We start from the raw sequence: 57671 nt of genomic DNA, 5'->3' as shown, positions 1-57671 counted from the left end.
CTTTCCACGAATCCGGAGAGCCACTTTCTCAAGTTCCCCGACCGTCCCCGCGACCGCATCATCGCGCTGCCTGCGCGTGATCATGGCGACGAGGTCGACCGGGCCGGCATCAAGTGGATCTCCAGTTTTCCCGGGAACCTCGCCCAGGGGTTGCCCCGCGCTTCCGCCGTGATCATCCTCAATGACATGGCCACGGGATTTCCGGTGGCCTGCCTGGAGGCGTCGGCCATTTCCGCAGGGCGGACAGCCGCCTCGGCGGCGCTGGCGGCCCGGGAGCTGCATCGGAAGACCGAAGGTCAGGTTCTTGGCGTCATTGGCTGCGGCCCGATCGCGCGGGCGGTGCTGGGGCAGTTGGAGGCGGACGGCTGGTCCTTCCGGCGCACCGTCGTGCACGACCTCGACGCTGCGCGGGCGGACGCCTTCCGGCGCGGCTTCGCGGGTGAGACGGCTGCGGTGTCGAGCGCGGCCGCAGTCGTGGAAGAGTCCGATCTGGTGCTTTTCGCCACGACCGCAAGCGAGCCGTACTTTCTCGATGCGGCCCTTGTCAAGCCGCGGCACACTATTCTTCACATCTCGCTGCGGGACCTGGGCGCGGAAGTTCTCCGCCATGCCCAGAATATCGTCGACGATCCCGTCCACGCGCTGCGCGAGAAGACGTCCATGGGGCTTTCCGTGGAGCTCCACGGAGATTCGCTGATCTCCGGTACCCTGGCGCAGCTGATGGCCGGGGAAATGGAGCCGGATGCTGCCAGGCCGCGAATATTCTCTCCTTTCGGGCTTGGCGTCCTCGATATCGCCGTCGCTGATTTTGTCTACGGCGTGGCGGTCTCCACGGGTCGAGCCCAAAATATTCTTGACTTCTATTAAGCAAATGGAAAGGAGTGGAAAGTGGCACGCGGAAAGCCCGATGAATCCATCGGAATAGGCGAGATCTATTGCCTGCTGCCCGATTCCACCCTGGCGATCGGCGAGATCGAACCGGAAGCCGACGCAGACTTCATCGCGGCATCCGGAGCGCGGCAGGTGGGAATATTCCCGGGCCTGTCGCAGAGCGATCTGGCGGCCGAGGCCTGCCGGAGGCTCCTCGGGGCCGGCGACCGGTCCGCGGACGTGCTGCTGCACTGTGCGGGTCGAGCCCCGGACACACTGCTCGGCAGTGACGCCACCAAGGTGCAGTACGCCGCCGAGTTGTCGGCGGGCATGGCTTTCACCGTCGACGGGCTCGGCTGTGTCGGCTCCAGCGCGGCCTGGGGTATTGGCCGGGACCTGTTGCGCGCCGACCCCGCCCGCAGCCGGATCGTCATCACGCACGGAAGCAAGCCGACCGGACGGCTGCGAGTGCGGCCGCCGGTGACCGTGGTCGGTGACGGGGCCTTTGCCATGACCTTGGTCCGCGGCGGCCGCCCGGTGCTGGAGGCGCACGCGCTGGAGACCGAGGGGAGCTATCACGACCTGTTCAAGGTCGACTACAAGCGCACACCCTGGCACAGCTGGGCCGAAGAGTGCTCCGACCCCGCGCGGTACACCTTCGAGCTCGCCCTCGAGAGCCGGAACCGGCTCGCGGCGTTGACTGACCGGGTACTCGACACCGCCGGTGTGACTCTGGCGGAGGTCGGCGCGGTACTCATGCAGAACGTCTCGGCGCGGGCCTTCGACTTCTACGGTGACCTGCTGGGTACACCGATCCACCCGGTCTGCCGTGACGTCTTCGAGCGATACGGCCACCTGGGGGCGATGGACGTCGTCGCCAATCTCGATGCCCTGCTCAGGACCGGCGACGTCGGTCCTGGGGATCGGGTGCTGATCCTGAACAACAGTGCCGTGGCGGCGTGGTCGGCCAGCCTCTGGCGCGTCTGAGATCTCGGCCGCGGCCGAGTTGAGAGGTTGCCTTGGATTTCGCTGCTACCACAGAACAACGACGGATGATCGTCGGGGCTCGGACATTCGCGTCCGGCCTGGACCGGCTCGGCGAGGGCCTCGACGAATCCGACTTCAACAAGGCCGGCTGGGAGGCCTGCGCGCAGTACGGCGTGCTGGGCTGGCTGACTCCCCAGGAATACGGCGGGGCCGGGCTCGACCCACTGTCGGCCGCGCTGGCCCTGGAGGCCCTCGGGGCCGGCTGCGCGGACAACGGCCTGTTGTTCGCGGTCAACAACCACCTGTTCGCCTGCACCACCTACCTGCTCGATCACGGCACACCGGAACAACGCTCCGAGTGGCTGCCCGCTCTGGCCTCCGGATCCGTGATCGGTGCCCACGCGCTCACCGAGGTGACGGCGGGGTCCGACGTACTGTCGATGCGCACGGTGGCGCGCCGTGTCGGCGACCGGTTCGTCATCGACGGCCGGAAGACCTACATCAGCAACGGGCCTGTCGCAGGCCTGTTCGTGGTCTTCGCCCGCACCGACGAGGGCGCCCCCGGCCAGGCGTCCATCAGCGCCTTCCTGGTGCCCAGCACCCAACCGGGGTTGACGGTACGTCCGTTGACCAAGATGGGACTCGGCGGAACGCCGATGGGAGAGGTCACCTTCGAGGACTGTGCGGTGCCGACGACCTCGCTGCTGGGCGAACCGGGCGGGGCCTACCAGATGTTCCAGACCGGATTGGTCTGGGAGCGCGGATTCATGTTCGCCACGCAGGTCGGCGCCCTCGGACGACTCCTCGACGAGATGGTGGCGCACTGCAACGAGCGCCGCCAGTTCGGCCGCACCATCGGGTCGAACCAGTCCGTCGCGCACCGGATCGCCGACCACAAGGTGCGCGTGGAGACCTCGAAGCTGCTCCTGCACAAGCTCGCCTGGAAGGTCAAGGCCGGCCAATTGGCCATCGAGGAGGCATGCATGCTGAAGCTGTGGGTCAGTGAGGCCCTCAAGAGCATCTCGCTCGACCTGCTGCAACTGCGGGGCGCGGCGGGGTTCCTGGCAGGGGCTCCGGCCGAGCGGCAGGTGCGTGACAGCCTGGCGGCGACGATCTACGGAGGCACCTCCGAGATCCAGCGTTCCGCGATCGCCGCGATGTCCGGCCTGGTCGTGAGCGGGGCTGCCTCATGATCACTCGTCAACTGCCACTCCGCGTCCCGCTGACGGACCAGTCCCAGATCCACGAGCTCGGACGTCAGGTGTTCTTCCTCTCGGAGCGGATCCACGACTTCACACTGCACCGGAACGCGGACGGGTCCGTCACGGAGATCTCCCTGGAGATCGACGGCGATCCGGGGACGGCCGACCTGGAGAAGACCTTCAACGACTTCGTCGACCGGGAGATCCGCAACCGCTGGGGGCTGCCAGGCATCGAGTTCTGGAAGTCCTCCCGGGATCCGGGCGACATCGCCCTCCACGATTTCGACGCGCTGACCTCGGCCGGGCTGTTCAAGGAGATCGCGCCGGGACAGGTGCTTCTGGCAGAGGGCGCCGTCCGCCTCTACCGGCAGCTCGACCGGGCGCTGCTGCGCCGGGTCGGCTCGAGGTTCACGGCGCAGGAACACCAGTACCCGGCCACCTTGCCACTGGCTGTCCTGCAGCGCAGCGGCTACTTCGGGTCCTTCCCGCAGCACGTGTACTTCGCCTCCCGGATCCAGGGCGAACTGCCGGTGTACGAGCACCTCGCGCGCAGCAGCGGTACTCCGGAGCTCGGCCGGCTGCTACTCGAGAACGCGGCACCGGTGGACCGGGTCCTGCCGCCGACCATGTGCTATCACACCTTCGCGCAGTTCGCCGGCTCCCAGGTTCCCGCCGGGCTCACCTGTGTGACCAGCCGAGGAGCGGCCTTCCGGCACGAATCCCGCTACCACCGCACGGCCGAGCGGCTGAGTGACTTCACCATCCGGGAGACCGTCTTCCTCGGCCCGCCGGAGCAGGTGGAGGCGGCAGTCGCGGAACTGCGCGGACAGGTGCAGGACCTCGTCGACGAACTCGGCCTGGCCGGCTGGTGCGAGCGCGCCAACGATCCCTTCTTCGCCTCCGGCGCGGATGCGGGGCGTGCGGACACGCAGCGCATGCTCGACCTGAAGCAGGAACTCCGGCTGCCGATCAGCGCCACGGAGTCCTTGGCGGTGGCCTCCTTCAACATCCACCGCACGCATTTCACCGAGAGCTTCGACATCCGTGGCGACGGCGCTGCCGACGTCCACTCGGCCTGCGTGGGTGTCGGCCTGGAACGGCTGGTCTACGCAGTGCTAACCCAATTCGGACCTGATGAAAGCCGCTGGCCCGCCCTGCTGGGAGCGGTAGAAGGAGATGCCGTATGACACGCGATTCGGAGCGACGGAAGGTCACCGTCGTGGGAGCGGGCACCATGGGCGTGGGGGCTGCCCATGCGTTCGCGGTGGCGGGGGAGGACGTGCTGCTGCTGGACAAGGACCAGCAGGCGCTGGACCGCGCGCTCGAGCAGATCGAGGCCAATGTCCGCATGTACGGCATGCTCCAGCCCGAACTGGCTGTCGACGACCCGCGCCGGGTGCTCGACCGGATCACGGTGGGGACTGACCTGGGGGCAGCCGCCGGCAGCGACTGGCTGATAGAGAACGTGACGGAGAACCATGCCGTCAAGAAGGAGGTCCTCTCCTACCTCGACCAGGTGTGCGCGCCCGGGGTTCCGTTCGGCGTCAACACCTCGGCCATCCCCATCGGCGTCCTCGGGTCGTACACCAGCCGCCCGGAGCGGGTCGTCGGGGTGCACCTGATGAACCCGGTGCCGTTGAAGCGCCTGGTCGAGGTGATCCCCGGCCCGCTCACCTCGGAGGCGACGGTGGCCGCCATGCGGGCCCGGCTGCACGGGGTCGGCAAGGACACCGTGGTGGTCAACGACTCGCCCGGGTTCGTGACCAACCGGATCGCGATGCTGATGGTGAACGAGGCCGTGCACCTGGTCGCCGAGGGGGTCAGCGATCCGGCCGGCATCGACCGGCTCATGCGCGGTTGCCTGGGACACCAGATGGGCCCGTTGGAGACCGCTGACCTGATCGGCCTCGACACCGTGCTGTTCTCGCTGGAGGTGCTGGCCACGCACCGGGACGAGGAGAAGTTCGTCCCCTCCTCCCTGCTGCGCGAGTACGTGGAGTCCGGGCGGCTTGGCCGCAAGTCCGGACATGGCTTCTATTCCTACGCTTCTTAAAGAGTTGACGATGAATCACATCCATGACGAAGTCCGGAAGTTCCTGATCGAGCGGGGGATGCCGGCGGAGTTCGCCGACGGTGACGACCTGTTCGCGGTTGGCGGGCTCAGCTCCCTGATGGCCATGCAGATCGTCACGTGGGTCGAGCGCCACTTCGACATCCCGGTCCGGGCCGACGACCTCCGCCTGACCAACTTCCGCAGTGTCGAAAGCATTTGCGCCTTCATCGAAAGCCGGACGTCCTCGCTGAGCGTGACGACCACCGGACTCCGGTAACAGCCGCCGATCCGGCATGAGTTGCGACAGGACGCACCACTTCCAGGGGTAAGCACACGATGACGAAGTTCGACCGTTTGATGCAGGCCCAGACCGTCGCGGAGACCTCCTCGTCCCGCGAGTACTTTCTGAACGACGAGCAGCTGCCGCGCGTTGTCGAGGTCGACAAGGACCTCGATCTGTCGCAGTGGCTGAAGGAGAACAAGGCCCGGCTCAGGACGGAGATCAGCCGTTACGGCGCGCTGCTGTTCCGCGGGCTGGACCGGGCCTCCTTCGAGGAGGTCTTCGCCGGGCTCGCGGACCACCCGGTGGACTACCGTGGCGGTGCGGCGATCCGCAGCCGGGTCGACTCCGGTACCTACACCGCGAGTGAGTACCCGGAGTCGCTCGACATCCGGCTGCACAGCGAGTTCTGCTACTCCAACGACTGGCCGATGCTGCTGTTCTTCTACTGCGACGTCGCTCCCAAGGACCGTGGTCAGACTCCGATCGTGGACAACCGGACCCTCATCCGCCTGATACCGGAGGACATCGTCCGGCAGTTCCGGGAGCGGGGCCTGCTGTACATGCGCGGCTACGGCTACAACCGGACCTGGCAGCGCTCCTACGAGACGGAGAGCCGAGCCGAGGTCGAGGAGCTCTGCACGCGGGAGGGCCGCAGTTGCGAGTGGCTGGAGGACGACCGGCTGCGGACCTTCGAGCGCCGGCCGGCTGTCGCGGTGCATCCGGTGACGGGTGAGGATGTGTGGTTCAACTTCGCCCACGGCTTCCACATCTCCAGGATGGACGACGACATCCGGGCGGCCCTGTCGACCTCGGCGGAGGACACGGACGACGCCCTGTGGCCGAACAACGTCTACTGGGGTGACGGGGAGGAGATCGACGGCGACGTCATCGCGCAGGTCAACGACATCGTGGACCGCGAGGCCGTGCAGTTCGACTGGGCGGAGGGAGACGTTCTGGTGGTCGACAACATGATCTGCGGTCACGGTCGTCGTCCGTACACCGGGGACCGCCGGATCCTGCTGAAGATCGCGGACTCCTACCAGGAGCGGGGGACCATCGGTGTCTGAGATCGAGGAACTGCTGCCGCTGACGCCTCCGCAGCTCTCCCTGCAGCAGTACGCCGCCCGGCCGTTCGTGTTGGAGCTGGGCACCCCGCTGTCCGTGGCCGGGTTGTCGCAGCGGGTGCGAGAGGTCCTGGACGCGACACCCGCGCTGCGGCTGGCGTTGCGCAAGGTGACCGGCGTCCGGGTGCTGCGGCAGTCGCCGGGCGCCATCCGCTCCGAAGGCGACCACGAGCGAGGCGGTGGGTTCTCCGCAGGCGCGCTCACCGTCGCGGTGACCCCCGGGCCTGACGGTTCCCGTCTTCGTCTCACCGGAGACTGGAGCCTGGTCGACCGGTCCTCGCTCCAGGGATTCCTGGGCGCCCTCGCCGGGGTGCAGGACATCGAGGCGCAGGACCGCGTGGCCACTGTGGTCAACGCATACGCGCAGATGGCGAAGGACGGCGAACTCGCGGAGGAGGACGCCTACTGGAAGGCGGTCCCCGCCCGCGCCGAACGGGACCCGTTCGAGCTCCTGGGCACGGGGGCGGAGGGGAGCGCGCAGCAGCACTCCGGCCCGGCCGTGCGCAGCGCAGCCCTCCAACTCGCCCCCGGGGCACGGGAAGCGCTGAAGGTGCTCGCCCGGGAGTGGGACACCACAGTTGATGACATCGCCTACCTCGCGCTCTCGGTCCTCGCGTCCGGGTTCGCCGAGCAGCCGCTCCTCGGGTGGGTCTGCGACGCGAGGGCGACCCTCGGGCTGGGTGACCTTCCCGGCGCCTTCAGCCAGGTCCTGCCGGACATCCCGGTGCTCGCACCGGGCACGCCCTTGGAACGGGCGGCGCAGTTGCAGGGGCAGCGGCTGGCCGAGCACCGTGCGAAGGCCGGTGGGGCCGCTCTGGGAGCCGGTTCCGCCCGGCCGACGCTCGTCTTCGCGCCGGGTACCGGATGGGATCTGCCGACCGGATGGCGGGTCGACGAGTGGTGCCTCGGGGCCTCGGAAGCGGTGACACTGCACATCCTCGAGACCGACGCCGCCACGGTGCTGCGGGCCGATGCCGTGGACGGGATCGAGGACGGGCGCCTCGAGTCCCTGCTGGACGCCTGGCGGAGCGTGCTGGAGCACGTGGTCGAGGCCCCCTCCAGCAACTGCGGACAGGCGGGACCGCTGACCCGGACCGGGCAGCTCCTCCTGGCCGACGCCCTGGCCGCACCGGTCGCGGAGCAGCCCCAGGGGCTGTGCGAGGCGGTGTACGCGCACGTTCTCGCGGCACCCGACAGTACCGCCTTCCGGGTGGGGTCGGCCGGGGTCGGCAGAGGCGAACTCGCCCGGTCGGTCGCCGGGGTGCTCCGGGAGCTCGAGGGGGTCGAACAGGGCGCCGTCGTCGGCGTGCTCGCCGAGAACGGCTTGGACCTGCTCGTCGGCTGGCTCGCGGTGCTGTGGCACGGGGCGGTGGTACTGCCGCTGTCGCCGGAGGAGCCGCGGCAGCGGATCGAGGCCGCTCTCGCCTCGACCGGCGCGGTGGCGTTGCTGCACCAGGCCGGGCTCGGGGCGCAGGCCGAAGGGCTGCACCCGCGGACGTCGGACCTGACCGTTGCCGCTGCCGCGGGCATGGCGCCCTGCGGGCCCCCGGCGGACTGCCCCGGGGAGGCTCCGGCCTACCTGGTCCGCACCTCCGGCTCCACCGGGGAGCCGAAGGTCGTCGTGGTGACGCGGGGCAACCTCGACAACTACCTGCACGGGATCTCCGTCGGGCTGGAACTGGGCGGCCACCCCATGCCGTGGGTCTCCGCGCCCATCTTCGACGCCGGGCTCAAGCAGTTCCTCGGCCCCCAGTACGTCGGTGGCACGACCGTGGCGCTCGCCTCACCGCGCGCCGATGTCGAGGGCGTCGCCCGTGAACTGGCGGAATTCGAAGTCGACTTCGAGCTCAACTGTGTTCCCGGCTACTGGTCCGCACTGCTCGACGCGTTCGCCGAAGGGAGCCGGCCACGACTGCGCCGCCTCTTCCTCGGCGGCGAGCCGGTCGCGGCGGGGCTGGTCACCCGGACTGCGTCCGCGTTTCCACACAGCGAGATATGGAACCTCTACGGGCCGACCGAGACCACCGCGACTGCCACAGCGGGCCGCCTGCTGCCCGGGGGCCGGGTGGATGTCGGACAGCCCGTCGCCGGTGCCCAGGTGCTGATCGCCGATCGCTGGGGACGACCGGTGCCCGAAGGTTTCCCGGGAGAGGTCCGGGTGGCCGGGCCGGGCGTTGCCGCAGGCTACCTGAGCGACGGGCAGGTGGTGCCGTTCGGCACGATGACGATCGATCGCCGGGAGATTCCGGTCTACCGGACCGGGGACCTCGGTTCGCTCGTCGGCGGCCGACTGCGCCTGAACGGCCGTACGGACCGTCAGGTCAAGGTCCGCGGCTGGCGGATCGACCCCCAGCAGATCGAGTCGGTGGCCGAGAGGCTCGACGGGGTCCGCGCACGGGTCGCGGTGCGCCACGGCGACGGTACGTCGCTGCACCTGTTCTACACCGGCCCGGCTGCCGAACCGGACATGACGTCGCACCTGCGCGGCGAACTGCCGGCGGCTCTGATGCCGACGGTCACCCGAGTCCCGGCCTTCCCGTTCACGCCCAGCGGCAAGATCGATGAGCGCCGGCTGCTCACCGCCATGGAGGAGACCGGCCAGTTCGACCCCGAGGCCTACACGTCGGCCGAACGCGCTGTGGCCCAGGTGTGGCGGGAGCTGTTGAGCCGGGAGGAGTGGCCCGATCCCGAGGCGGACTTCTTCGCCTCCGGCGGTCATTCGCTGGTGCTCGCCCGGATGGTGAACATCCTGCGCGGGGACGGCCATGAACGGCTCACCATCAGGGCCGCCGTGCGGCGGCCGACCGTTCGGGCGCTGGCCGATCTGCTCGACCTCCCGGCCCCGCGCTCATGACCCTGGGGCTCTTGGAGGGAAACCTCGTCGCACTACGCGGGGAGGGGACGACGGCGCTGGTGTTCGTGCATCCCGCGAGTGGCATGGCCACGGCCTTCCGGCGCCTGCTCCCCCATCTGGGGGGCGACTACCAGGTGCTCGCATTCGAGAACGCCGGTCCGGTGGGCACCGAGCTGTGCTCGGTCGGTCGCCTGTCGGCCCGGTACACCGAGGAGCTGATGTCGTACGGCATCGAGCACGTGGTGCTCGCCGGCTGGTCCTTCGGCGGGTCGGTCGCCCTCGACCTGGCCGCGCGGTTCGAAGCGGCCGGGCGGAAGGTGTCCGGGGTCGTACTGATCGACTCGGGATGTCCGACCGTCCTCGACCGTGCGGAACGCACCCTGGGGGACGAGCTCGCGGGACTGTTCGAGTTCTCGTCGACCGAGGAGCTGGAGCTGGGACCGGCGGCCTCGGAACAGGAGACCTGGGCCGCGGTCCTGCGGGTCCTGCGGGACCGGTACCGGATGCCGTCACTCACCCGGGCGGACCTGGAGCCCTTCCTGTCCGCCTTCACCTGGCACCTCGAGGCGATCCGCGCGCCTTGGACGCCGCCCCGACCGACCGTGCCGGTGTTCCAGATCCGAGCCCGGCAGGAGACCGGTTGGGGAGCAGTGCCCGCCGATCTCGGCTGGACCGCCGCCCTGGGGGTGGCGGTCCAGGTGACCGAGGCCCCCGGCAACCACTACAGCATGCTCAACACGGACCACGCGGCCGAGTTCGGAAGTGTGCTGACCACTTGTCTGGAGCGCCTGGAGTGGCCGAAATGAGAACCGAGGACTACACCGTGGAACAGGACACAGCCCCGGACCGCATCCCCGAGAACTGCGTCGCCATCGTCGGTATGGCCGTCAGGGCGCCCAAGGCACCGGATCTGGAGTCGTTCTGGGAGATCTGCGTCCGCGGTGAGGACGGGACGACCTCCTGGCCGCGCTCCGAGACCCGGCCCACCCGGGTCCCCACCGCAGGACTGCTGTCCGACGTGGGCCTCTTCGACGCCGCATCGTTCGGGCTCAGCCCCGCGGAGGCGGAGATCCTCGACCCGCAGCACCGGGTCTTCCTCGAGCTGTGCTGGGACGCGCTCGACGGTTCGGGCGTGGTGCCCGCCCCGGATCTGCTGACGGGGGTGTACGCCGCTGCGGCGCCCAGCAGCTACCTGGTGCCCCAGGGCAGCTCCGAGGCCACCAAGTACCAGGTACTGACCAGCAACGCGCCTGACTTCCTCGCCACTCGGGTCAGCTATCTGCTGAACCTGGAGGGCGAGGCGGTCAACGTCCAGACCGGCTGCTCCTCCTCCCTGGTCGCCGTCCACTTGGCGGTGGAGAGCCTGCTCTCGGGCAACATCGATGTGGCGCTCGCCGGCGGAGTGACCGTCAACCTCGGGCTGGCGGACGGCTATGTCTTCGAAGAGGGCATGATCGCCTCTCCAGACGGCGTCTGCCGGCCCTTCGACGCCGAGTCGGACGGCGCCGTGCCGGGCAACGGGGCCGGCGTGGTGGTGCTCCAGCGCCTGGAGGACGCCATCGAGCAAGGGAGGGTGGTCCATGCGGTGATCCGCAGTACCGCCGTCAACAACGACGGCTCCGAGAAGACGAGCTTCCTGGCCCCGAACCGCCGTGGTCAGACGGACGTGCTGCTCTCCGCGATCTCCCGGGCCCGGATCCCCGTCGAGAGCGTGGGATATCTGGAGACGCACGGCACCGGCACCCGGCTCGGTGACGCCATCGAACTCGCCGCCGCGCAGGACGCGTTCGGGGCGCTCAGCGGCGCGGCGGGCTTCTGCGCCGTCGGCTCGCTCAAAGCGAACTTCGGGCACCTCGACCGGGCCGCCGGAGTGGTCGGCCTGATCAAGGCCGCCCTCTGCGTGGAACGCGGGATCCGTCCGCCGCTGCGGAACCTGCGCTCGCCGCTCCCCGACTTCGTGGGCGGGGCCGTTCCGTTCACCTTCCCGACCGGCGCCGAACCGTGGGACGCCGACGTCCGGCGGGCCGGAGTCAGCTCCTTCGGCGTCGGGGGCACCAACGCACACGTGATCGTCGAGCAGCCCCGGACCGCTCGGCGCGCCCGGACCGCTCGGCGCGCCGGGACCGCTCCGGTCGAGGGTCCGCTGGCGATACCGCTCTCGGCACCGCACCAAGCCGCCCTGACGGCAATCGAGGACACCCTCCGCGGGCGGCTGGACCGGGACGGCGCCGATCTGGATCTGCTGCACACGCTGGCAGCGGGCCGACGTCGCCACCGGCGGCGCAGCGTGCTCCTGCGCACCCGTGGCGCGGGCACGACCAGCGTGACGGTTCCGGATGGCACCCGCTCGCCGGGCGAAGGTGCCGGTGCGGCCGCACTCGTGCTCGCACCTGCCCAGGCGGCACCGGCCGGGGACTTCGGCCCGCTGCTCAGCCGCTATCCGGTGGCCCGCGAGAGTTGGGAGATGGTGGCCGCCCGTGCCGAGGCGGCCGCGGACGGAGTCCGCCAGGAGCGGAGGACGGGCAAGGACGATCGCGCCGATGCCGTCCTGCGGATCGCCCAGCACCTTGCCATGGTCGAGCTCCTCGCCTCTTTCGGCGTCGAGATCGGCTCGTTCCACGGACGGGACGACGACCCGCTGCTGCACCTCCTGCAGGGCGGTTCGGATCTCGAACGCTGCCTGCAAGACCTGCAAGAGCTGCCGTACGCCCCTGGCCCGGACGCAGCGGAGCCGACCGCGCCCGTCGACGGGCCGTGCATCGACCTCGCCGAGATCACGTCGCACCCGGACGGCTGCGTGGCGGGGCTGTTCGCACAGCTGGCCGCGCTCTGGGTGGCGGGGCAGGAAGTCGACTGGGACGCGGTCAACCTCTCCGGACAGGGCTCGATCGCCGAACTGCCGGGGTACCCGTTCCAGCGCCAGTCGCACTGGGTGCACACCCCCGAGCCGGAGACCGGTACTGCGGGGCGGTACGGCCGCTGCGTGCTCGAGGAGCCGGTCTGGGTGCCCGACGCCGTTCGACGGGGCACACCGCGAGTACCGGCGGAGGTGCGCGTTGTGGGCGAGGGACGTGTCGCCGACGCCCTGCGTGAACGGCTTGCGCGCATGGGCGAGGACACCCGGGCCTCCTCCGGCAGTGCCGTGGTCGTGGTGGTCGAAGGCCAGGACGGAGAACCCGCCGGTGCCCCGGCCGATTTCGACCTGAGGCGCTGGCTGCGCGAGACCGTGCTCGGCCCCGCCGGGGCACTCGCCGAGAACACCACGGACCTCGTACTGGTCTCGCGGGGCGGCTTCGCGGTCCTCCCCGGCGAATTGCCCGATCTGCGCCTGTCCGGCCTGCTCGGGGTGCGGGCCTGTGCCCCGCACGAGATGGTCGGTCTGCGTGCCTCGGTCCTCGACCTCGAACCGTGCGAGCCGGGTGGTGTGGCGCCGGTCGTCGACGCGGAGCTGGACCAGATCCTGTGGCAGTTCGGCGACGGCAGCGAGGATCGGGCGCTGCGCGGCGACTCCGGTTACCGGCGGGTCCACCGGCCGGTCGACGGCCTGCACCCGAGCCTGCTGCGCTGGGGTGGCACCTATCTGGTCCTGGGCGGGACCGGGAACCTGGGTATGCACCTCGCCGAGACGATCTGCGAGCAGACCCGAGCCAGGGTGGTGCTGGCCGGACGCAGTGCGGCCGGGCCCCGATCGGCGGAGATCCAGGCCGCTGAGCGGCGGATCCGCGCATCCGGTTCCCGGATCGAGTGGGCCACGGTCGACTGCACCGATGCCGACGACCTGCGCCGGGTCCTCGGGGAGGTGGCCGGCGAATCCGGACGGGTGGACGGCGTCTTCCACCTGGCCGGCGACACGGATCGGGAGGCGTTCTCCGAACTGGCCGAGGTCACCGAGCAGTCGGCGTTCGACACGGTCCGCGCCAAGGTCGACGGGGCGCGGTTCCTCGCCGCGGAGTTGGAGAACGTCGAGCACGACTTCGTCGCGCTGTACTCATCCCTGTCCACCGTCATCGGGGCGCGTGCCTTCGGGCCGTACGTCAGCGCCAATGCCTTCCTCGACGCGCTGGCCCGGGTGCAGACGGCTCGTACCGGCCGACCGTGGATCTCGATCCAGTGGGACGGGTGGTCGCACGACGGCAGCAGCAGCGAACGCGGCCTCAGCAGGGAGGAGGGCGCTCTGCTGCTGCGGGCCGCACTCTGCACGCGGTCCGCTGTGGTCGCACCGGCCACCGAGCCCGTCGCCGCCCGCCTGCGAACGATCAGCCGCGATCTGCTCGCGATCGCCGGCAGCATGACCGCCGACAGTGTTCCGGTATTCGGTACCGACGCTCTGGAGGCGGTGCTGGCCGCGATCCGGGCGGTCACCGGCCACAGCGAGGTGCCTGCCGACGAGACCTTCGTCGCACTGGGGGTCGACTCGCTGCAGATGATGCGGTTCGCCGCCCGGGTACGCCCACTGCTCCGCCCGGACGCCACCGTGGCCCGACTGGTCGCCTGCCGGACGCCCCGGCAGGCCGGCGAACTGCTCACCGGCGGCACCGAGGCAGCGGCCGAGCAGCACGCCGCAACCGTGCCCGTGCACCGGGACCTGCTCTCGACCATGCAGGAACGCCTGTATTACGAGAGCCAGTTGGGCGGGGACAGCGACTCCTACAACGTGCCCTTCGGTTGGACGGTCAACCAGGAGGTCTCGGAGGCCGAACTGCTCGACGCCGTACGGGCGGTGCTGGAGGAGCACACATCCCTGCGCTCCGTCTTCGCGACGGACCGTACGGGCATCCCCCGGCGCACGGTGACCGACGCGAGCGCTGTCCCGGTGGACGTGGTCAGCGGGCTACCCGACGGGGAGCACCCCCAGCGGCTCCTGGAGGAGTTCGTCTCGCGGCCCTTCGACCTGGCTGCCAGCTCTGCCAGGGTGCTGCTGCGGCAGGGCTCGGGAAGGTGGCAGGTGATCTTCGTCTGCCACCACATCGCGGTCGACGGCTGGTCCACCGATCTGATCGGCGGTTCGCTGGTGGCTCGCCTCGCGGGGGCCGAATCCGCCCGACCGGCGGGCGACTACGCCGATTTCGTCGCCTGGGAGCAGGCTTTCCGGGCAGGCCCCGAGCACGCCGGGCAACTCGATTTCTGGCGTCGGAGCCTGGACGGCGCGGTGCCCACCGTGCCGCCGTCGGACCGCGATGCCGATGGGGACAACAGCGTGGGCACGCTCTCGCGCTCGATCGGGGCACGGACGGTGATCGACCTCCAGGAGATGCTCGCCGTCGAGGGCACGACGCTCTTCGCCGCAGCTCTGTCGGCCTTCGCCGGTTCCCTCGCCCGCTGGTGCCGGACGGACGAGGTACTGATCGCGACCAACATCTCCAAGCGTCCGCTGCCCAGCCACGAGAACATCGTCGGGCTTCTCGTGGACCCGGTCCTGCTGCGCCTCGGACAGCGGCGACCGGAACACGGACCCACCTTCGGCGAGAGCCTCGCGGATGTGCGCCGGCAACTCCTCGAAGCGATGGGCAATTCGGACATCCCCTTCCTGGACGTCCTGCCGCTGCTGCGCCGGGAACCGGGGGCCCGCTCCGGCGCCTTCGGCGTGATCGCGACGATGTTCGACTCCGAGGCTGCGGACAGCAGGGTCGAGCCGTTGGAGATCCCGCTGCCGGGGACCGCGAAGTTCCCGCTGGCCGTTGAGTTCCGTTCCACGGCCGGTGTGCTGCGGATCAGGGCGCTCTACGACCGGTCGCTGTATCGCGAAGCGACCATCGCCTCGCTGCTCGATGGCATGGTCCGCTACCTGGAGGCCCTGGCCGTACAGGGGCCCGGCGGGACACCGCCGGCCACGGAGGCACGCCCCACATCGTCCCTGCGCGAGCGGCTGGCCGCACGGCTGACCCCAGCGGCTGTGACCGGACCGTCCGGGGAAGTACTGACATGACGCCCGTCGAGCGCCCCCTGCGAGAGCAGGTGCACAACGAATCGGGTTCGAGTTCAGATGCACCGTCACCCAGGTTGCCTGAAAGGGAAGTTGTGGATCCGTTGAAAAAGGGGAACACCTGATGCACGCCGACGAGTCTCCCGTCGATCTCCGGCCCGGCCCGGCTCACCGCGACTGGGCGCGCCGGCTCGCCGCTCTGAGCAGCGGTGAGGCAGCCCGCACGGCGCAGGAAATCGAGTACACCTGTCGTGAGTTGGGTATCTGGCAGTACACGGACCTGGTTCCGGTGCAGCCCTTCGTGGTCGACGCGGCGAGCGGCCGTACCTTCGACCGGCTGAATGCGCAGCTCACACGCCTGCTGGTGGCCCACGCCGTGGACGTCGCCGCGGGGGACTTCGGACGGCTGGCCGATCACACCGGTGTTCCTCAGGACGCTCGCTGGTTTCTGCCGGCCGCCCAGCCGCTCGGCCGGGTCCTGGGTTGTTCCCGAGCGGACGTACTGGTCCAGTCGGGGCAGCCGAAGTTCCTCGAGTTCAACTTCGGGGCCTGTCTCAACGGGGCGACGCCCACCCCGGTGCTGACGGACGCCCTGTTCAAGTCCGGTCCCGGTATCGAGGCCCGCCGCGCGCACGGAATCGGCGCGCAGTCGACCTTCGCGGCTCGGCTCGCCTGGATCGTGGACCAACTGCCCGACCCCGGTGGCCGGGTGGCTCTGCTCGGATTTCCCTGGGACGGAGACGAAGGTTCGCTGCGGGCATTCGAACTGGAGGCCGCCTATCACAGCGCGCACGGTGTCCCCTGCGACTTCGTCCCGTTCGACGAGGTCGAGATAGACGCCGGTGGGCTTCACTGGCAGGGCGTCACCTACGCGGCGGCAGTGAAGTACTTCATGGCTTCCGAACGGGTGATCGGCGAGCACGCGGACCGGCTGGCAGCCCTGGAACAGAGCGGAGTGCCGCTCTTCGGCGGGCAGCTCGCGGCATTGTTCACCAGCAAGGCGCTGCTGGCCGATCTGTTCCAGCGGACCGATCTGACGGCGGAGCAGCAGCGCCTGCTCGACCACGTTCCGTGGACCGCTCGACTGCAGGAGGGCCCGGCCCGGCGGCAGGGGGCCTTGGTCGATGTGGCCGAGTGGGCGGCCTCGCACCGGGAGAACGCGGTGCTCAAGCCGTGCAACGCCTTCGGCTCGCGCGGCGTGATCCTCGGCTCCGCCACGCCGGCCGGTGACTGGGAGCAACTGCTGAAGGACGCGGTCGGGAGCAACGACTACGTGGTGCAGGAGGCCGTCGAAGCCGACCCGTGGCCGCTCGTCTACTGGGACCGTCGGCGCGAGGAACTCACCGAGGTCACCGCACCGGTGCTGCTCGGCCCGTTCCGTGTGGGCGAGCGGAACGGCGGCTGCTACACCAAGCAACCCCGCGTGAACGAGGCTGCCAGGCTGCTGCGCAGCCGTGACGGCCTGTCGTTCGGTTGTGTGGTGACTGCCGGGGAAGACACGCCGGCAGAGGGGCACGGTCGGTGACTGTTCTCGACAGAAGCACGGTTCGGCGGGGTGCGGACGCCCCGCAGACAGGGTCGGGTACCGGTCGCGGGTCGCAGCTGAACCGTCTGCTGCTCGCCTTCAGCTTCGCCAACCTCGCCGACGGTGTGAGTCTCGTGCTGTTGCCGGTGGTGACGCTCTCGCTGACCCGGTCGGCGCTCGCGCTGAGCGCGGTGGCGCTGGCCCGTACTCTGCCCTGGTCGCTGCTCTCGATGCCGATCGGGGTGCTGGCGGACCGCAAGGCGTTGCGGACGCTGCTCATCTCGGCCAACGCGACACGAGCTGTCGTGATGGCGGCCCTCGCGGTGATGCTCGTCGCCGGAGTCCTGCCGCTGTTCGCGGTCATCGCCGCCGCGGCGGCGATCGGGGTCTGCGAGGTCTGCTACGACATCGCGGCACAGACGGCACTGCCCCGACTAGTGCCGAGCGAGGCCCTGGAGAAGGCGAACTCCCGGCAGACGTTGATCGCCGAGACGCTCCACGGCATGGCCGGGCCCGCCCTGGGCGGTCTGGTCGCCGGTATCGGGCCCGGCGTGGCTCTGGCGGGCGCGGGCGGGTGCTACCTCGTCGCCGGACTGCTGGGCGTGCGGCTGCCCCGGCTGAACCCCGAAAGCGTCACCCGCGGCAGTCTGCGGACCGACCTCGTCAGTGGGATCCGTATCGTCTGGTCCGATCCACTGCTCCGGGTCTTCCTCGTCATGACGGGCTTCGGCGCCGTCTCGTTCGCCGGGTGGCAGGCCATGCTCAGCCTCTTCGCGCTGGGCACCGGGCCGGTGCACCTCAGCAGTCTCGAGTTCGGCCTGGTCTACACGATCGGTTCCCTCGGCGGGGTGCTCGCGGCCGCGGCGATGCCGTTCCTCTCCACCCGGCTGTCCAGGACGACGCTGGTGTTCGCGGCCCGTTTCCTGGCCACGGCGAGTCTGGCACTGCCGTTCTTCCTGCGCAGCTTCCTGGGCTGTGCGATCGCGGTCACGGGATACAGCATGGCTGTCATCGCCTGGAACGTGGTGACGGTGTCCCACCGGCAGCGCAGCCTGCCGCCTGCGTCGATGGGGCGCAGCAACGCCTCGTACCGGACCGTCGCATGGGGGCTGCTGCCGTTGGGGCCGGTCGTGGCCGGGCTGGTCAGCCAGGGCATGGGCCCGGCGGTGGCACTGCTGTGCATGAGCGGGATCAGCGCCCTGGCCCTCTTCCTCCTTCCCACGGTCCACCGCCGTCGAGCCCTGCTCGACGCTGAACAGCCGGAGCCGGTATGACGCCCACAGCCAGGTTCGACGCACATGTACTGGACGGTCGGGACGGCACCGCCGCAGGGCGGTGCATAGCCGAGAGCGTGGACGACGCCATGGGGATCGGCCCCTACCGGCACGCACAGGCTCCGATCCCGGTGCGCCCGCTGTATCTTCCGCAGCAAGAACTCACCGCTCTTGCCCGGATCAGCCGCCGCATGCTTCGGCTCCTGACCAGAAGCTGTCTGACCCGGGGACGCGACGTCTTCGAGCTGGAGCGGTTGCTGAACTACGAACGCCCTGCGGAGTCGCTGTTGACCGACAGCAGACGGCAGAACCGGTTCGCGCTCGACTCCGTGCGCCCGGACATCGTGCTGAGCGACCGCATCCCCAAGATCGTGGAGTTCAACATCAACTCGGCGGTCGCCGGCCCGGAACAGGTGGCGGCCTTGAACCGCCTGTTCCGCGAGCAACTGCTAGGACCCGCCTCCACCGCCGCGCTGCTTCCGCCCGCCCGGATACCCGAACCGCTCCCGCTGCGCGCGCGCACGGTGGCAGCGGCGGCCACCGCCTTCCACGGCTCGCCGGGAGCAGTTGCGGTCATGGGCTGGGACCGGAAGGGCTTCGGGTCCCAGGAGTACTTCACGGACGTCCTGGCCGAGCTGCGGAACGCGGGGCTGGACGCGCACTTCGCGCTGCCGGAAGACCTGACCTGCCGGGCGGGCCGGCTCCGGTCGCAGCGGGGATCTGTCGGCACGGTGCTGCGCATGTTCGTCACCGCCGATGCGCAGGACGCCGAGCTGGACCTGTCGCCCGTGCGGCAGGCGCTCGAGGGCGACAACACTCTCGTGCTGGCCCCGGAGGCCGGTGCACTGCTTGCCTCCAAGCTCGCCCTGGCCTGGCTCAGCGCCGATGTCGACGCCCCGTGGATGAATTCCTCGGACGCCGCCTTCGTGACCCGCCACCTGCCGTGGACCCGGCACCTGAGTGACACCCGCGTGCACTGGCAGGGCGCCGACACCGATCTCCTTGCGCTGCTCCAGCGCGAGCAGAGCCGTTTCATCCTGAAACCGCTGAACCAGTACGGCGGTGCCGGGACCGTGGTGGGCAGGGATGTGAGCCCGGCGGAGTGGGCCGGTGCGCTCGATGCCGCCGAGCAGTCCCAGCGCTACGTGGCGCAGGAGTTCTTCCGGCCGGACCCGGTCGAACTGCCGGTCCACTACCGCGGGGAGTCGGACCTGCGCCTGCTTTCCGGGACAGCGGTGTTCAGCCCGATGCTGTTCGGCTGGCGAATGGGCGGTCTGCTGGCGCGCATCGTGCCGGACCGCGATCGATCCGTGGTGAACGCCGCTACCGGCGGACTGATGAACTGCGTCTGGGCAACGAAGGAGAACTGACTGATGCTCGACACCTGGGACGAGACCGATTTTGCTCAGGCCGCAGGCTGGCTGACCGGGGACAGCGCGGCGGCAGCCGACGCGGCGGCGCTGATCAACGACAGGCTGGAGGGACTTCGATTCTCCTCCGCCGACTCCCTCACCGCCCTTCGCCCGGCCGTCCTGGAACCAGGTCTTCGGGAGGATGTCTCCGCAGCGGCCCGCCGCCTCGTGGAGGTCATCCAACGGTACTGCTGGAACCTGACCGACTACCCCCGGGAACTGGCCCGGCTCTGCGGGATGACGCCGCATCAGCAGCCCTTCCTCGGTGCCCTCGCCCCCCGGATGGAGCGGGACCTGGCGGGTTGCAATGCTCGTCCGGACGCCTTGATCCGGAACGGGGTGCCAGTCTTCATCGAGGCCAACTTCGGCGCCGCCAACAGCAGCCCCATCACCACGAACGCGCTCCTTCCGGTCTACGAGGAGCTCTACGGCGTGGTTCCCACCGTGAGTGCGATGGAGTTGCGCGAGCCCTTCGCCGCCCGCGCGGAACTCTACTCCAGGATATGCAAGGACTACGGATTCGATCGACGAATTCTGATCGTCGGTACGGTTGCGGAGCCGGAAATAAGTTCGCCCCGGTACTTCCAGTGCGAGGCGGACTACATGTCCCGCTGCGGGTTCGAAAGCGAATACGTCGAGCTGGATTTCTTCTCCTCCCCCCGGGGGCGGCAGGCTTCGAGCCGTGGTGCGGTCGCACAGAAGCACTTCCTGCCGGAGGAGTTGAAGTCGCTCGGCTTGCATGCTCCGTGGGCGGATCTCCGCCGGGCGCACGAGAACATGGCCTGGATCGTGCCGGATTCAGGACTTTCGCTGTCGAGCAAGGTCGTGTTCGCCTGGTTGAGCAAGAACAGTGCCCTGCTTGACGCGGATGACGCGGAGTTCATCGAGAAGCACATTCCGTGGACGCGCTTTCTGGACGGCGGGGAGATCGACTTCGGCGGGCGGGTCGCGGATCCGGTCGAGCTGCTCATTGATTTCCAGGAGGACATGGTCCTGAAGCCCACGACGTCCTTTGCCGGCCAGGGTGTCCTGGTAGGAGCCGCCACGCGGGCGGAGGTGTGGCGGGAAGCGGTGAGGGGTGCTGCCCGGTCCGGGACCCATATAGTGCAGGAGCTCGTTCGCCCGGACGAACTCGTCATGGATTTCTATGACGCGTCGACGAAAGGCGTTCTGCGCTCTTCCGTCTCGTACGTCCTGGGCCCCTACGTGGTCGACGGCATCAGCGCCGGCTGTTCGGTGCGACACACCGTTGCCGCAGATTCCGGGGTTGTGAACCATATACGAGGAGCCAGCATCAACATAGTTCTCTAGTGGCAAACCCCGTCCATGCTGGTCAGGCCGCATGGCAGAGGATCAGGACGACGCAGTTTGAATCGTCCGCGCCAATTCCTCCCAAGCCCTGGAGTAGGCCAGGGCGAGCTGGGTGACCGACCGTGCGCAGTGCGCGGGAACGGCCGCAGCGATCCCCTCCACCTCCTCCGGGGCAACGGAGCATGCTGCAAGCTTCCGCACCAGTGCCCGTCCCGTCTCCGACAGCCGCAGGGACGGATCTCTCGCCAGCGCCTTGAGAATCCGAGGGCCTTGGGAAGGCTCGATCGAGGCTCGCGCTGCGCTGGCGACGTTGGTGCGACCGGAAGGAAGTGGCTGGAACTCTTCAGGTGGCGTCCAGTCATGCGAGGGCGCGCCACGGTCACCGTCGTCGTCGGTGCAGCGCGTATGCGGATCGTGGGCCTGAGGCGAAGGGAGACCGGCAGAGGCGTCCACCGCCGTGCGCCCTGATGCACCGGGTGGCCGCACGGCCCGCTTCCGACCGTCGCGGCCGATCCTCGCCGTCGACTGAGGAATTTCTTCACTCGGCTTCTGGCGGACGACCGCGACGGTCTTGGGGGACAGTGCAACGATCCTCGCGACCGCCCGATCCGACCATTCAGGCCGGTCCCGGAGGATCCTCGCCGCCGCGGCCTTGCGGTCGGCGAGGGAGAGGGGCATCCCATGAGCGTTGTTGGCTTCGACTGCCCGGATGAAGCAGTTGTCCTCGGAGTCGTCCACGAAGGTCACGTCCAGTGACCGGTCGCCTCGTAGGTGAGCAGCCATCAGCCGGTGCACACCGTCGATGACGCGCATCGTCCCTCGGTGCACAAGGATCGGCGGAAGCGACTGCGTCTCCGCGAGCACTCGAACGTGCCCGTTGTCGACGCCGCGGAGCCGAGGCGAACTTCCCATCACGAGCAGCTTGATGGGAACCCGCTCAACGGGAGAAGGAGTCTCTCGTAGCGTGCCCCGGCCTGTGGCCGCAGTGACCGAATCCACTCGCCTACCTCCCTTTCGCGTGCGCTGGCACGCAGACCTGAGAACCGAAGCATGATCCATATTGCCAAAACTGTCAATCAGCTTGGCAAACTTGTTGATCAAGGTGGGCGTCACGACTACGTTTGATCACGCCAAGGCGGTCGGGGATGCTCTTCACGACTTCGCCCAGGCGCTCGTCCGAGGCCCCGGGGCAGCTGTCCGCGGCCTTCCCGTACCCGATCAAACCCAAGGAGCGCCATGAGGCTCGTGTGCCGCATCGTCGTCGCACTCACGGTCCTGACCATTGCCATTCCCGGCTTTGCAGCGATGGGCAAGGCGACCCACGTGCACGCCGGCGGGGTGCCGACCGTGACCCGGTCCGGCGAGACGGACTGGCCCTAGTCTGGCCGCCGCCCGGGGGTGCCGGCCCGTCCAGGCGCACCTGGGTGCACGGTTGGGCACCCTGGGAGGTTGCCAAGAGAGTGGCATCTACTTGACAAAACGGTCTGACGGTCGGCAGTCTCCTTTATATGGCTCGTGATTTGCACGAAATACTGGAGCAGCCGGATTTCGGGCGTCGGCTTCGGGTCCTCCGCTTGGCACGCGGCTTCTCTCAGGGGCAGTTGGCCGGCGAGGGAATGTCCACGGCGTACTTGTCCCGATTGGAATCCGGAGCGCGTCCGCCGACTGCGCGTGCGCTGGCCCACCTGTGCGAGCAACTGGGGGTTGGTCCGTCGGCGTTCCGGCGGACGGATCCGCACTCACTCGCGCAGGTGCTGGCTACGGTGGCGTCCGGCCCGGACCCCTGTAGCGCAATGGAACTGCTTTTCGAGACCTTCGAGCGCGAGCCAGGCGCGGACCCAGCTCTGCGCTGGCACGCATTGTGGTTCCTGGCCCAGCTTCAAGACGGGGCCGGGCTCACGGACAGCCGCGCCGACACGCTTCGCAGGCTCGTAGAGATCGGCGACGAGATTGCCATTCCCGAGTTGAGGACCCGCGCAAGGTATCAGTACGCCCGCTACCAGCGGTCTGTCGGCGATCTGCTTGCGGCCCACATCAATGCGGCGGCAGCTCTCGCCATCGCCGAGGGCGAAGCCGCCGGCAGCCTCGACACCGTCCGCGCGCTGCTTGTGCTCCTTTCGGTGGAAGCCGAGAGTGGACGGCTGGCAGAGGCCGATACCCGCGCTTCACGACTGGCCGATCTGCTCGACGACCTTCCGGGCACAGTCCGTGCGGAAGCGCTGTGGACCCTCGCCACCCTCCGGGTGCGCCAGGGCAGGCACGCCCTCGCAGCGGAACTGCTCGATCAGGCTATCGGCGCTGTCGCCAGCGGCAGCGATCTCCTGCTCTGGATGCGTTTGCGCCTGGCGTCTGCCTCCCTGCACCTGCAGATGAATCCGCGCGTGCCTTCGGAGGCCATGAAGCGGCTCGTCGAAGTGAGCCCGGCCGTCGAGCTCGTAGGAACAGCTGTCCACAAGCAGGAGCACCTCGCCCTGCGCGCACGAGCCGCCTATCACAACGGAGACCTCGAGGAAGCTCGCCTGTGCTGTGAGGAGATGGGCCCGGATTCCGCTCATCTCCCGTTCCGTGATCGACTCAGATATCAGGCGCTGGTGGCGCAGCTGCGTCTGCATGACGGCGATCGCACGGCCGTCGCGGATCTCGAGCGGCTCGCGCGACAGGCCGAGTCGGCCGGCAATACAGAGCTGGCGAGCGAGCTGTGGCGCCTGCTCGCAGAAGCCCTGGCTCGCTCCGAAGCCTCACGGCCCACCATCGATACGTAAGCGAACCAGTGGCGGTGCGGCAGGCCGCCGCTACTTGCTGCCGAGGTGACAACGACCAGCTGGACGCTCCGGAGGATGCCGTCGGCCTGCGGGCCACTGCTGGGTGGTGCCGGCATTGCTGTCCCACGGGTCGGCCAGGGTGCCGTTGGCGGCGCCCTGGCCGGTCCTTCGGTGTCAGGAGAGCAGGCCGTTGTAGTCCGGCAGCTTGAAGGTCTGCTCGGCGTGGCCGCCGTTGATGTCGGTCCAGTTGTTGCCGATGTTGGCGATGATCGTGTAGCCCTCGTTCTCCACCTGGGTCCGCTGCTCCGTCTTGAACTGCTGGACCGGCTCGAAGAGATCGCCGAGGTCGCGCCCGCGCAACTCGTCCACGGTGTAGCCCGCCTCGGTCAGGCTGTGGCGGGTGAGGGGGTCGATGAACTCCGGCCGGGCGCTGACGAAGATGAGTGCGACTCCGTGCGCGTGGGCGTACTGGGCCAGCCGCACGACCGGTGCGATGCCCGGCATCGTGAACGGGTGGAAGTGCGTCGCGAGCGTGGTGTTGTCGATGTCGAACACGATCGCGAGGTGCCGGTTCGTGGGCTCGGCCGTGCGCTGCTCTATGTACGCCTGGGCCGGTGCGATCGCGGTGCTCACGTCGGTCAGCCACTGCTGCTCGGTCACCGCACCGGTGCTCGCGGTGCTGACGCTCACCGGGACGGCCGCCGCCGGGTGCGCCGGGGCGGCGATCGCGGGGGCGGCGAGACCGGTGCTGATCGCGACCGTCAGGGCCGCTGTGGTGACGAACTTGGCCTTGATGCTCATGTCTGGGACTCGGCCTTTCTTCTGCTGAGGCGTCAACCGGCTCGTGGGTGCGGCACTTGGGATCGCGGTGCCGGCGAACCGGGGGGTGCGCGGCGCGCAGGGGGCCGCGTGATGGGTCGGCTTCAGGGGGTCGCGAGGGCATGCCGGATGCGGTCCACTGGGTGCCGTTAAACCTAGAGCCTGTAGTTTTAGCTCGGCATGAAGGTACACCAGCCCGTGTTCGCGGTCCGACGCCGGGGGCAAGGGGGGCGGGAGGCGACGGCGCCCCTGGGGTGCTGGTCGGCTTGAGCTGACGGTGCGTCAGTTGTGCTGCTGGGGCCGCAGGCTGTTCAGGGTCTCCTCGAAGCCACGGATCAGGATGGTGAGGCCGGTCTCGAAGGCCAGGTCGCTGACGTGCGGCGGGGCGGTGAGGATCGGGTCCAGGCCGGGTGGCAGGCCCTCCGTCGGCAGCGACGCCTCGCGCGGCAGGCCGAAGTCGAGGGCCGCGCCGGCGAGGAAGTACTCGAGGCACTGGACGATCGGTGCCATCCGGTCCTCCGGCCAGCCGGCCTCGCGCAGCACCGTGAAGGTGTTGGCGTAGCCCTGGAGTGCGGCGACGGACTGTGTCGGCCGCGCCACCAGCAGCGGGACCATGTTCGGGTGGGCGGCGAAGGTGGCGCGGTAGGCGCGGGCCCAGCTGTCGAGTGCGGCGGTCCAGGGGCGGATGGTCGGGTCGAGATCCATCTCGGCGACGATGAGTTCGCTGATCCCGTCGACGATCTCGGCGCGGCTGGAGACGTAGTTGTAGAGGGACGGGCCCTTGACGCCGAGTCGGGCGGCGAGTCGGGTGGTCGACAGGGCCTCGGCGCCCTCCTCGTCGACCAGTGCGAGAGCGGCTGCCATGATCCCGTCCCGGGTCAGCAGTGGCCGCCGTGGTCTGCCCATCTCGCCCTCCTCTCGCTGTCCGGGTTCACCCGAGTTCGCCCACCCCGGTATTGGGCCGCGAACGCGGACTAGTGTACGTTCTCGCCCAGGCAAAACTACTGGCTCTAGTTTTAGGGGGCGCCGGGTGGATGCCGCCTGGTGACACCTCGGTGCCGGCAGGCGTGACTGCGAAGGACCACTCGTCTTCGCAGCCCGGCCGACGGCGGACTTCGGCCGCCACTCGCGCGATCCCCTCGACTTGCCGGAAGCCATGGCGGAGCTGTCCGCGATGGACTTTGCCGACGTACAAGCTGGCATGCCCCTGACATTTCATCGGTATGCCAACAGTCCCCTGTCCGCCTTTCGCCGAAGGTGACCCTCCGCATGCACATGCGTACCCTCGCGCTGCCCGTGCTCGCCGCATCCGTTGTGCTCTCGCTCAGCGCCTGCGACCCGACCGCGCCAGCCGTCCAGTCCACCGACTCGTCCGTCGCAGCCGCTCCGGCCGCCCCCGCCCTGGTCGGCACGGCCACCACCGAGAACCCGACGGTGACCCTGCTGGCCCCGGCTGCTGACCGTGCGTCAGTCGCTGATCCGGCGTCAAGCGGATCGTCGGCCCGGCCGACCGCCTCCGCCGCGTCGAAGGTGGTCGTGACCGACCCGACCCCGTCCGGGGCGCCCGCCGTGGCCGCCACTCCGGACCTCAAGCTGGACTCGTACGATAAGAAGTCCGGCAAGGTCGTCCTCGCTGTCGCCACTACCGGCAAGGCAGGCGCCCCCAGCCCGGCCGCCATGGCGGCGGCCACCGCAGCCGTCCGGCCCGGTCAGCTGATCGACAGCCCGCCGTCGGCCGCCGCGCCGCAGGGTGCGCTGCTCGCGATCACCGGGGTCAAGCCGGTCGGCGGCGGGAAGGTGGCTGCCGCCACCCGCCCGGCCACCATCTCCGAACTGCTCGGCAACGCCTGGGCCGACATCAAGAACGCGCTCGACCCGCACAAGATCCAGGTCACCCCGAACGTCAAGGACCTGAAGGCCAGCTACGTCCAGAAGCCCGACGGCGCCAACGGCTCCGCCTCGGCCGCCCTGGAGCTGGACGCGAACGACAGCATCCCGCTGCCCGGCGGAGCCGCCGCCACGCTGAGCGGCTCGGTCGAGATCGACCCCAGCGTCGTCTTCTCCTACCACGGCACCACCGGCATATTCGGTGCCGACCAGGCCAAGGTCGGCTTCGACCTCGGCGCCCACGCCAACTGGCACCTCACCGCGAAGCTCTCCGGCACCACCGGCCAGGTGAAGATCCCGATCGCCACCCTCACGGCCACCCCAACGGTGATGGTCGGCCCGGTGCCCGTCGTGATCACCGTGAACGTCACCGTCTACGCCGAGGTCAGCGCCGACGGCAACGTCACCGTCGACACCACGCAGCAGATCGACGGCGACTGGTCCATCAACGCCGACTACACCAAGGCGGCCGGCTGGACCTCCTCCACCCAGCCCGTCACCACCAAGGTCTCCCCGGTCAAGGCGACGTTCACCGGCGAGGCCGAGGTACGCAGCGGCCTGGTCGCGGACGGTTCCGTCGCGCTCTACGACAGCCTGGGCGTGAAGGCGACCATCGAGCCGTACCTGCGGGCGTCCGTCAACGGTGAGATCGACATCAACGGCCTCGCCAAGCCGACCATCACCGGCACGGCCGGCCTCTACGGCGGCCTCGACGTCACCGGCGCCGTGATGGCGCGCATCGCCATCCTCGGCACCCCGCTGCTGGAGAAGGACCTGCCGTTCGCGCAGTACCACAACGAATGGCCCATCCTCACCGGCTCGGTGAGCAACACGACGCCGAACGCCAGTCCCACTCCTACCGGCTGACGATCAGTCAGGCAAGCCGTGCCCGGGCACGTCACCGTGCCCGGGCGCGGCTGCTGCAGCTGCCCGGTCAACCGGCGGCGCGCGGCAAAGGTGATCCTGACGAGTGCACCGCCGCCGGGAGCCTGCTCGATGGTGATGTGTCCGCCGTGTGCCGTCGCGATCTCCTTCGCGATCGCGAGGCCCAGGCCGCTCGATCCGCTCGCGCGTCCACGGCTCGTGTCCAGGCGGACGAACCGGGCGAAGACGCGTTCGCGCTCTTCGGCCGGAATGCCCGGCCCGTCGTCGCGGACCTCGATGCCGACCTCGCCGGGCGGCTGGTCCACCACCGTGATCAGGACTCGGTGACGGGCGAAGCGGGCCGCGTTGTCGACGAGGTTGCGTACCATCCGGCCCAGGTGCTCCCGGTCGCCGAGCACCACCGGCCGTGGAGAGCGAGGCGAGCGCGAGGAACAGGATCAGCGCGGCACTGGTGACCAGGCGCCCGGTGCGCGAGACCCCCTCGACGATCCCCTCCCGGGTGGAGCCGGTGCGCTCGTAGCCCTCGCGGACCCGGGCGAGGACGAACACCTCGTAGTCCGTCGAGACCCCGAACAGGAACCCGAAGATCAGTACCGGGGCGAGCGTGCTCACCGCGCCGGGGACGGCCGTCAGCCGGTCCGCAGCGGGTCGGTCTCAGTGTCCTGCTCCGCCGCCAGGCTCGCTGATCCCGGATCCGTGGTTCCCTCGGCACCCCAGAGCACGCCGTTCAACGCGATGAGGTAGCCGAGTTGGGCACGGCTCGAACTGCCGAGTTGTTCCGAGATCTTCCGGACGTGCTCGGCGATGCTGCGGCGGCTCAGGCCGACCCGGCGGGCGATCCACTCGTCCGTCTGGCCGGACACCAGGTGGTGGAGGATCGCCCGCTGGGTGTCCGAGATCTGCGGCGTGTGCTTGGCGCTGACGCTGCCGACGTCGATCGCGCGCTCCCAGATGTGGTCGAAGATCTTGCCGAGGTAGCGGACGATCCCGGGATGGTGGATCTGCAGGGCGCTGACCTCCCGCTCGTCGTCCACGGGGATGAAGGCGGTCTCCCGGTCGATGATGATCAACCGGTCGAAGAGCGCGCTGGTGGTTCGTACCTGGCCGCCGACGGCGGTGATCAGGTCGATGTACTCCATGGTCGGCCCGTCGAAGCGGATCTTGTGCTGATAGATCGTCCGTTGCTTGATCCCCTGTCGCAGTCGTGGGATCTCGGACTCCAGGGCCCGGGCCAGCAACTCGGCCGGCCGACTCGTTCCGGGCTGGGTGGTGAGGAGCTCGGACCGGCAGGCGGCGACCGAGGCGCTCAGGACCTCGCTGATGGTCTCGCTGCCTCTGATCAGGGAGTACCCCGCGCCATCACGCTTCGACGACTCGGCATGGACCGTTTCCAGAGCGGAGAAGGCCGCATGCGTGCTCCGGATGGCCGCCTGGTACTCGGCGACGCGCTGTTCCAACCGACTGATCGCGAATCCCGACGCGGTGCTGGGCGGCAGGGCGTAGACGAAGTCGGGCGAGTCGGGCAGCGGGGGGGTCAGGCCGAGGTGGATCAGGCACTCGGGGGTTCCGGCCCTGGGATATCGGGACTCCTTCAGAACCGCGGCATAGGCCGTCAGTGCTCGCTCGCACAGTGCCGGGCTCGGGGTATCGGAGGAATTGCCCGATTCCGGGCAGTCTGCACAGCGCTGCACAAGTGAGCGGTTCACAAATGTGAAGACTAACTGATCCGTTGCTGGTCAGGCCTGCGTGCCAGGATCAGGACATCGCCAATGGATCTTTGTCCGTTGGCCTAACGGGGAGTTTGAGGGGACGGGATCGTGCGTCAGTCGGCTAATCGCCTACTTCGCTTCGCGGCCACTGTCGGGAGCTGTGTGGCGCTCACATTTCTGGCGGTCGACGGGACGTCAGCCCAAGGCTGGTTCCAGTCGACCACTGTGGCGGGGCAGGCGGCTACCGCCCCCACCGACTCGCAATGGGGGCCCTGATCGTCTGCACCCCGGGCCACAGGGGAGCGGTAGCCCTGTGGTTGAGCTCACACAACACGTACGCTGTCCAAGGAAGGTAGTTGTCCAGCCATGACCAAGCTTGACCGCGAGTCGTTCGAGTCGCTCGCCGCGCAGTTGATGGAGAAGCAGTTCCAGCGGGTGCCGATGCTGCGTGAGCTGCACAAGGGCGAGTGGATCGACCGCGACTACTACATCCGGCACATAGCCGAGACGGTGCTGCGCATCCGTCTCAACAACGAGGTGGACGCCTACGCGCTGTACCGCGTCGGCTCGCAGGACGACGTGCTCGCCGCGAAGTTGGCGCGTTACCTCGCCGAGGAGTACGGGCACGAGCACATGTTCACCCGTGACCTGGAGCGGTTCGGTCTGACGATCGAGCAGCTGGACGCCACTCCGGTGTTCACCTCCACCGCGATGCTCATGGGGTACCTGCGGCTGGAGGCCGACCGTTCCGGTCCGGCCCCCACCACCATCTGGGACTGGTTCGTCGAGTGGTACTCGGACCGCTACAACCCGGTCATCACCGAGAAGGCCGCGGCCGAGTTCGGGGCGGAATTCGTCCACGGCACCCGGGCGCACATCGCCTTCGACGAGTCGCACGACCACGACGACCTGATGTTCCGGACGGTCTCGCGCGCCGTGGAGAAGTTCAGCACCCCCGAGCAGGCGGAGGCCTACCTGGCCACCTTCATCGACCTGATCGGTGACTACTTCACCGAGCTCTACGAGAGCACCGTGGGCGCCCGCGAGGCGCAGCCGGTCGGGGTCTGAGGTGAGCGCCCGTCGCGAATCCCCGGTCGGGCCCGGCCGAGTTCTCATCATCGAACCGGCGTCGTCGGGTACCGCGTTGGTGGGGGCGGCCAGGGGTCTCGGATTCGAGACCGTGGTGGCCTCGTTCGACGCTGACGACCGCACGCTGCCCGACCGGGTGCGTCAAGAGGCCGATGAAGTACTCGTCGTGGACACCAACGACGAGGAGGAGTTGTTCCGGGCCGTGGCCTCGGCGCACGGGGCCGCCCCGTTCGCCGGGGTCCTCCCGGGCTTCGAGTTCTATGTCCCCGTCGCCGCACGGCTCGCGGCGCGGCTTGGGCTGCGCGGCCTGCCGGCCGACACCGTCGAGGGCGTCCGGGACAAGGCGGTGATGCGGGCCGCGATGGCCGCCGCCGGTCTGCGCGTGCCGCGCTTCGCGGAGGTGTCCGCCGAGGCCCAGTTGGAAGCGGCCGCCGCCCGGGTGGGCTTCCCCTGCGTCCTCAAGCCGGTGGATTCGGCGGGCAGTGTGCACGTCAGCCGCGCCGACGGCTTCGGCCAGTTGCTGGCGGCCTACCGCGCACTGGCCGAGGACAGCCGGCCGGACATGGGCCGGCTGTCCGACGGCCGGGCGCTGGTCGAGGAGTACCTCGACGGTCCCGAACTGTCGGTGGAGGGGTGCGTGGGGGCCGACGGGAGAACGGTGGTCGTCGCGCTCACGCACAAGGTGCTCGGCCCCGAACCGTCCTTCGTGGAGATCGGGCATGTGGTCCAGGCGGATCTGCCGCCGAAGGCCAGGCACGCCGTCGAGGAGTACGTCCGCGAGGTGGTCGGCGCGCTCGGTGTCACGGTCGGACCGTTCCACTGCGAGCTGCGGCTCGTCGCGGACGAGCCGGTGCTGATCGAGCTGGCCGCCCGCCTCGGCGGCGACCGCATTCCGGACCTGGTGGAGGCTGCCGTCGGTGTCAGCCTCCCGGAGCTGGCCGTCGCGGCCCACACCGGGCTGGACTCCGAGGTGCTCGCGTCGCGCGCGCCACGGGCCAAGTACGCCGGGATCCGCTTCCTCACCGCCCCCGGGGTGACCGGCCGGCGGGCGGTCGAAGGGATGGACCGGATCGCCGCGCTGCCCGGCGTGCTCGAAGCCGAGCTCACCTTCGACGCGGATACCCCGCTTCCGGGAGACCAGGACTACCGCTGCCGCGTCGGCCACGTCCTCTACACCGCCGACTCGTACCAAGACGCCCTCGATCTGGGCAGTCGGATCACACTTGGAGTCACCTTTGTCCCGCCAGTCGCCTGATCAGTTCGCGAGCGAGCCGCCCGCCGTGCCGACCCCGGGCCATGAGCCGCTGCTCCTGGTCATCAACCGGTTCGACGACGAGTTCGGCGAGTACCACCGGTTCCTGCCGGAAGGCGGCTTCCGGCTGGCCTACCTGACCACCGCCGACGCCCTCGACCCGCTGGACCGCGAAGGCGCCGTGACGACCGTGGTGGTCCCCGATCTGCGAGTGGAGACCTTGCTGCCGAAGGCTCGCGAGATCGCCGGACTGTACGGTCCGGTCGCCGGAGTGGTGGGGCTCTCCGAGTTCGATCTGGAGGTGGCCGCCCACCTCCGCGAGGAGTTGGAGGTCCCGGGCTGGGGCACGTCGTACGTGCGGCGCTTCCGGGACAAGACCGTGATGAAGGAGTGGGTCGGAGCCGCCGGAGTGCGGGTGCCGAGGTTCCTGCGCCTTGCCGCAGGCACCACCCCCGAGCAGATCCTCCAGGACATACCGCTGCCGCTGATCCTCAAGCCGAAGGACGGGGCCGCCTCGCGGGGCGTCCAACTGATCCGCACCGAGCGGGAACTGGTGACGGCCCTGGAAGGTATCGCCGAGGAGTCCGCCACGCAGGGCTACGAGGTCGAAGAGTACGTCGACGGGCCGATCTACCATGTGGACGGGATCAGGATCCAGGGGCAGTACCACTGCGTCACCGTGTCGCAGTACCTGAACACCTGCCTCGACTTCGTGCACGGCGCGCCACTCGGATCGGCCCTGCTCGATCCCGGACCCCTGCGGGACGACCTGGCCGGTTTCGCGATCGACTGCCTGGACGCGCTGGAGCTGTGGACCGGGCCCTTCCACCTCGAGGTGATCGCCGACTCGGCGGGGAAGCCGGTCTTCCTGGAGGTGGGCTTGCGGCCGGGCGGTGCCGGCGTGCCCTTCCTGCACCGCGATCTGTACGGGATCGACCTGTACTGCGAGGCGTTCCGCAGCACCATCGGCCTGAAGCCGCTGAGTGCCGAGCACGTCCTGCCGGCCGAAGCCGGCTCCGGCGGCTGGCTGGTGTTCCCCGAGCCGCAGCCGCAGCCCGCCCAGGTCGTCTCCTGTGTGTCGCTGGTCGACGCCGTGCCCGAGGTGTACGGCGAATCGCTCCCGGCGGTGGGGCACGTCTTCGACGGCAGCGGTGGCTACGATCACGCCGGTGGCCGCTTCCTGTTGCGCGGGGCGGATCAGGCGGCCGTGAACGCGGCGATCGCCGAGGCGATCGCGTGCTACCGCGTGGACGTCGAGCCCGCCGAGGCGGCTTCGATTCTCGACGCTGAGCCGGTGAGCCTGTGAACGCGCAGTTCGACACCCGTCCCGGGGAGCTGAGGTTCCACTGGGGATCAGCACTCGACGACGGGCAGAAGAAGTCGGCCGAGCGCTACGACTTCCGGGTCCTGGACCTCGAGGGCGCGATCGACTTCGCGCGTGAGGCCGACAAGCTGGGCGTCGAGTCGTTGTTGATGGCCCAGAGTTACGACCTGCCCGATCCGCTCCCGCTGCTGGGCGCCCTGGTCCGGGAGACCCGGAACGTCAAGTTCATCCTGGCCTACCGGCCCGGCCTGCTCTCGCCGACCCTGTTCGTCCAGATCGTCAACACCCTCTCCTGGATGTCCGAGGGCCGGATCGCCCTGAACCTGATCTCCGGCATCTCCCCGGTCGAGCAGGGCTACTACGGGGACTTCGTCGCTCACGACGGCCGTCACGAGCGAGCCCGCGAGTTCCTGCGCATCCTGCACGACCTGTGGCGCGACCAGGGCCCGGTCACGTTCAAGGGCGAGCACTACCGGATCGAGGAAGGGCAGCTGGGCCTGCCCCACTACGGCGGCGGGCGGCCGGAGATCTATGTGAGCGGAGCCTCGCAGATCGCCCAGGACACCGCCATCGAGTACGGGGACTGCTGGTTCCGGTACGCCGACACCCCGGAGAAGATCGCGGAGGAGGTCCAGCCGCTGCTGGCCAGGGGCGGTCGGGTCGGCCTGCGGATGCAGGTACTGGCCAGGCCCACCCGCGAAGAGGCGCTGGCCGATCTGGCGGAGGTGATGGGCGGCGCGGACGAGGCGCACCGCGAATGGGTCGCGCAGTTCGTGGCGGCGGCCGACTCCCAGGCGGTGAAGAACTCGTTCCGCCTCGCCGACGAGGCCGGCCACGGCTGGATGTCGTCGATGCTGTGGTCCGGCGCGGTCGCGTACCGGGGTGGCCCTGCGCTGTGCATCGTCGGGGACTACGACGAGGTCGCGGACTACGTGCTGCGGTACAAGGCGGCCGGGGTCAGCGAGTTCATCTTCTCCGGCTGGCCGGCCCGGGACGAGATGGAACTCTTCTTCACCCGAGTGCTTCCCCTCGTGCGAGCGCGGGAGCGGGCCGATGCACCAGCGGATACGCCGTGACGAGTGGCTCGAATCCGCCGCGGCTCCGGTCGGCTCGCGTCGGGCTCTTCGCCGTGGGGATCACCGTCGGCCTGATGGCGGAGCAAGTGGTGCTGTTCGCGGTGCCGTTGCTCATCTACCAGGACAGCAGACGGGTGTCGCTGCTGGGGTTGGCCTACGCCCTCGAATGGGCGCCCTACCTGATCGCCTACCCGCTCGGCGGGATCCTCGCCGACCGTGACGGTGGCCCGCGCCTGTTCCGGGTCGCCAACGTGGGCCGGGCACTGGTGCTGGGTTCATCGGTCGTGCTGTGCCTGGGCGAGCCGGGCTGGACCATTCCGGTCCTGATGGTGAACGGGGCGCTGCTGACCACTCTGGTGGCCCCGATCCACATGGCGATCGAGAAGGTCGTGCCGCAGCTGGGCCAGGGTGAGGCCCTGGCCCGGATGCAGGGCATGGTGCAGAACATGGAGCTGCTGTCCCTCGCTCTGGGGCCGGGACTCGCCATGGTCGCGGTCGTGCTGCTGGGCAAGGTGTGGCTGCTCGGCCTGGCCGCAGGCATGTTCGCGACCGCTGCGGCCTGCTGGCTCTCCCTGCCGCGCGCCGCAGCGGCCCCGACCGGTGGCGACGCGCGTACGGCCCTGGCCGAACTCCGGCTGGGCTGGTCGCTCCTGTTCGGCAACCGGCCGGTCGTCCTGCTCGCGGCGGTCAACTTCACGATGAACCTGGCGCTCGCCGTCACCATGGGCGCGAACGCCGCCGTCGTCACCGGCGTCTTCCGGCAGCCGCAGTCCGCGTTCGCGATGCTGAACGTCTTCGCGGGGGTGGCGGGCCTGCTCAACCTGGCGGTGACGCCGGTGCTGCTGAAACGGTTCCAGCCGAAGGTGATCGGCACGGTGGGGTTCGCCCTCGCCTGCTGTTCGCTGCTCCTGCTGGGCCTGTCCCACTCGTATCCGGTCTACGCGATCGGGTTCGTGGCGGTCGAAGTGGGCGTCGCGTACTACAACACGTTCAACCGGACGCAGCGGGTCCAGGTGATTCCGAGTGAGCACCTCGGAAAAGTCATGGGCCCCTTCTTCCTGATCAATGTTCTCGCCTTCCCGATCGGTGGGCTGCTGATCTCCACCGTCGGTGCGTGGGTCGGCCCGCAGCACCTCGTGGCCTGGTTGGCTCTGCTGCTCGCCGTGGTCGGGGCGGTCCTCGTCCCGCTGACCGCGCGCAGCCTGCAGAACTCGATCTCGGGCCGGGGACGGACCCCGGCGGGCACCCTGGCAGCATCGGAGGCGAAGGTATGAGCATGTGGAAATACGCCGACCCGGGCCGGCGGCCCCGCTCGGCGCGGCCTGCCGAGGAGCCGCTCTCCCCTGAGGACTTCCGTGAGGCGATGTCCCACCTGGCAGGGGCGCTCACGGTGGTCACGACCCAGGACGCGCTGGGAAAGCGCTGGGGATTCACGGCCACGTCGGCCCTGTCGGTATCCCAGTCCCCTCCGCTCGTCCTGGTCGGGGTGGGCAATACCTCGAGCTGCCTGCAGGCGATGCTCGAGTCCGAGAGCTTCATCGTCAACGTGCTGAGCGAGCAGCAGCGCGAGGTGGCTGAATCCTTCGCCCGTAAGGGCGTGGACCGGTTCGCGGGGCACGACTTCGTGCCGTGGCCCGCTGACGGGCCGCCTCGTCTGCTCGGCGCGCATGCCGCTTACCGCTGCCGCACCGCCGGGAGCGTCCAGGTGGGCGACCACCAGCTGTTGATCGGCGAGGTGACCGGTTTCTCGGCCCGGTCGGAGGCCGGGCCGCTGCTGTGGCACCGGCGGGATTTCGTGGCCTTGAGCGGGAAGGAAGCCGTCTGTGGCTGAGCAGAGAGTCGTGATCACCGGTGCGTTTCCCGAACGTGCCGAGGCAGAGCTGCGCTCCCGGGGCTTCGCCCTCACGCGGCTGCCGGGCGACGCCGACGAGGAGCGGCTGGTGGGGGAGCTGGCCGGCGCCTGGGCCCTGGTCCACGGCGGCACCGCTCTGCTGTCCAGGCGTGTGTGGGAGCAGGCGCCGTCGCTGGCGGTGGTCTGCGTGCTGGCGACCGGGTACCGGTCCTTCATCGAGCTTCCGGCCGAGCCCGGTGCGGCCCGCTTCACCTACACGCCCCACGCCAACGCCGTCGCGGTCGCGGAGTTCGCGCTCGCGCAGCTGCTCGACCTGGTCCGTGGGGTCTCGCGGGGCGCTGCCGGGGTGTCCCGGGGTGAGTGGATCGAGCAGCCGACGCAGTCGCTGACCGATGCCCGCCTCGGCATCGTCGGCATGGGTCATATCGGGCGTGAGCTGGCGCGGATGGCGCAGGCCGCGTTCGGCACCCGGATCCGGTACTGGAACCGGACGGATCGTCCGGAACTCGCCGCGCTCCCGTACGAGCGCAGCGCTTCGCTGATCGAGCTCTTCGAGAGCTGCGACATGGTGTCGCTCCACGTCGACCTGGTGCCCGGTCAGACCGAGGGAATGATCGGCGCGGAACACCTGCGGGCGCTCGACGGCGGGTTCCTGGTGAACACCTCTCGCGCCACCCTCGTGGACCCGGCCGCGCTGCGTGCCGCGCTGCGCGAGGGCCGTCTTGCCGGGGCCGCGATCGACGGGTACTACGCCGAACCGGCGCCGGACCCGCAGAACGATCCCTTCGGGCTTCTTGAATTCGTGCCGGATCGGCTTCTGGTCACCGGGCACAACGCGTACCACACCCACCAGGCGCTGCAGGCGATGGCCGACATGGCGGTCGCGAACCTGCTGGCGGTCGCAGACGGCGCCCTGCCGCCGTACCCGGTGCCCGGAGAGGCGGTCGAGGGATGAGGACACTGGAGGTGATGGAGGACCACGGCTTGCGGATCGCCCTGCTGGGAGCCGAGGAGGCGCTGGAGTCCGGTACTTCCGGATTGCTCGCGCTGTCCGAGCAGCAGGGGGTCGGCGTTCTTCGGGTCGTGGATCCGCCGGCGGCACTTCACGCGGATCTGGAACGCGCCGGATTCCTCGTCACACCGAGCTGGGTCACCTGGCTGGCCCCGGTGGGGACCGAGGACGATGCGTTCCTCGCGGCCATGACGTCCGGCGAGCGGAGCAATGTGCGCAGGGCGTTGCGTGAGACCGCGAAGCGGTCCCTGCAGATCACCGTGCACGCCCCGATGACGATGGCAGTGTTCGATGACTTCCTGGGTCTGTACGAGGCCCAGGTGGCGACGATGCGCAACGGGAGTTCCTACGCCGCGAGTTGGCGCGACGAGATAGCCGCCGATCCGGATCTGTACTACGTGGTGGCGGCCAGGGACCCGCACGGCGAGCTCTTCGGAGTCTGCCTGTGCTGGGACCAGCCCGAGCTGTCGATCACCCGGATCGCCTTCACCGCCCAGGCCGCAGCCGAGCGCCAGGGCCGGGTGGTCCGGGCGTTGTACATGACGGCGACCGCGGAGGCACGCGGGCGCGGCAGGGAGTGGATCTCGCTGGGCAGCGATCCGACTCTGTACGGACACATCACCGAGCCAGGGCTGTTCGGTTTCAAGGCGCGCCTGGGATTTCGGCCGGTTCCCACCCGGTTCCTACAACCCGCGGATCCCGATCAGGCCGATGCCGTCGTCAGTCTGCGCGGCCTGACCGACCCCACACTGCTTCTGTCGTACGCCGAGACGGGCCACCTGGACAGGGCAGCAGCGCCGGACCCGGCTGTGGCGAGCCGTTTGCCGGTGGCTGAACCGCCGCTGCGGCTGACCGTCCTGTCTACGCTGGCGGACGCCGATCTGGCCTCGCATCGTGCGGGGTTCCTCACCAGCATCAACGCCAGGACGATCTCCGGCTGAGGTTCCTGCGGGGATCCGCCGGGAGCCGGGAGCCGGGAGCCGGGAGCCGGGAGCCGGGAGCCGGTCGCCGGAGGAGCCTGACCCTGGATGTCGGACACCAGAGAGACTCGGATCTTGATGGTCCGGGTGGACAGGAGTCCTGCACCGAATCGGCGGTGGGCGCCGGTGCCCATGGTGTTGCCCACCATGGCATGCCCCATTCACTCGGTGATCGGTTCGTGTTAGCGTCCGATGATCCTGATCCACGATGCACTCCGGCCCGGCGGCCGGAGTGCATCTCCGCGTGGCGATCGGTGCAGGGCGCGCGTGCGGCGGGCCCGACGAGCTGCCCGAGCTGCCCCACCTCGCCGAAGGGGGCACGGCATGAAGATTCTGGTCACCGACCTGGACGGCACGCTGCTGGGCGGCGACCGGGCCGACCGCCGCCGCCTGCGGGCCGCGCTGGACCGCCACCCGGAGGTGGCCGTGGTCTTCGCGACCGGCCGCGCGCTTCCTTCGGTACGCGAGGTGCTGCGCGACCCGCTGGTGCCCAGGCCGCGCTGGATCATCGCCGACGTCGGGTCGAGCGTCATCGACGGCGCGGACCTGGCCCCGGTCGAGGCCCTGCAGCGCAGACTCCGCAGCGGCTGGCCCGGAGCACGGCGGGTCCGTGCCGCCTTACGCCGCCTGCCCGGCCTGAGGTACCAGCACGGCGTGGCCCAGTCCGGCCGCTGCTCCTTCCTCCTGCGCCCCGGACAACTCACGCCGGAGCTCACCGACGCCGTGCAGGCGCTGGGCTGCACCTGGTTGTACTCCGCCGACCGCTACTTCGACGTGCTGCCGCCCGGCGCGAGCAAGGGCAACGCGCTCGCGGCCCTGGCCGCCGAGCAGCACTGGCCGATGGACTCGGTCCTGGTCGCCGGCGACTCCCTCAACGACCTGTCACTGTTCGGGCTCGGCGCACACGGCGTCATCGTCGGCAACGCCGAACCCGCCCTGTTCGACGCCGTACCCGAGAACGACACCGTCCACCGTCCCGACCGGCCCGGCGCCGCCGGCATCCTGTCGGCCCTTCAGGACCTGGGCTGGGTGGAACGCGAGCATCCGCTCGTCATCGGCTACCACCGGCCGCCGGTGCACTGGACTCCCGACGGCTGGCGGCCCCCCGCGAGCCCCAACGGCATCCTGCCCACACTGCGTGCCCTGTTCGCCGCCAACCCGCAGGCGCTCTGGGCCACCGCCGCCGTGCTCGACCCCGAGGCGCCCCCGGCCGCCTTGGAACACCACGACACCGGACTCCCGCTGTCCTTCGTCCCGTTGAGCCCCGCACAGTGGGCCGGCTACTTCCACCGGGCCTGCAAGGAGACGCTCTGGCCGGTGCTGATGTCCCAGCCGGAGCGACTGCGCTTCGACCCCGACGCCTGGGGCCACTACCGCGCGGTCAACGGCCGCTTCGCCGAGCACATCAGTGCCCGCGCCGCGCCCGGCGCCACGGTCTGGCTGCACGACTACAACCTGTGGCTCGTCCCCGGCCTGCTCCGCCCCACCCGCCCCGACCTGAGGGTCGGCCTGTTCCACCACACCCCCTTCCCGCCGCCGGACGTCTTCGCCGCCCTCCCCACCGCCGGGGAGGTCCGGGCCTCCCTGGCCTGCCTGGACTGGGCCGGATTCCACACCGAGACCTTCGCCGGACACTTCCGCCAGGCCCTCGCCGACGCCCCCCGAACGCCCCGGGTGGGCGTGCATCCCCTCGGCATCGACCGCGACGCCCTCGAAGCACTGGCCCGCGCCCGCCGCCCCCGGGCTGACCCGGCCGACGGGCCGCTGGTGCTCTCCGTCGAGCGCCTGGACTACGCCAAGGCCCCCGTCCAGAAGGTCGAAGCCGTCGCGGCCCTGCTCACCCGTCGCCCCGAGCTGCGTGGACGGCTGCGGTTCCGGCTGGTGTGCCCGCCCCCCGAACCCGGCATCACCTCCCATGACGCGACCCGGCAGCAACTCGAGCGCCGCATCACCGAGGTGAACCACGCCTGGGGCAGAGCCGGTTGGCAGCCCGTCGAGTACCTGCCCCGCAGCCTGCCGTTCGCCGAGGTGATCGACCACTACCTGGCCGCCGACGTGTTCTGGGTGACCTCCCTCCAGGACGGCATGAACCTGACCGCTAAGGAGTACGTCGCCGCCCAGCACGCCGCCGGCCGTTCCGGAGTGCTGGTGCTCTCCCGCCACACCGGCGCCGCCGCCGAGCTCGGCACGGCGGCACTGCTCACCGACCCCCACTCGCCCACGGACCTCGCGGACACCCTGCACCGGGCCCTGCTGCTCGCTCCCGAAGAACGCCGCAAGCGGCTGGCACGCCTCGCCGACCTCCTCGGGCACCACCACCCCGCGAACTGGGCTGCCGACATCACCACCGCCATCCGCGACGACGACACCCCCGCCCGCGCTCGCCGTCGCGATCACCCGCACCAGTGGCAGAACCTGCTGCCTCGCGCGCCATGTGAGATTCGCCACGCAGCTGAGAATTGCGCCGACACGTCTGCGGCGGGCAGTGTGTGAGTTCTGTCAGGCCCTGCGTACGGCATGACCGGGCACCGTAAGGGTGGAGCTGAGGAACAGTCAGCATCCCACCAGGTGTTGGAATTCCAAGAACTGAACAGGTAGTCAGCCGTACGCCGCCCGAGTTGAACAGCGTCCCGTTCCCACCGGGTCGCGCCGGGTCCGTGTCTCCCGTGACCAGTGCAGGGGGAGACCAGCGTCAGGGGCGGAGATCGTCCGTGCGGTCACCTCACGGATGACGCTGGAAGGAAACCAGGTGAACCGGATCTCGGTTCGGGCCGTGGCCGTGGCCTCCGCCAGCGCCGTCACTGCAGTCGGTGCCGTCGTCGGTGTGGCTTCGGGCAGCGAGGCCCCCCACGTGTCGACGGTCGACGTCGCAGGCGCCACCCTGCTCGCCGACGTGCCTACCGGTGCGCACGCGCAGACCATCAGCGACAACCTGTTCGCCCAGGCCAACGGCCAGCAGGTCGCCGCCGACGCCGCCGCCAAGAAGGCCGCTGAGGAGGCGGCCCGTCAGAAGGCTGCCGCTGACGCGCAGGCCAAGGCGGACGCGCAGGCCAAGGCCGACGAACAGGCCAAAGCCGACGCGCAGGCCAAGGCCGACGCGGAGGCCGCGAGCCGGGCGAAGGCCAGCTCCGCGCTGCTCGCCCAGACGCCGACCAGCTCCTACAGCCCCGGCTCTGTCCAGGCGCTGGCCGCAGGGATCATCGGCGACGACACCCAGTTCCAGTGCTTCAGCCAGATCGTGAAGCGTGAGAGCGGCTGGGACTACACCGCCACCAACTCCAGCGCGTACGGCCTGGTTCAGGCGATGCCCGGCTCCAAGATGTCCTCGGTCGGCTCCGACTGGCGCACCAACCCCGCGACCCAGATCAAGTGGGGCCTGGGCTACATGAACGACAGCTACGGTTCGCCGTGCGGCGCATGGGCCTTCTGGCAGGTGCACCACGGGTACTGAGCCGGCTCGCCGCCGGTAGCGGCGGGTGCGGAGGGCCGAGCCGGCGTTCGGTCATGCCGATGGCCCGGACCGAGTGATCCTGGTCCGGGCCTCCTGGAGTTCTCCACATCAGGCATGACAGCAGCTGGGGGAATGCCTGTCAGAGCATCGGCTTGCGGCTCAGTTCGATCCGAACTTCTGCAAGCCGCCCTGGACATCGTCGAAGTTCATCACCGGCACGAAGCTGATCTTGGCGCCAAGGTCCTGGAAGAACGGCTCAGCGATGGTCGGGATGTCGGACGGCTCCTTGAGATCGAAGACGATGTAGCCGGTACGCATCCCGTCCATCGCCCCGAAGTACGCAGCCTCGGGCTTGATCCGGTCGAACACGGACTTCATGGTCCCGGCCAGCGTGTTACTCGTGATCGCCTTGTTGGCCTTCTCGGTGTCCATCTGAACTGTCAGCATGACTCTCACTGGTCGCTCCACGTTTCGTTGGCGTGCGGCACACCCGTGCCTCCCACACAGCGTGGCTGCGACCAGAGGTCTTCGCAGCCGGGGTGCGGCATCGGAGTGCAATCGCAGGGACGCGGACGGGTTGGTGTCAGGGCGCGGGCGAGTCCTGGTCGGCGGTTCGGCTTTGGCGCGGGACGGTGTCGGTCTCGTACTGCTGCAGGCGCAGGGCCACGCGGCCGATGCGGATCATCCGGCCGTGGACGCGGCGGAGCCGGGCGAGCAGTTTGCGGATGGACGTTCCGCATCGACGACGTTCTCGACCAGCACCAGCTGCCCGTCGGGATCCCGCTCGACGACGGCGAACGCGGCCGGTCCGGAGCGGATGTGATCGAGGCACACGACCTCCGTCGGCCCGATGGCCGCCCGGTGCCGATGGTGCATGTGGCCGCAGAAGTGCCATCGTGGCCGGAGGCATTCGGACAGGGCACGCAGCTCGGGACGGCCGACCGGAGTTCCCCGATGCGGGCCCGCGACACCGGACGGCCAGTCATGGGTCAGCAGGATGTCGACCTGTCCCGCCCGCCGCGCGGCCCGGCTCACCTGCGCGATCTCCTCCCCGGTGTAGTACGTGCGCTCCCTGACCGTGTCGCGGCGCGCCTTTGGAACATCGGTGATGCGGGGCGAGTGGATGCCCGACAAGAACGCCACCCGAAGGCCCGCGACCTCGGCGACCCCCGCACGGCCGAGGAAGTACACACCGTCGCTCCACCAGCCGTGGCCGACCTCGTCCAGGGCCGGCCAGGGTTCGTGGTTGCCGCCGATGAAGTACAGCGGCGCCCCCAGGTCGAGCAGCCCTTCACGGACCAACGGAAAGTCGCCGACCGTACGGTACTTCGCGGGGCCGTGGACCCCGGCCGCGTCCGCCTCGTCACGGTTCGGCTCGACATCGCCGACCGCGAGAATCGCGTCCAGCGGACCGTGCACCCGGCGGGCGACCGCCGCCCATTCGGCGAGCAGTCCGAACTCGCCATGGACATCCCCGACCACCAGAGCCCGAACAGGCCCGGCAGCCATCCCACGCCTGCGTCCCACGACCGGGTTCTCCTCCCATGACAGCTCGCCCGAAGGTAGGCGGACCGGGCCGCCGACCGCCACCCGTTTACGCGTCAGCGGTAATGAATGGCCGGCTCGGTTACGGCGCGGGCGGGCTCAGCCTTCCAGGTAGGCGAGGACGGCCAGGATCCGGCGGTTGTCGTCCTCGGAGGGCTCGAGTCCGAGTTTGGTGAAGATGTTGTAGCTGTGTTTGCTGACGGTCTTCTCGGTGACGAACATCCGGGCGGCGATGGCGGCGTTGGAGCGGCCCTGGGCCATCAGTGAGAGAACCTCGTGCTCACGAGGGGTCAGCTGCAGCAGGACGGGGTCAGCCGAGCGGTGGGTGAGGAGGGCGGCGACCACGTCGGGATCCATCACCGTACTGCCGGCCGCGACCTGCCGGACGTTGGCGACGAACTGGCCGACGTCCAGCACCCGGTCCTTCAGCAGGTAGCCCACGGCCCCGGCGCGGTCCGACATCAACTCCCTGGCGTAGAGCTGCTCGACGTACTGCGAGAGCACCAGGACGGGCAGGCCGGGGAGCTGCTTGCGTACGTCGATCACGGCGCGCAGGCCCTCGTCGGTGAAGGTCGGCGGCAGCCGCACGTCGACGATCGCGACGTCGGGCCGGTGGGTCGTCAGCGCCCGGATCAGCGAGGGGCCGTTGTCGACGGCCTCCACGACCTCGAAGCCGTTGACCTGGAAGATTCTGATCAGGCCCGCTCTGAGCAGGGCGAGGTCCTCGGCTATGACGATGCGCACGGCAGCGACATCCTTATCTCGGTGGGTCCGCCGGGCGGGCTGTCGACGGTCAGGGTGCCGTCGAAGGCCGCCAGGCGACGGTCGATGCCGCGCAGGCCGGTGCCGGTACCGGCATCGAGGGCGGCGCCTCCGCAGCCGTCGTCGGACACCCGCATGGTCAGCGAGCCCGTGGCGGCGCCGGGGTGGGGCGTGAACTCGACGGTGATCTCGATGTGTTGGGCCCGGGCGTGTTTGATGGCGTTCGACAGGGCCTCGGCGACGGCGAAGTAGGCAGCGGACTCGACCGGTGCGGGCAGCCGTCCGGGCAGGCGGGTGACCACCGTTGTCGGTATCGGGTTGACCAGGGCGAGGGCCTGCAGAGCGCCGTCCAGGCCACGGTCCGCGAGCACCGGCGGGTGGATGCCGCGTACCAGGTCGCGTAGTTCGGCCAGCGCGTCGGCGGTCGACTCGCGGGCCTCGGCCAGCAGTTGCTGGACGGCCTGCGGATCCAGGGGCAGGAGCTGTTCGGCCAGGCCCAGGCTCATGCCCAGCGACACCAGCCGGGCCTGTGCGCCGTCGTGCAGGTCCCGTTCGATCCGGCGCAGTTCGCCGGCCTGGGTGTCGACGGTCTCGGCCCGCGAGGCAGCCAACTGCGCCACACGGGTTCGTAGTTGTGCCTGCGTGGTGGGTGCCAGCAGGGCGCGGACCACCCGGGCGTTGAGGTTGGCGAGTCGTTCGGCGGTGGTGTACCAGAGAAGGAAGAACACCGGGCCGAGCGGGACCAGTGCGAACGACTCCTGGACGCTGTGCAGGCGGAAGCCGTTGCCCAGGGGTGTGCGGAACACCTGATGCGGCGTCAGCTCGTACAGCAGGGGATAGCTCAGGTAGAAGACGCCGCCGAGGAAGAGCGTGAACGACAGCCCGTAGGTGAACCATCCGGTGAGCGAGTTGGCCACCAGCCAGGCCCAGTCCCGCCAGCTCGCCGGGTCGCGCAGGATCGCCCACAGGCGTACGAGCCAACTGCCGTCCGGCGCCGGCAGGTAGGGCCGGGCGACGGGTTCGCCGAGCCGGTCGGCGGCCCACTGGCGGTGCAGGTCGGCGAACCAGCGGACCACGGCGGTGGAGAGCAGGGTCATCGGGATGCCGACCCCGAGTGCGACGACCGTCAGCGAGGTGGTCCAGAGCGTGAGCAGGGCGAAACCCAGGGCGGCGCCGAGCAGCAGTACCAGTGACCAGCCCAGCAGGCTCACCCGCAGGGCGAGGCCGGAACGCAGGGCGAGGCCGGAGCGCGGGGTGCCGCCGGGGGAGGGGCGCTCGCTGGACTGAGTCATTACGCTCCATCATCGTGCCTCGGTGCCGCGTCGATCGACCTGCCGACCGAGGCCGAGCCGCGATCGCGGGCCGGACCTCCGTTCGCAGGCCGGGGCTCAATGATGACCAGCCGGCCGACCGCCGCACAGTGGGGTTTTCTCCACCCCCGCAGTCGCGGCGCGGCAGTGCACGCGATGGCCTCGTAGCGGACCATGACATCGGCGGTCGGCCGGTGCTCTGAACACGCTTCAGGAGCTGCCCGGTGCCTTGAGCAGGGGGAGTACGACGTCGTCGAGGATCTCCTCGATGACGTGGTCCGGCGGGACCACCCCGCCCACCAGGAAGGCGTCGCGCAGCAGGTCCAGCGGTAGGGAGACCGTCCGGGGGGTCATCCGACCGGCGTTGATCTCGCCACGGTCGGCGGCGCGGCGCATCATCACCTCCAGCGCTTCCACGGGCCCGCTGGCCGTCAGCCCGATCCGGAACCGCCCCCGCAGCTCGGGGTCGCGCAGCAGGTCGACCAGGAAGCCGTGCACGGCGTCCGTCGGCAGGTCGTCGAAGCGGTGCAGCAGGCCACCCAGGAAGGCGGCCAGGTCGGACCTCAACTCGCCGGTGTCGGGCGGCTCCTGGTAGTCGGGGGCGTTGCGGTCGAGCGCGGCGATGACCAGGGCGGCCCGGTTCGGCCAGCGGCGGTAGAGCACCGGCTTGCTGGTCCGGGCGCGGGCCGCGACGCCGTCCATGGTGAGCCGGTCGTAGCCGTGCTCGGCCAGTTCGGCCCAGACGGCGTCGAGGATCGCCCGCTCCAGCTCGTCGCCACGGCGGCGTACGGGCCTGCCGCCCGTCAGGCCTGCCGCTGCTGGTCTTCCGTCCATCACCGAATCCCGTAGATACGTTGCGTTTCTTATCGGGGTCAGTCTACAGTCGAAGACAAGAAACGTGCCGTATCTTATGAGCAGGGGAGTCAGTCATGCACGCCACCCGGTCAACAGACGTCCTCGTCGTCGGCGCCGGCCCGGTGGGCCTCGCACTCGCCGTCGGCCTGGCCCGATCTGGCGCCAACTGCCTTGTGGTCGAACGTGATTCGGACTTCCGGGATCGCGGCGTCCGGGGCAAGGGCGTCAACCCGAGGACGCTGGAGGTGTTCGACGACCTCGGCGTCGTCGACGAGATCTACGCCCGAGGCGACCTCAACCTCAAGATCCGTACGTACGAGGGCAGTCGGCTCGTCCACGAGGTGGACCCGGCGCCTGCCAACCTCCCGGCGCCCGACCGCCCGCACGCCGGTGTGGTCCTGCTCGCGCAGCACCACACCGAGGCGGTGCTGCGCGACCGGCTGGCCGCGTACGGCGTCAAAGTGGAGCTGGACACCGAGCTCACCGGCTGCGCCCAGAACGGCGACGAGGTCATCGCCACCGTCCACCGGGGCCACCGGACCGAGCAGATCCGCGCCCGCTACCTGGTCGGCTGCGACGGCGGCCGCAGCACCGTCCGCAAGCTGACCGGCATCCCGTTCCTCGGCGAGACCTGGGACGAGGAGCGCTTCCTACTGGGTTCGATGCGCATCGAAGGACTCGCCCCGGAGGCCCTGCACATCTGGAACCACCCGCAACTCGGCGCCGGCGCCCTGGCGTTGGTCCCCCTCCGGCAGGACGACAGCTGGGCCGTCCACGCCTCCGTCAGCCCCGACGAGCAGGGCGAGCTGCCCGTCCCCTCCCTCGACGAGTTCCGGCGGCTGTTCGCCGAACGGGCCGGCCTGCCGGGCGTCCGGCTGCACGACCTGACCTGGGCGAGCGTGTGGCGCCCCAGCGTCCGGATGGTCGAGCAGTACCGGAGCGGCCGGGTCTTCCTCGCCGGCGACGCCGCGCACTGCCACTCCGCGGCCGGCGGTCAGGGCATGAACACCGGCATCCAGGATGCCCACAACCTCGGCTGGAAGCTGGCCGCCGCCCTGCGCGGCGCCCCCGACTCCCTTCTCGACAGCTACCAGGCCGAACGCCTGCCCGTCGCCCGCGCGGTGCTCGCCGCCACCTCCGCCCAGCACCGCGCCCTCTTCAGCGGTGGCGGCGCCCGGGCCCTCGCCGACCAGATGGTCAACCTGGCCAACACCGCCGGCGCCGACTTCACCGGCCTCTCCGTCGGCTACCGGGGCGGCCCGCTCGGCCGCGACCTCGACGACACCACCGGCATCCGGGCCGGCGACCGCGCCCCCGACGCCCCCTGCCTCACCCCCGACGGTCCCACCCGCCTGTTCGACCTCTTCCGTGGCCCGCACTTCACCCTGCTCACCTTCGCCGACCGAGCAGCACCCGTACCCGTACCCGCACCCCTCCCGCTCCTCCCCGGCCTGCGCCAGGCCACCGTCCATGACCCCGACGGCCACGCCCACCGCGCCTACGGCCTCACCGGTACCCCCACCGCCACCGTCCTGGTCCGTCCGGACGGCTACGTCGCCCTGACCGCCGGTGCCACCCACCCGGCCGAACTCACCACCCACCTCAGCGAGTTCGCCATCGGCGCCTGACCCCGCACCCCACCGCGCCGCCACCGCCCCGCTGGCACCGTAGGCCGTGACTGCTCCCCGCCCCTGACCCCGAAACCGGGGACGCAACGCCCGGTCTTTCGAGAATCCCTGACACCTTCTGTCAGTGTCTCCTGCGGAGTTGGCGAGCATCGGCCTCGTCCAGGCAGGACGTCGCTCAGAGCGCTTCGGGCCCGGGCGGCTGTGCGTCCACGAGGACGTGGCCCGCCGTGGCGCGGTAGTAGAGGACCGACCGGCCGGCGGTTCACCCCGAGACCGCGTCCCGGAGGTGGGACATCGCCAGGGCGCAGAGTTCCGAGGTGTGCGGGCCGTCCGTCGACGTCACGCTGCAGAAGAGCCGGCCGTCGAATCCGAAGACGGCCACGAGTGGGGTGCCGGACAGGCTGGTGTGGGCGGCGGCGTACACGGCGGTCAGCCGGAGGGGTCCGTAGTCGGTGGGGACGGGCGCGCGCATGTTGCTGAGGGAGACGTCGAAGACCGTCCGCTTGGCCTCGCTGCGCCCGAGGAGTGAGCTCATGGTGGCGCGGGGGAGGTAGCGGAGCAGGCGGTGGATCCGGACCAGGGGCAGGAGTTCCTCCGGCCGCAGGGCCTGCTGGATGTCGGCTCCGGCGCGGCGGGCGAGGTCCCAGGGGTCGGGCCGGGCGGCGCTGTCGAGGGTCGTCAGGAGGCTGGTCGCGTAGAGGCCGAGGGCCTCGCCCGGGGAGGAGGTCAGCAGCCGTCGTAGATCCACCGCGACGGCGATGCCGGCCGGGCCGGGCCGGCCGAGTTCCGCGAGGGCGCGGGCGAAGGCGGTGGACAGGGCGGCCGTGACGGTGGTGCGTTCGGCTCGGCAGCGGGCGAGCAGGGCCGAGGTCTCGGGTGTGTCCAGGCGCCAGGTGGTGTAGGCGAGTTGGCGGCCCGCACGTGGGGCGCGGCCGCTGCCGCGCAGTCGGCGGGTCACTGCGCGCAGGTCGCCGAGTCCGGCGCGGCGGTCGGGGAGCAGGTCGTCGGCGGGGGCGGCGAGGACCGGGGACATGTCGGCGGCCGGGTCGGCGATCCGTCGCAGCAGATCGCGTAGCACGAAGGTGGCGGACAGGCCGTCGGCGATGAGGTGGTGGTAGATCCCGACGAGGTCGAAGGAGCCGCCGGCCTCGACCAGGACGAAGCGGGCCAGCGGGCCGACGCGGATGTCGAACGGTCGTTGGAGTTCCTGCTCGACGATCCGGGCCCAGCTGTCCGGGGCGGTGGCCTTGACGACGTGCAGCTCCGGGTCCGGTACCCCGTCGGTGGTGAGCCAGGCCCGCCAGGGGCCGGGGTCGGCGATGCGGACGGCGAGCAGTGGGTGGCGGTGCCGGGCGGCGGACAGGGCCTCGCGCAGGAGGTCGGGAGTGGTCCGGCCGTGGATCCGGCCGGTCATGCCGATGTTGACGGGGAGTACCTCGCCTGCGGCCCACAGGAAGCGCTCGGTCGGTGAGAGTCGTCGGCGCATGATGGTGTCCTGGTTCTGGGTAGTCATTCTTAAGCCCGCGCACAATTCTGAATATCGGCCAGTGTGATGTATTGACATTTTGGTGCCGTCGTAAATTCGCAAAGTGGCACGGCCGCAATTCGCACAGGCGCACGCCATCGGCCTCGGCGGGCGGGTTTCATGGACCTTTATACCGCCCGCCGAAGACCCGTAATGACCTCAACTGTTCGGTCGGGCACCCACGTTCGATATCGGTTCGCGCAACTCTGCCCGCCGGTGTCGCTACGCCGTGTGGGGCGCCCGGAGTCCTAGGGTCGCTACACGTCAGGAACTTCGTCGATGGAGCGGCCCATGCCGGATGTCTTCCGAAAGCAGTCGCCACACGCCTTCTACCGCGCCATGGTGGAATCCGGGACTCGCCCGTACTACCGCGCGCTCTCCATGCGCGGCACCGAGGCCGCCGTTGAGGGAAAGCGGCTGATCATGGTCGGCTGCAACGACTATCTGGGACTCTCGACAGATCCCCGGGTGGTGGCGGCCGCCTCCGCCGCGCTCGGCCGCTTCGGTGCCTCGTGCTCAGGCTCCCGGGCACTCAACGGCACCTTGACGCTCCATGAGGAACTGGAGGGCAGGCTGGCGGAGTTCCTCGGCCAGGAGGCGGCGGTGGTGACGACCACCGGCTTCCAGACCAACCTGGCGATCGCGGCGTTCCTCGGGACGAACGACGCCGCCTTCGGGGACATGTCCAACCATGCCTCCCTGGTGGACGGCATCCGGCTGGGGTTCGGCACCCATCACCGCTACCGGCACTCCGACATGGACCAGTTGGAGAGTCTGCTGCGCGCAGCGGATCCCGGAGTCGGCAAGCTGATCGTCACGGACGGCCTGTTCTCGATGGGCGGCGACCTGTGTCGCCTCCCCGAGATCGTCGCGTTGGCCCGCCGCTACGAGGCCAGGGTCGTGGTGGACGGCGCCCATGACATCGGGCTGCTCGGCGCCGGCGGACGGGGTGTGGCCGAGCACTTCGGGTTGATGGACGGCGTCGACCTGGTCACCGGGACGCTGTCGAAGTGCTTCGGGTCGTCCGGCGGGATGCTCGCCGGACCTCGGAACGTCATCGACTACCTGCGCTACACCGCTCGTTCACTCCTGTTCTCCGCCGCGATGCCGGCGGCCGCAGCCGCCGCCGGCCTCGCCGCGCTGGACATCATCGAGTCCGAACCCGACCGCCGGCAGCGGGTCTTCGACCTGGCCGAGCGGCTGCACAACGGGCTGCGCGCTCTCGGCTACGACACCGGCGAGTCGGTCACCCCCGTCATCCCGGTCCATGTCGGCGACGCGGAGCTGTGCCTGCGCGCCTGGCAGGAGCTCTTCGATGCAGGGGTGTTCACCAACGCCGTCGCCGCGCCTGCGGTGCCCCGGGGCCGGGCGCTGCTCCGGGTGACCGCCCAGGCCACCCACACCGACGACCAGGTGACCCAGGTCCTAGACGCCTTCGCGCTGGTCGGACGGCGACTGGGCCTCATCCCGAAGGCGGCGCCCGACGGGTACGAGCCGGTACTCATCGCCCGGCAGCGCCGATCCGTGGAGGTGGCGCGGTGACCGTCGTCGTGACTCCGGTGCGAGGGCGCCGCGACACCACCGCCTTCATCAAACTGCCGTACCTCGTCTACCGCGACGACCCGCACTGGGTGGCCCCGTTGGAGCGGGAGCGGCGAGCCTTCCTGAACCGTCGGCGCAACCCGTTCTTCGACTTCGGGACGGCCGAGCTGTTCCTCGCCCGCCGTGGTGACGAGATCGTGGGCCGGATCGCCGCAGTCATCGACCCCCGGTACAACGCGCGGCACGACCCGGGCCACGGCCTCTTCGGCCTCTTCGAGTGCGTCGACGACGTCCAGGTCGCCGAGGCGCTCTTCGCGGCTGCGGCCGACTGGCTCGGCGGGCACGGGATGACGGCGATGCTGGGGCCGCTGAGCTTCTCCACCAACGAGGAGTGCGGCCTGCTGACGGAGGGCTTCGACAGTCCACCCACGGTGATGATGGCGCACAACCCGCCGTACTACCGCCGGCTCCTCTCCGGGTGCGGCTTCGCCAAGGCCAAGGACCTGTGGTCCTGGCGGCTGCCGATGCCGCGCGGGGGTGAGCTGCCGCCCGTCTTCGACCGGGTCGGCGACCGGGCCCGCCGCCGGGCGAACGTCACCATCCGGTCCCTCGATCCGAAACGGTTCGACGAGGACATGGCCCAGGTCAAGGAGATCTACAACGCGGCGTGGTCCCGGAACTGGGCATCCGTCCCGCTGACCGACCGCGAATTCGACCACCTGCTGAAGGAGTTGAAGCCGGTACTGCGGCCGGAGCTGGTGATCCTGGCCCAGGTCGACGGCGATCCGGCCGCGTTCACGATGTGGCTGCCGGACGCGAATCAGGCGCTGCGGGCGGCGCGCGGACGGCTGACCACCTTCGGGCTGCCGACCGGGCTGGTCCGGATGGCCCGCGCCGCCCGTCGGATCGACCGCGTACGCGCCATGGCCGGCGGCGCCAAGGAGAAGTACCGCCACTCGGGCCTCGTTCCGGCCGTCCTCACCCAGGCGCACCGCGCGGCGCACCGCCTGGGCTACCGCGAGACCGAGTTCTCCTGGGTGCTCGAGGACAACGCCCAGAGCAACCGGCTGATCCAGGCGACCGGTGCCGTCCGGTTCCGTACCCATAGCCTGTATCAGCGCGTCATCGACCCGGCCGACACCTGGCCGCAAGGACGGGTCACCCCGTGAGGTGTCTGGTGACCGGCGCCACCGGCTTCATCGGCCGGATCCTGCTCCGCCATCTCGCCGAACGCGGCTACGAAACCACGGTGTTGGTGCGCGATCGTGGCCGGCTCCGCGCGGACGCCGAGGCGGTGCGGGTGGTCGAAGGCGATCTCCGTACGGGACGCGGCCTGGACGAGGCGGTCAAGGGCGTGGACCGCGTCCTGCATCTGGCCGGGGTGATCAAGACCCTCCGGCCAGGCGAGTACGCCGAGGTCAACACGGCGGGGACCGGGCGCCTGTGCGCGGCCCTCGCCGCCGCGCCGAGCCCGCCACGCCTGGTCTACTGCTCGTCCCTGGCGGCAGCCGGGCCGTCACTGCCGGGCCGTCCGCGTCGGGAGGACGATCCGCCCGCGCCCGTGTCGGCGTACGGCCGCAGCAAGCTCGGCGGTGAGCGGGTCCTGCACCGGCTGGCGGACCACCTGCCCGGGGTCGTCGTCCGCCCGCCCATCGTCTACGGCCCGGGTGACCGCGAGTTCCTGCCGGTCCTGGCGGCCGCCGTCCGGCGCGGTCTGGTGCCCACCTGCGGGCCGGGCCCGCACCACTACTCGGTGATCCACGTCGACGACCTGTGCCGTGCGCTGCTCGCGGCGGCGGACGCGGACGTGAGGGTCGGGCCGGAAGGCACGACGGAGGGGATCTTCCAGGTCAGCGACGGATTCCACTACCGCCTGGCCGACCTCACGGCGGCCGTGGCGGCCGCCGTCGGGTGCCGCCCACCGAGGCTGCTGCCGGTGCCGGTTGCCGTGGCGACGGCCGTGGCCTTGGGCGCGGACCTGGCGGGGAGAGCCCGGGGCACGGCGTCGATCTTCAGCCGGGACAAGGTACGGGAGTTGAGGCACAGCACGTGGACCTGCGCCACCGACCGCGCCGCACGCGAGCTCGGGTTCTCCCCGGCCGTCACCCTGTCGGCGGGTCTCGCCGAAGCGGCCTGCGCGGCCACCCGCGCCGGTTCGAGCGGATCACCGCAGGGCACTGCCCATCACCGTGGCGTCGACCCGGAGAACGGCGGTTGACCCCGTTGCTGCAGTTCACCCGGCTCATCCCGGCGCTGACGTACCTGGAAGGGGTCCCTCCCTACCCAGGAGCAACCCGGTCTCGTACGCTGATCGTTCATGGGGGATGAAAGATCATCAGGTGTCGTGCTGGTGCAGGGCCGGACCCGGATCTGGGTGGCCGACGGCGCCGTGCACTGGCAGCAGGGGCGGGAGCACACCGTAGTGCCGGGCTCCTGGGTGCGCCGGGTCGAGCACGACGGCGGGCGGCTCACGCTGGAGCTGTTCGACGACAGGTCGCTGACGGCCGGCCACAAGTTGCCCGAGGTCGCCCGGGCGCTCGCCGCCGAGATCGAGCCGCTGATCGGCGACGCCCCGGGCCCGGGCGAGCGCCCGCCGATCAGCGACGTGACGCCGCCGCCCGTGCCGGTCCGGGCGGCGAAGGCGGCGGTCAGGGCGGCGAAGGCGGCGGTCAAGTGGATGTCGGAGTGGTGGTATTTCGCCGAGCCGTTCCAGAGGTTCCTGCTGTGCTACGGGATTCTGGGCCTGCCGGTCGCCCTGCTGGTCGCTCCCGTGTGGGCCGCACTGCCGGCCTGGCCGATGTTCGCGGCCGGTCTGGGGGTGGTGCGCTGGTCCCTCAAGATCTTCAACCCGCGCACCTACTGGTCGGTGTGGCGCCGAGGTGTCACCGTCCGGGCCTACTTCACGCCGGACTACCGCAGCGATGCGATCGTCGGCGCCTACTGGGCGGATTACCAGACCATCGAAGGCCACGCCCGCAGTAGGGTGCAGGTCCGCTGGCACAACCGGCGCGGTGAGGTGCGCTACGACCTGCGCGACACCTACCGAGCGCTCGCCCCGACCCGCGTGATGTGGTTGGTCGACCTGCTCGGGGCACTGTTCGTCGGCGGCCTGATCGGGGTCGGGCTGATGACGCCGTATCCGCTGGTGTTGGCCCTGGGGCTGGCCCAGTTGGTGAGCTAGCCCTGCCGGGAAGCGGGCGGTGCCGCGCAGGGCGACGGTGGGCTCATGGGCGCCGCTCGCTGACGGTGAGCTGTTCGGTGAGCTGTTCGGTGAGCTGTTCGGCGAGGTGGCGGGTCAGGGCGGCCAGGGAGTCGAGGACGGACTGCGTCGTGGGTGCCGAGGTGCCGGGGATGGTGCCGAGGTCGCTGGGGAAGCGGTACTCGTGCCGGTACACCTCGCACATCGCGCTGAGATCGGCGACCCGCCGCCAGGCGGGGGTGCCGAGTTGGACGCCGCCGGCCGACAGCTGTCGGGCGACGGTGGCGACGTCGAGCAGGGCGGGCGGGGTGGTCGGCAGGCCCAGTGCGCCGACGGTCTCCGTGATCGTCGCGGCGACCTGGGCCGGGACGGTCGAGTACGACGGTCCGGCCGCCTCACCCGTTCGGGTGCGGTGGTGAGTGGGCGTCCGTGCGTGCCGATCCGCGCCCGTACCCTCCGGCACGCGCGCGGTCGTGACTCGGGCGTACTACTCCTCGTTCTCCGCCAAGCGAGGGATCGGCTTCCCGCGCCGGGCCATCTCGGCCTCGAAGAGGCGTTGCAGCTGCTTTGCGCCCTCATCGAGGACGATCGGGGTGTCCTCGTCCAGGATGACGCCCTGCGCGCGCAGCCGCTGGTCCTGCACCATGATCGGATCCTCCGGGTCGTGCTCGGAGGGACGGGGACTCTCGGGGCCGTCCGGGCCGAACCGGATCATGCGCTCGACCCGGATGATCCGCAGGAGCCGGTCCTCGACGGTGACTTCGCAGCTCTGCTCGGCGTCGAGCCGGTCCGCCGCCGCGCAGTAGACCGCCTGTTGCTCGGGGGTCAGCCGACGCTCGACCGGCTCGCTCACGCGCAGGCGCATCGACAGGATGTCCCGGGCGCGGAAGGGCGTGGGCGCGTCCATCATCCCGGTCGGACGCCACCTGCCGCCCACCCGCTCTGCGACGGTGAAGGCGGCCGGCAGCAGCACCACGCCCGGGTGCGTCCGGCTTGCCCGCAGCGCGTCCTCGCAGACGTCCGGCGGGAACTGGCCCTCTGCGGGCAGCAGTTGGATGAGGTCGGTCTTCAGGATGCCTTCGGAGGTGCCGGTCGGCACGGTGGGGTCCATGACGAAGCCCGTCGCCGGGTTCAGCTCGTCGGTGATGTCGCGCTGCTGGTGGTCGTCGGGGTCGCTGGAGCGGGGCGGCTCGGGCCCGTCCGGGCCGCTGCGGATGAACCGCTCGGCCCGTACCACGCGGTGGCGGGCGTCCAGTTCGACCTCGTCGATCTTCTCCCAGTCCAGCCGTTCGGCCAGCGCCTGGTACCGCTGCTGCGACTCGGCGTCGCCGGCCTCCTCCGCCCGGGCGGCCTGCCTACGGCAGATCGAGCCCAGGTCGTCGCGGGCCGACTGCGGATAGATCTCGACCATCGAGGAGTGCAGCTCCCAGCCGCCCTGCTCGCGCTCGCGGGCGATTCCGAACGCCGGGTACCCGGCCGAGAGGATCTGCGGATATTTCTCGCGCGCCGTCCACGCCTCGACATCCGCGAGCTCCGCCACCGGATCGTCCGGGGCGGCCATCCTGATGGTCAGGTAACCAGGGGCATCGTCAGCGAAGTTCACCATGGGCACATGATGCAACCAGCTGACCACCGAGCGCAGTCAAACGGCCCGCCTGTCCCCTCCCGGGGGACCGGACGACGCCTGCTCCCGGTCCTCACCTTCGACACCGCCGCGACCGTCACCGAGATCCACCCAAGGTGCTCACACAGACCCTGCGACGCCTGGAGGACACGGGGCTCGTCGACCGCACCGTCTACCTTGCGGTGCCCCTGCACGTGGAGTACGCCCTGACCGACCTCGGTCGGAGCGGGGCCGTGCCGCTGCGCCTTCTGCGGAGCTGGGTCGAGGAGAACATCGACAGCACCACCGGCGTGCCGGGCTGGCGGGAGGCGGGGCTGTCGGTGGTCGAGTAGCCGCCGGTCGGGCTGTCGGGCCGGTCATTCCCCGCCGGACGTTCCACACCGGAGGTGCCTGGAGCGGCCGTCAATCGGTCGGTCGGTGGGCGCCGGCGGCTGTTGGGGCGGCCCAGGCGAGCAGCATCTGGAGGGCATCGTGGGACGAGGTGTCCGGCTGGGCCGCGTACGTGATCAGGGCCTGGTCGGGGTCGTCGGCCACGCGCAGGGTCTCGTAGGTCAGTTCCAGGTCGCCGACCACCGGGTGGTGGAACCTCTTGATGCCCGAGGTCTTGTCCTGGACCGGGTGTTCCGCCCACCAGCGGCGGAAGTCCGCGCTCTTCATCGACAGCTCCCCGATCAGGTGTGCCAGTCGTGGGTCGGCGGGCTGGTTCCGGCCCGCCTCCAGGTGGAGGTAGGCCACGTTCTCGCGGGCACAGGAGGACCAGTCCGCGTACAACGCACGGGAGGCCGGGTCGAGGAAGGTGATCCAGGCGATGTTGCGCTCGGCCGGGTCCATGGCGGTGTAGTCGCCGAACAGGGCGCACGCTGCCGGGTTGCAGGCCAGGATGTCCAGGTGCCGGCCGATCACCAGTGCCGGGACGTCCTTCAGCTCGTCCAGTAGCCGCTGGAGCATGGGCCGCACGACCTGCCGACGAGGCTGGGGCCGGCGCGTCGGACGGGTGGTGTGCTGCGGTCGGGCCAGGCGGTGGAGGTGCCGGGTCTCCTCGTCGTTCAGCCGCAGTGCGCGGGCGAGGGCGTCGAGCACGGTGTCCGAGGGGTTGGCCACTCGGCCCTGTTCCATCCGGGTGTAGTAGTCGACGCTCACCCCGGCGAGCTGGGCGATCTCCTCGCGGCGAAGGCCCGCGACGCGGCGGGTGCCGCCGAAGTCCGGCAGGGCGACATCCCGCAGGTTCAGGCGGGCGCGGCGGGTCCGGAGGAAGTCGCTCAGGCTGGTCGCGGTGGTCATGCGCCGATTGTGGCTGATCGTGGTGGTGTGCTGCCTGGCCCTGCCGGTACCAGGCAGGGCAGGCGGTCACCAGCACGTCGTTCCCGGCAGACGTCAGGCCTGACGGGTCGGCAGGATGATCGACTGGCGCAGGTTGACGTGCCGGGGACGGCTGACGGTGTACGCGACGAGGTCGGCGATGTCCTCGGCGGCGAGGGCGGGGATCACGGTGAACAGCCCGCCGAGCTGCTCGCGCAGGGCCGGGTTGTCGATGTGCCCGCCGAGTTCCGTGTCCGTCAGGCCGGGCTCGATGGTGCTGACCCGGACGTCGCGCGGGCTCAGCTCGGTCCGCAGCGCGGCGGACAGCTGGGTGAGGGCGGCCTTGGTGGCCCCGTACACGGCGTAGTCGGGGAAGAGGACGTGCGAGGCGATCGAGGAGACGTTGACCAGGTCGGCGGTCCCGCCCTCGGCGGCGGCTGCGGTGAGGTCGGGGACGAAGGCGCGGATGACGCGCAGGGCGCCGGTGAGGTTGGTGTCGATCATGCGGGTCCACTCGTCGATCCGGCCGTCGGCGAGGGGGTTGGGCAGCATCACGCCGGCGTTGTTGATCACCAGATCGACCCGGCCGTAAGCGTCGTGGACGGCCTTGGCGGCGGCGTCGACGGAGGCCTGGTCGGTGATGTCGGCGGTGACGGCGAGGGCCTGGCCCCCGGCGGCGGTGAGTTCGGCGGCCAGTGCGTCCAGCCGGTCGGTGCGCCGGGCGAGCAGGGCGACGCGAGCGCCTGTTGCGGCGAGCAGGCGGGCGGTGGCCGCGCCCATGCCGCTGGCGGCTCCGGTGACGACGGCGGTACGGGCGGCGAGGGCGGGGTAGCTCATGGGTGCTCCGAAAGTTGGCAGGTGGCCCGGGCGGCCGGTGCCGTGGGCTGATGAGGACCACTCTGTGTCCGGCCGGGACGGCGAACCAGAGCCCTGCCGCTCCCTGGGAGAGCCGGTGCCACCCTGGGCCGACCTGCCCGTTCCGTCGGCCGCCAGTCCCGCCCTTGACTCCGGTGGCGTCGAGGTCTAGTGTTCTCCGAGCTGCCTGACAGGGAGAACCGGACACGCTCGGCGCGGACGGTCCCGGGGTAGCCAATTCTCTGAACCACCACTTCTCTTCCCGCCCGGGTCGTGCTTTGTCGCGGCTGGGTGCGAATTGTTGTGCGCGTTTATCGGGTTGCGGTCGGATTCGCTTTACGGAGCTGAGTTCAGCTAGGGTTTGAGGCGTCGGACGGGCCGTCAGGTCGGCTCCGGCGGAGGCTGGGAGGCAGGAAAGACGGTCAGGGAAACCTGATAGAGTCTGGATCGCCGAAAGGCCGAAGGAAAGCGGATCGGACGAACGAAACTCCGGAAAACGGAGCGGAAATCATCTGATAAGCTGGAAACACGAAAGAACGAACGAAGCGCCCGGAGAGCTTGCGAGAGCGGCTTGAAGGAAGCGTCCGTTCCTTGAGAACTCAACAGCGTGC

General features: G+C 70.1%; 48 protein-coding genes and 1 pseudogene (1 of these 49 running past the window's edge). 32 read left to right on the top strand and 17 right to left on the bottom strand.

Features of this window, described 5'->3' with window-relative positions; translation table 11 throughout:
• From sbnB to P3T29_RS19090, 14 genes are all read left to right on the top strand, one after another.
• Nucleotides 1–867, top strand: the 3' portion of a protein-coding gene (gene sbnB, locus P3T29_RS19155) for a 2,3-diaminopropionate biosynthesis protein SbnB (RefSeq protein ID WP_280717731.1). Its footprint begins 168 nt before the window's first position; the window shows 867 of its 1035 coding nt (coding positions 169–1035); the start codon falls outside the window, past its left edge; it ends in the stop codon at nt 865–867.
• A 21-nt stretch (nt 868–888) separates the two neighbouring features.
• Complete coding sequence (locus tag P3T29_RS19150; protein WP_280717730.1) at nt 889–1857, top strand: 3-oxoacyl-[acyl-carrier-protein] synthase III C-terminal domain-containing protein; 969 nt, start codon at nt 889–891, stop codon at nt 1855–1857.
• A 65-nt stretch (nt 1858–1922) separates the two neighbouring features.
• Entirely contained in the window at nt 1923–3050 is a 1128-nt protein-coding gene (locus P3T29_RS19145; RefSeq protein ID WP_280717729.1) for an acyl-CoA dehydrogenase family protein, read from the top strand.
• Nucleotides 3047–4246: a hypothetical protein gene (locus tag P3T29_RS19140; protein WP_280717728.1), complete on the top strand. Its 1200-nt coding sequence runs from the start codon at nt 3047–3049 to the stop codon at nt 4244–4246. The genes P3T29_RS19145 and P3T29_RS19140 overlap by 4 nt, the downstream gene beginning before the upstream one ends.
• Nucleotides 4243–5112: a 3-hydroxyacyl-CoA dehydrogenase family protein gene (locus P3T29_RS19135; RefSeq protein ID WP_280717727.1), complete on the top strand. Its 870-nt coding sequence runs from the start codon at nt 4243–4245 to the stop codon at nt 5110–5112. Before P3T29_RS19140 ends, P3T29_RS19135 begins: the two co-directional genes overlap by 4 nt.
• Nucleotides 5113–5122: 10 nt before the next feature.
• Nucleotides 5123–5389: a phosphopantetheine-binding protein gene (locus tag P3T29_RS19130; RefSeq protein ID WP_280717726.1), complete on the top strand. Its 267-nt coding sequence runs from the start codon at nt 5123–5125 to the stop codon at nt 5387–5389.
• Between the two features lie 59 nt (nt 5390–5448).
• On the top strand, nt 5449–6462 hold the full coding sequence (locus P3T29_RS19125) for a TauD/TfdA family dioxygenase (protein WP_280717725.1): 1014 nt from the start codon (nt 5449–5451) through the stop codon (nt 6460–6462).
• Nucleotides 6455–9373 (top strand): AMP-binding protein, encoded by a 2919-nt coding sequence (locus P3T29_RS19120; RefSeq protein ID WP_280717724.1) that lies wholly within the window; start codon nt 6455–6457, stop codon nt 9371–9373. Before P3T29_RS19125 ends, P3T29_RS19120 begins: the two co-directional genes overlap by 8 nt.
• An 11-nt stretch (nt 9374–9384) precedes the next feature.
• Nucleotides 9385–10179 (top strand): alpha/beta fold hydrolase, encoded by a 795-nt coding sequence (locus tag P3T29_RS19115; RefSeq protein WP_280717723.1) that lies wholly within the window; start codon nt 9385–9387, stop codon nt 10177–10179.
• Complete coding sequence (locus P3T29_RS19110; RefSeq protein ID WP_280717722.1) at nt 10176–15299, top strand: SDR family NAD(P)-dependent oxidoreductase; 5124 nt, start codon at nt 10176–10178, stop codon at nt 15297–15299. The genes P3T29_RS19115 and P3T29_RS19110 overlap by 4 nt, the downstream gene beginning before the upstream one ends.
• A gap of 121 nt (nt 15300–15420) precedes the next feature.
• Nucleotides 15421–16821: a hypothetical protein gene (locus tag P3T29_RS19105; RefSeq protein ID WP_280717721.1), complete on the top strand. Its 1401-nt coding sequence runs from the start codon at nt 15421–15423 to the stop codon at nt 16819–16821.
• Nucleotides 16818–18095, top strand: coding sequence for an MFS transporter (locus tag P3T29_RS19100; RefSeq protein ID WP_280717720.1), 1278 nt, complete (start codon nt 16818–16820; stop codon nt 18093–18095). Before P3T29_RS19105 ends, P3T29_RS19100 begins: the two co-directional genes overlap by 4 nt.
• Nucleotides 18092–19465 carry a hypothetical protein gene (locus P3T29_RS19095; RefSeq protein WP_280717719.1) on the top strand — a complete coding sequence of 458 codons (1374 nt, stop codon included), beginning with the start codon at nt 18092–18094 and terminating at the stop codon, nt 19463–19465. The genes P3T29_RS19100 and P3T29_RS19095 overlap by 4 nt, the downstream gene beginning before the upstream one ends.
• A gap of 3 nt (nt 19466–19468) precedes the next feature.
• Nucleotides 19469–20818, top strand: a complete 1350-nt coding sequence (locus P3T29_RS19090; RefSeq protein WP_280717718.1) for a hypothetical protein — start codon at nt 19469–19471, stop codon at nt 20816–20818.
• A 42-nt stretch (nt 20819–20860) separates the two neighbouring features.
• Here the strand turns inward: P3T29_RS19090 and P3T29_RS19085 are convergent, their stop codons facing one another.
• Nucleotides 20861–21631, bottom strand: coding sequence for a ParB/RepB/Spo0J family partition protein (locus P3T29_RS19085; RefSeq protein WP_280717717.1), 771 nt, complete (start codon nt 21629–21631; stop codon nt 20861–20863).
• 432 nt (nt 21632–22063) lie between these two features.
• Here P3T29_RS19085 and P3T29_RS19080 point away from each other — a divergent pair, with 432 nt between their 5' ends.
• Both P3T29_RS19080 and P3T29_RS19075 read left to right on the top strand, forming a co-directional pair.
• Nucleotides 22064–22198: a hypothetical protein gene (locus tag P3T29_RS19080; protein WP_280717716.1), complete on the top strand. Its 135-nt coding sequence runs from the start codon at nt 22064–22066 to the stop codon at nt 22196–22198.
• 413 nt (nt 22199–22611) lie between these two features.
• The gene (locus P3T29_RS19075) at nt 22612–23580 is read left to right on the top strand and encodes a transcriptional regulator (protein ID WP_280717715.1); all 969 of its coding nucleotides are present in this window, start codon (nt 22612–22614) and stop codon (nt 23578–23580) included.
• Between the two features lie 174 nt (nt 23581–23754).
• On the opposite strand, the gene P3T29_RS19070 is transcribed toward P3T29_RS19075, so the two are convergent.
• From P3T29_RS19070 to P3T29_RS19050, 5 genes and pseudogenes are all read right to left on the bottom strand, one after another.
• Entirely contained in the window at nt 23755–24381 is a 627-nt protein-coding gene (locus P3T29_RS19070) for an HAD family acid phosphatase (protein ID WP_280717714.1), read from the bottom strand.
• 300 nt (nt 24382–24681) lie between these two features.
• Nucleotides 24682–25305, bottom strand: coding sequence for a TetR/AcrR family transcriptional regulator C-terminal domain-containing protein (locus P3T29_RS19065; protein WP_280717713.1), 624 nt, complete (start codon nt 25303–25305; stop codon nt 24682–24684).
• Nucleotides 25306–26984: 1679 nt separating this feature from the next.
• Nucleotides 26985–27572, bottom strand: a complete 588-nt coding sequence (locus tag P3T29_RS19060) for an ATP-binding protein (RefSeq protein WP_280717712.1) — start codon at nt 27570–27572, stop codon at nt 26985–26987.
• Between the two features lie 13 nt (nt 27573–27585).
• Nucleotides 27586–27783, bottom strand: a pseudogene (locus tag P3T29_RS19055) (MMPL family transporter); the annotation flags it as partial.
• Nucleotides 27784–27800: 17 nt separating this feature from the next.
• Nucleotides 27801–28628, bottom strand: a complete 828-nt coding sequence (locus P3T29_RS19050; protein WP_280717711.1) for a LuxR C-terminal-related transcriptional regulator — start codon at nt 28626–28628, stop codon at nt 27801–27803.
• 618 nt (nt 28629–29246) lie between these two features.
• Here P3T29_RS19050 and P3T29_RS19045 point away from each other — a divergent pair.
• The 10 genes from P3T29_RS19045 to P3T29_RS19000 all read left to right on the top strand — a co-directional run bounded on the left by P3T29_RS19045 (nt 29247) and on the right by P3T29_RS19000 (nt 40916).
• Nucleotides 29247–29948, top strand: a complete 702-nt coding sequence (locus tag P3T29_RS19045) for a hypothetical protein (protein WP_280717710.1) — start codon at nt 29247–29249, stop codon at nt 29946–29948.
• Nucleotides 29881–31224: an ATP-grasp domain-containing protein gene (locus tag P3T29_RS19040; protein ID WP_348532843.1), complete on the top strand. Its 1344-nt coding sequence runs from the start codon at nt 29881–29883 to the stop codon at nt 31222–31224. Before P3T29_RS19045 ends, P3T29_RS19040 begins: the two co-directional genes overlap by 68 nt.
• Nucleotides 31205–32527, top strand: coding sequence for an ATP-grasp domain-containing protein (locus P3T29_RS19035; RefSeq protein WP_280717708.1), 1323 nt, complete (start codon nt 31205–31207; stop codon nt 32525–32527). The genes P3T29_RS19040 and P3T29_RS19035 overlap by 20 nt, the downstream gene beginning before the upstream one ends.
• A complete protein-coding gene (locus P3T29_RS19030) occupies nt 32524–33621 on the top strand; it encodes an LLM class flavin-dependent oxidoreductase (RefSeq protein WP_280717707.1) in 1098 nt (365 codons plus the stop codon). The genes P3T29_RS19035 and P3T29_RS19030 overlap by 4 nt, the downstream gene beginning before the upstream one ends.
• Complete coding sequence (locus tag P3T29_RS19025) at nt 33618–34895, top strand: MFS transporter (RefSeq protein WP_280717706.1); 1278 nt, start codon at nt 33618–33620, stop codon at nt 34893–34895. The genes P3T29_RS19030 and P3T29_RS19025 overlap by 4 nt, the downstream gene beginning before the upstream one ends.
• Nucleotides 34892–35452: a flavin reductase family protein gene (locus tag P3T29_RS19020; RefSeq protein WP_280717705.1), complete on the top strand. Its 561-nt coding sequence runs from the start codon at nt 34892–34894 to the stop codon at nt 35450–35452. Before P3T29_RS19025 ends, P3T29_RS19020 begins: the two co-directional genes overlap by 4 nt.
• Nucleotides 35445–36428 carry a D-isomer specific 2-hydroxyacid dehydrogenase family protein gene (locus P3T29_RS19015; RefSeq protein WP_280717704.1) on the top strand — a complete coding sequence of 328 codons (984 nt, stop codon included), beginning with the start codon at nt 35445–35447 and terminating at the stop codon, nt 36426–36428. The genes P3T29_RS19020 and P3T29_RS19015 overlap by 8 nt, the downstream gene beginning before the upstream one ends.
• Before the next feature lie 14 nt (nt 36429–36442).
• The gene (locus tag P3T29_RS19010) at nt 36443–37426 is read left to right on the top strand and encodes a GNAT family N-acetyltransferase (protein ID WP_280717703.1); all 984 of its coding nucleotides are present in this window, start codon (nt 36443–36445) and stop codon (nt 37424–37426) included.
• Between the two features lie 363 nt (nt 37427–37789).
• Nucleotides 37790–39958, top strand: a complete 2169-nt coding sequence (locus tag P3T29_RS19005) for a trehalose-6-phosphate synthase (protein ID WP_280717702.1) — start codon at nt 37790–37792, stop codon at nt 39956–39958.
• A gap of 256 nt (nt 39959–40214) precedes the next feature.
• Nucleotides 40215–40916 (top strand): transglycosylase SLT domain-containing protein, encoded by a 702-nt coding sequence (locus P3T29_RS19000; protein WP_280717701.1) that lies wholly within the window; start codon nt 40215–40217, stop codon nt 40914–40916.
• 159 nt (nt 40917–41075) lie between these two features.
• Here the strand turns inward: P3T29_RS19000 and P3T29_RS18995 are convergent, their stop codons facing one another.
• From P3T29_RS18995 to P3T29_RS18970, 5 genes are all read right to left on the bottom strand, one after another.
• Nucleotides 41076–41363, bottom strand: coding sequence for a DUF3303 family protein (locus P3T29_RS18995; protein WP_348532842.1), 288 nt, complete (start codon nt 41361–41363; stop codon nt 41076–41078).
• A gap of 234 nt (nt 41364–41597) precedes the next feature.
• The gene (locus tag P3T29_RS18985; protein WP_348532841.1) at nt 41598–42443 is read right to left on the bottom strand and encodes a metallophosphoesterase; all 846 of its coding nucleotides are present in this window, start codon (nt 42441–42443) and stop codon (nt 41598–41600) included.
• A gap of 117 nt (nt 42444–42560) precedes the next feature.
• Nucleotides 42561–43205, bottom strand: a complete 645-nt coding sequence (locus P3T29_RS18980) for a response regulator transcription factor (RefSeq protein ID WP_280717699.1) — start codon at nt 43203–43205, stop codon at nt 42561–42563.
• Nucleotides 43190–44515 carry a sensor histidine kinase gene (locus P3T29_RS18975; protein ID WP_280717698.1) on the bottom strand — a complete coding sequence of 442 codons (1326 nt, stop codon included), beginning with the start codon at nt 44513–44515 and terminating at the stop codon, nt 43190–43192. The genes P3T29_RS18980 and P3T29_RS18975 overlap by 16 nt, the downstream gene beginning before the upstream one ends.
• Before the next feature lie 228 nt (nt 44516–44743).
• On the bottom strand, nt 44744–45367 hold the full coding sequence (locus P3T29_RS18970) for a TetR/AcrR family transcriptional regulator (protein ID WP_280717697.1): 624 nt from the start codon (nt 45365–45367) through the stop codon (nt 44744–44746).
• A gap of 95 nt (nt 45368–45462) precedes the next feature.
• On the opposite strand from P3T29_RS18970, the gene P3T29_RS18965 reads away from it, so the two are divergent.
• The gene (locus P3T29_RS18965; RefSeq protein WP_280717696.1) at nt 45463–47016 is read left to right on the top strand and encodes an FAD-dependent monooxygenase; all 1554 of its coding nucleotides are present in this window, start codon (nt 45463–45465) and stop codon (nt 47014–47016) included.
• 262 nt (nt 47017–47278) lie between these two features.
• Here the strand turns inward: P3T29_RS18965 and P3T29_RS18960 are convergent, their stop codons facing one another.
• Nucleotides 47279–48529, bottom strand: coding sequence for a condensation domain-containing protein (locus P3T29_RS18960; protein WP_280717695.1), 1251 nt, complete (start codon nt 48527–48529; stop codon nt 47279–47281).
• Between the two features lie 303 nt (nt 48530–48832).
• Here P3T29_RS18960 and P3T29_RS18955 point away from each other — a divergent pair, with 303 nt between their 5' ends.
• The 4 genes from P3T29_RS18955 to P3T29_RS18940 all read left to right on the top strand — a co-directional run bounded on the left by P3T29_RS18955 (nt 48833) and on the right by P3T29_RS18940 (nt 53264).
• Nucleotides 48833–50083 carry a pyridoxal phosphate-dependent aminotransferase family protein gene (locus P3T29_RS18955; RefSeq protein ID WP_280717694.1) on the top strand — a complete coding sequence of 417 codons (1251 nt, stop codon included), beginning with the start codon at nt 48833–48835 and terminating at the stop codon, nt 50081–50083.
• A complete protein-coding gene (locus tag P3T29_RS18950) occupies nt 50080–51252 on the top strand; it encodes an N-acetyltransferase (protein ID WP_280717693.1) in 1173 nt (390 codons plus the stop codon). Before P3T29_RS18955 ends, P3T29_RS18950 begins: the two co-directional genes overlap by 4 nt.
• A gap of 8 nt (nt 51253–51260) precedes the next feature.
• The gene (locus P3T29_RS18945) at nt 51261–52301 is read left to right on the top strand and encodes an NAD-dependent epimerase/dehydratase family protein (RefSeq protein WP_280717692.1); all 1041 of its coding nucleotides are present in this window, start codon (nt 51261–51263) and stop codon (nt 52299–52301) included.
• A gap of 99 nt (nt 52302–52400) precedes the next feature.
• A complete protein-coding gene (locus tag P3T29_RS18940; RefSeq protein ID WP_280717691.1) occupies nt 52401–53264 on the top strand; it encodes a hypothetical protein in 864 nt (287 codons plus the stop codon).
• Nucleotides 53265–53307: 43 nt separating this feature from the next.
• Here P3T29_RS18940 and P3T29_RS18935 read toward each other — a convergent pair whose 3' ends face one another.
• Complete coding sequence (locus tag P3T29_RS18935) at nt 53308–53745, bottom strand: hypothetical protein (RefSeq protein ID WP_280717690.1); 438 nt, start codon at nt 53743–53745, stop codon at nt 53308–53310.
• Between the two features lie 24 nt (nt 53746–53769).
• Nucleotides 53770–54888: a DUF5954 family protein gene (locus P3T29_RS18930; RefSeq protein ID WP_280717689.1), complete on the bottom strand. Its 1119-nt coding sequence runs from the start codon at nt 54886–54888 to the stop codon at nt 53770–53772.
• Nucleotides 54889–55022: 134 nt separating this feature from the next.
• Here P3T29_RS18930 and P3T29_RS18925 point away from each other — a divergent pair, with 134 nt between their 5' ends.
• Complete coding sequence (locus tag P3T29_RS18925) at nt 55023–55238, top strand: helix-turn-helix domain-containing protein (RefSeq protein ID WP_348532840.1); 216 nt, start codon at nt 55023–55025, stop codon at nt 55236–55238.
• Nucleotides 55239–55308: 70 nt separating this feature from the next.
• On the opposite strand, the gene P3T29_RS18920 is transcribed toward P3T29_RS18925, so the two are convergent.
• From P3T29_RS18920 to P3T29_RS18910, 3 genes are all read right to left on the bottom strand, one after another.
• Nucleotides 55309–56187, bottom strand: a complete 879-nt coding sequence (locus tag P3T29_RS18920) for a helix-turn-helix transcriptional regulator (protein ID WP_280717688.1) — start codon at nt 56185–56187, stop codon at nt 55309–55311.
• Nucleotides 56188–56280: 93 nt separating this feature from the next.
• Complete coding sequence (locus P3T29_RS18915; protein WP_280717687.1) at nt 56281–57042, bottom strand: SDR family oxidoreductase; 762 nt, start codon at nt 57040–57042, stop codon at nt 56281–56283.
• A gap of 399 nt (nt 57043–57441) precedes the next feature.
• Nucleotides 57442–57671, bottom strand: a 230-nt coding sequence (locus tag P3T29_RS18910; RefSeq protein WP_280717686.1) for a hypothetical protein, incomplete at its 5' end; no start/stop codon positions are given.

It is taken from the genome of Kitasatospora sp. MAP5-34 (genome assembly GCF_029894335.1).
Taxonomy (GTDB): Bacteria; Actinomycetota; Actinomycetes; order Streptomycetales; family Streptomycetaceae; genus Kitasatospora.
This window is presented reverse-complemented; position numbering and strand designations above follow the sequence as displayed.

Bases quoted from the DNA above. Each gene is read 5' to 3' on its own strand.
- P3T29_RS19090 (WP_280717718.1), top strand. From the start codon at position 19,469: ATGCTCGACACCTGGGACGAGACCGATTTTGCTCAGGCCGCAGGCTGG.
- P3T29_RS18975 (WP_280717698.1), bottom strand. From the start codon at position 44,515: ATGACTCAGTCCAGCGAGCGCCCCTCCCCCGGCGGCACCCCGCGCTCC.
- P3T29_RS18970 (WP_280717697.1), bottom strand. From the start codon at position 45,367: ATGGACGGAAGACCAGCAGCGGCAGGCCTGACGGGCGGCAGGCCCGTA.
- P3T29_RS18995 (WP_348532842.1), bottom strand. From the start codon at position 41,363: ATGCTGACAGTTCAGATGGACACCGAGAAGGCCAACAAGGCGATCACG.
- P3T29_RS18960 (WP_280717695.1), bottom strand. From the start codon at position 48,529: ATGACTACCCAGAACCAGGACACCATCATGCGCCGACGACTCTCACCG.
- P3T29_RS19045 (WP_280717710.1), top strand. From the start codon at position 29,247: ATGACCAAGCTTGACCGCGAGTCGTTCGAGTCGCTCGCCGCGCAGTTG.
- P3T29_RS18920 (WP_280717688.1), bottom strand. From the start codon at position 56,187: ATGACCACCGCGACCAGCCTGAGCGACTTCCTCCGGACCCGCCGCGCC.
- P3T29_RS18955 (WP_280717694.1), top strand. From the start codon at position 48,833: ATGCCGGATGTCTTCCGAAAGCAGTCGCCACACGCCTTCTACCGCGCC.
- P3T29_RS19135 (WP_280717727.1), top strand. From the start codon at position 4,243: ATGACACGCGATTCGGAGCGACGGAAGGTCACCGTCGTGGGAGCGGGC.
- P3T29_RS19110 (WP_280717722.1), top strand. From the start codon at position 10,176: ATGAGAACCGAGGACTACACCGTGGAACAGGACACAGCCCCGGACCGC.
- P3T29_RS19020 (WP_280717705.1), top strand. From the start codon at position 34,892: ATGAGCATGTGGAAATACGCCGACCCGGGCCGGCGGCCCCGCTCGGCG.
- P3T29_RS19130 (WP_280717726.1), top strand. From the start codon at position 5,123: ATGAATCACATCCATGACGAAGTCCGGAAGTTCCTGATCGAGCGGGGG.
- P3T29_RS19145 (WP_280717729.1), top strand. From the start codon at position 1,923: ATGATCGTCGGGGCTCGGACATTCGCGTCCGGCCTGGACCGGCTCGGC.
- P3T29_RS19125 (WP_280717725.1), top strand. From the start codon at position 5,449: ATGACGAAGTTCGACCGTTTGATGCAGGCCCAGACCGTCGCGGAGACC.
- P3T29_RS19105 (WP_280717721.1), top strand. From the start codon at position 15,421: ATGCACGCCGACGAGTCTCCCGTCGATCTCCGGCCCGGCCCGGCTCAC.
- P3T29_RS18930 (WP_280717689.1), bottom strand. From the start codon at position 54,888: ATGGTGAACTTCGCTGACGATGCCCCTGGTTACCTGACCATCAGGATG.
- P3T29_RS19005 (WP_280717702.1), top strand. From the start codon at position 37,790: ATGAAGATTCTGGTCACCGACCTGGACGGCACGCTGCTGGGCGGCGAC.
- P3T29_RS19010 (WP_280717703.1), top strand. From the start codon at position 36,443: ATGGAGGACCACGGCTTGCGGATCGCCCTGCTGGGAGCCGAGGAGGCG.
- P3T29_RS19085 (WP_280717717.1), bottom strand. From the start codon at position 21,631: ATGCGCGTCATCGACGGTGTGCACCGGCTGATGGCTGCTCACCTACGA.
- P3T29_RS18965 (WP_280717696.1), top strand. From the start codon at position 45,463: ATGCACGCCACCCGGTCAACAGACGTCCTCGTCGTCGGCGCCGGCCCG.
- P3T29_RS19140 (WP_280717728.1), top strand. From the start codon at position 3,047: ATGATCACTCGTCAACTGCCACTCCGCGTCCCGCTGACGGACCAGTCC.
- P3T29_RS19065 (WP_280717713.1), bottom strand. From the start codon at position 25,305: ATGGGCAGACCACGGCGGCCACTGCTGACCCGGGACGGGATCATGGCA.
- P3T29_RS19095 (WP_280717719.1), top strand. From the start codon at position 18,092: ATGACGCCCACAGCCAGGTTCGACGCACATGTACTGGACGGTCGGGAC.
- P3T29_RS18915 (WP_280717687.1), bottom strand. From the start codon at position 57,042: ATGAGCTACCCCGCCCTCGCCGCCCGTACCGCCGTCGTCACCGGAGCC.
- P3T29_RS18940 (WP_280717691.1), top strand. From the start codon at position 52,401: ATGGGGGATGAAAGATCATCAGGTGTCGTGCTGGTGCAGGGCCGGACC.
- P3T29_RS19075 (WP_280717715.1), top strand. From the start codon at position 22,612: ATGGAACTGCTTTTCGAGACCTTCGAGCGCGAGCCAGGCGCGGACCCA.
- P3T29_RS19070 (WP_280717714.1), bottom strand. From the start codon at position 24,381: ATGAGCATCAAGGCCAAGTTCGTCACCACAGCGGCCCTGACGGTCGCG.